The 41,121-nt window shown below is 61.6% G+C and carries 40 protein-coding genes and 2 riboswitches; of the genes, 20 read left to right on the top strand and 20 right to left on the bottom strand.

Annotation, left to right across the window (positions count from 1 at the left end; translation table 11 throughout):
- Positions 1-735: 735 nt before the first annotated feature.
- From cobM to JFT44_RS27245, 4 genes are all read right to left on the bottom strand, one after another.
- On the bottom strand, positions 736-1,482 hold the full coding sequence (gene cobM, locus JFT44_RS27260; protein WP_128593043.1) for a precorrin-4 C(11)-methyltransferase: 747 nt from the start codon (positions 1,480-1,482) through the stop codon (positions 736-738).
- Between the two features lie 80 nt (positions 1,483-1,562).
- On the bottom strand, positions 1,563-1,976 hold the full coding sequence (locus JFT44_RS27255; RefSeq protein WP_057959412.1) for a cobalamin biosynthesis protein: 414 nt from the start codon (positions 1,974-1,976) through the stop codon (positions 1,563-1,565).
- Positions 1,973-2,674: a CbtA family protein gene (locus tag JFT44_RS27250; RefSeq protein ID WP_169989672.1), complete on the bottom strand. Its 702-nt coding sequence runs from the start codon at positions 2,672-2,674 to the stop codon at positions 1,973-1,975. Before JFT44_RS27250 ends, JFT44_RS27255 begins: the two co-directional genes overlap by 4 nt.
- Positions 2,675-2,685: 11 nt before the next feature.
- Positions 2,686-2,874, bottom strand: coding sequence for a CbtB domain-containing protein (locus JFT44_RS27245; RefSeq protein WP_057436758.1), 189 nt, complete (start codon positions 2,872-2,874; stop codon positions 2,686-2,688).
- A gap of 95 nt (positions 2,875-2,969) precedes the next feature.
- Positions 2,970-3,177, bottom strand: a riboswitch (cobalamin riboswitch).
- Positions 3,178-3,265: 88 nt separating this feature from the next.
- Positions 3,266-3,466, top strand: a riboswitch (cobalamin riboswitch).
- 92 nt (positions 3,467-3,558) lie between these two features.
- Between JFT44_RS27245 and cobW the strand changes: the two genes are divergently transcribed.
- The 4 genes from cobW to JFT44_RS27225 are packed head-to-tail and all read left to right on the top strand — an operon-like array spanning position 3,559 to position 10,038.
- Positions 3,559-4,620, top strand: coding sequence for a cobalamin biosynthesis protein CobW (cobW, locus tag JFT44_RS27240; RefSeq protein WP_057436756.1), 1,062 nt, complete (start codon positions 3,559-3,561; stop codon positions 4,618-4,620).
- Between the two features lie 2 nt (positions 4,621-4,622).
- Positions 4,623-8,384, top strand: coding sequence for a cobaltochelatase subunit CobN (gene cobN, locus JFT44_RS27235; protein WP_057959414.1), 3,762 nt, complete (start codon positions 4,623-4,625; stop codon positions 8,382-8,384).
- On the top strand, positions 8,384-9,382 hold the full coding sequence (locus JFT44_RS27230; RefSeq protein WP_057959415.1) for an ATP-binding protein: 999 nt from the start codon (positions 8,384-8,386) through the stop codon (positions 9,380-9,382). Before cobN ends, JFT44_RS27230 begins: the two co-directional genes overlap by 1 nt.
- A gap of 53 nt (positions 9,383-9,435) precedes the next feature.
- Positions 9,436-10,038 (top strand): VWA domain-containing protein, encoded by a 603-nt coding sequence (locus JFT44_RS27225; protein WP_057959416.1) that lies wholly within the window; start codon positions 9,436-9,438, stop codon positions 10,036-10,038.
- A 125-nt stretch (positions 10,039-10,163) separates the two neighbouring features.
- Here JFT44_RS27225 and JFT44_RS27220 read toward each other — a convergent pair whose 3' ends face one another.
- Positions 10,164-11,111, bottom strand: a complete 948-nt coding sequence (locus JFT44_RS27220; protein ID WP_128593045.1) for a DUF1853 family protein — start codon at positions 11,109-11,111, stop codon at positions 10,164-10,166.
- A 154-nt stretch (positions 11,112-11,265) separates the two neighbouring features.
- Between JFT44_RS27220 and JFT44_RS27215 the strand changes: the two genes are divergently transcribed.
- From JFT44_RS27215 to JFT44_RS27180, 8 genes are all read left to right on the top strand, one after another.
- Positions 11,266-12,156, top strand: coding sequence for an NAD(+) kinase (locus JFT44_RS27215; protein WP_010210870.1), 891 nt, complete (start codon positions 11,266-11,268; stop codon positions 12,154-12,156).
- A complete protein-coding gene (locus JFT44_RS27210) occupies positions 12,153-13,130 on the top strand; it encodes a metallophosphoesterase (protein WP_198831431.1) in 978 nt (325 codons plus the stop codon). The genes JFT44_RS27215 and JFT44_RS27210 overlap by 4 nt, the downstream gene beginning before the upstream one ends.
- On the top strand, positions 13,123-13,992 hold the full coding sequence (locus tag JFT44_RS27205) for a rhomboid family intramembrane serine protease (protein ID WP_115128297.1): 870 nt from the start codon (positions 13,123-13,125) through the stop codon (positions 13,990-13,992). The genes JFT44_RS27210 and JFT44_RS27205 overlap by 8 nt, the downstream gene beginning before the upstream one ends.
- A gap of 30 nt (positions 13,993-14,022) precedes the next feature.
- A complete protein-coding gene (locus JFT44_RS27200; RefSeq protein ID WP_057436741.1) occupies positions 14,023-14,283 on the top strand; it encodes a YeaC family protein in 261 nt (86 codons plus the stop codon).
- Entirely contained in the window at positions 14,280-15,110 is an 831-nt protein-coding gene (locus JFT44_RS27195; RefSeq protein ID WP_057436738.1) for a DUF2797 domain-containing protein, read from the top strand. Before JFT44_RS27200 ends, JFT44_RS27195 begins: the two co-directional genes overlap by 4 nt.
- A 13-nt stretch (positions 15,111-15,123) precedes the next feature.
- Positions 15,124-17,781: an aminopeptidase N gene (gene pepN / locus JFT44_RS27190; protein WP_198831430.1), complete on the top strand. Its 2,658-nt coding sequence runs from the start codon at positions 15,124-15,126 to the stop codon at positions 17,779-17,781.
- Positions 17,778-18,884, top strand: coding sequence for a cell division protein ZapE (zapE, locus tag JFT44_RS27185; RefSeq protein WP_120733214.1), 1,107 nt, complete (start codon positions 17,778-17,780; stop codon positions 18,882-18,884). The genes pepN and zapE overlap by 4 nt, the downstream gene beginning before the upstream one ends.
- Positions 18,885-19,034: 150 nt before the next feature.
- Positions 19,035-19,526 carry a GNAT family N-acetyltransferase gene (locus JFT44_RS27180; RefSeq protein WP_057436733.1) on the top strand — a complete coding sequence of 164 codons (492 nt, stop codon included), beginning with the start codon at positions 19,035-19,037 and terminating at the stop codon, positions 19,524-19,526.
- 123 nt (positions 19,527-19,649) lie between these two features.
- Here JFT44_RS27180 and JFT44_RS27175 read toward each other — a convergent pair whose 3' ends face one another.
- The 3 genes from JFT44_RS27175 to JFT44_RS27165 form a co-directional block, all read right to left on the bottom strand.
- Positions 19,650-19,871, bottom strand: a complete 222-nt coding sequence (locus JFT44_RS27175; protein WP_057436731.1) for a hypothetical protein — start codon at positions 19,869-19,871, stop codon at positions 19,650-19,652.
- Between the two features lie 150 nt (positions 19,872-20,021).
- Positions 20,022-21,755: a phosphoethanolamine transferase CptA gene (locus tag JFT44_RS27170; RefSeq protein ID WP_169989675.1), complete on the bottom strand. Its 1,734-nt coding sequence runs from the start codon at positions 21,753-21,755 to the stop codon at positions 20,022-20,024.
- A 105-nt stretch (positions 21,756-21,860) separates the two neighbouring features.
- Entirely contained in the window at positions 21,861-22,010 is a 150-nt protein-coding gene (locus JFT44_RS27165; RefSeq protein WP_220172963.1) for a DUF6026 family protein, read from the bottom strand.
- A gap of 278 nt (positions 22,011-22,288) precedes the next feature.
- On the opposite strand from JFT44_RS27165, the gene gnd reads away from it, so the two are divergent.
- From gnd to JFT44_RS27150, 3 genes are read left to right on the top strand one after another with little or no spacing between them, the layout of a single operon-like run.
- The gene (gene gnd, locus JFT44_RS27160) at positions 22,289-23,269 is read left to right on the top strand and encodes a phosphogluconate dehydrogenase (NAD(+)-dependent, decarboxylating) (RefSeq protein WP_057959424.1); all 981 of its coding nucleotides are present in this window, start codon (positions 22,289-22,291) and stop codon (positions 23,267-23,269) included.
- Positions 23,266-24,789, top strand: a complete 1,524-nt coding sequence (gene zwf, locus JFT44_RS27155) for a glucose-6-phosphate dehydrogenase (RefSeq protein ID WP_115128294.1) — start codon at positions 23,266-23,268, stop codon at positions 24,787-24,789. Before gnd ends, zwf begins: the two co-directional genes overlap by 4 nt.
- Positions 24,786-25,610: a Cof-type HAD-IIB family hydrolase gene (locus JFT44_RS27150; RefSeq protein WP_057959426.1), complete on the top strand. Its 825-nt coding sequence runs from the start codon at positions 24,786-24,788 to the stop codon at positions 25,608-25,610. The genes zwf and JFT44_RS27150 overlap by 4 nt, the downstream gene beginning before the upstream one ends.
- Positions 25,611-25,792: 182 nt before the next feature.
- Here JFT44_RS27150 and JFT44_RS27145 read toward each other — a convergent pair whose 3' ends face one another.
- Positions 25,793-26,059 carry a hypothetical protein gene (locus tag JFT44_RS27145; protein ID WP_032861167.1) on the bottom strand — a complete coding sequence of 89 codons (267 nt, stop codon included), beginning with the start codon at positions 26,057-26,059 and terminating at the stop codon, positions 25,793-25,795.
- A gap of 340 nt (positions 26,060-26,399) precedes the next feature.
- Here JFT44_RS27145 and JFT44_RS27140 point away from each other — a divergent pair, with 340 nt between their 5' ends.
- Positions 26,400-27,725, top strand: coding sequence for a sigma-54 dependent transcriptional regulator (locus tag JFT44_RS27140; protein ID WP_057959427.1), 1,326 nt, complete (start codon positions 26,400-26,402; stop codon positions 27,723-27,725).
- Between the two features lie 83 nt (positions 27,726-27,808).
- Here JFT44_RS27140 and JFT44_RS27135 read toward each other — a convergent pair whose 3' ends face one another.
- From JFT44_RS27135 to JFT44_RS27105, 7 genes are all read right to left on the bottom strand, one after another.
- The gene (locus JFT44_RS27135) at positions 27,809-29,095 is read right to left on the bottom strand and encodes a hypothetical protein (protein ID WP_120733208.1); all 1,287 of its coding nucleotides are present in this window, start codon (positions 29,093-29,095) and stop codon (positions 27,809-27,811) included.
- A 49-nt stretch (positions 29,096-29,144) separates the two neighbouring features.
- Positions 29,145-29,891, bottom strand: coding sequence for a hypothetical protein (locus JFT44_RS27130; RefSeq protein ID WP_198831429.1), 747 nt, complete (start codon positions 29,889-29,891; stop codon positions 29,145-29,147).
- 37 nt (positions 29,892-29,928) lie between these two features.
- Positions 29,929-30,609, bottom strand: a complete 681-nt coding sequence (locus tag JFT44_RS27125; RefSeq protein WP_057436715.1) for a C39 family peptidase — start codon at positions 30,607-30,609, stop codon at positions 29,929-29,931.
- Between the two features lie 65 nt (positions 30,610-30,674).
- Positions 30,675-31,430 (bottom strand): hypothetical protein, encoded by a 756-nt coding sequence (locus tag JFT44_RS27120; protein ID WP_057436713.1) that lies wholly within the window; start codon positions 31,428-31,430, stop codon positions 30,675-30,677.
- Positions 31,431-31,498: 68 nt separating this feature from the next.
- A complete protein-coding gene (locus JFT44_RS27115) occupies positions 31,499-32,053 on the bottom strand; it encodes a hypothetical protein (RefSeq protein ID WP_057436711.1) in 555 nt (184 codons plus the stop codon).
- Entirely contained in the window at positions 32,050-32,511 is a 462-nt protein-coding gene (locus JFT44_RS27110) for a hypothetical protein (RefSeq protein ID WP_057959431.1), read from the bottom strand. Before JFT44_RS27110 ends, JFT44_RS27115 begins: the two co-directional genes overlap by 4 nt.
- Positions 32,512-32,855: 344 nt before the next feature.
- Complete coding sequence (locus JFT44_RS27105) at positions 32,856-33,854, bottom strand: FecR family protein (protein ID WP_057959432.1); 999 nt, start codon at positions 33,852-33,854, stop codon at positions 32,856-32,858.
- Between the two features lie 151 nt (positions 33,855-34,005).
- On the opposite strand from JFT44_RS27105, the gene JFT44_RS27100 reads away from it, so the two are divergent.
- Both JFT44_RS27100 and JFT44_RS27095 read left to right on the top strand, forming a co-directional pair.
- Positions 34,006-34,275, top strand: a complete 270-nt coding sequence (locus JFT44_RS27100; RefSeq protein WP_057436705.1) for a PepSY domain-containing protein — start codon at positions 34,006-34,008, stop codon at positions 34,273-34,275.
- A 340-nt stretch (positions 34,276-34,615) separates the two neighbouring features.
- Complete coding sequence (locus tag JFT44_RS27095; protein ID WP_198831428.1) at positions 34,616-35,647, top strand: Ldh family oxidoreductase; 1,032 nt, start codon at positions 34,616-34,618, stop codon at positions 35,645-35,647.
- A gap of 39 nt (positions 35,648-35,686) precedes the next feature.
- Here JFT44_RS27095 and JFT44_RS27090 read toward each other — a convergent pair whose 3' ends face one another.
- Positions 35,687-36,007, bottom strand: coding sequence for a YqjD family protein (locus JFT44_RS27090; RefSeq protein ID WP_057436701.1), 321 nt, complete (start codon positions 36,005-36,007; stop codon positions 35,687-35,689).
- 164 nt (positions 36,008-36,171) lie between these two features.
- On the opposite strand from JFT44_RS27090, the gene JFT44_RS27085 reads away from it, so the two are divergent.
- Complete coding sequence (locus JFT44_RS27085; RefSeq protein WP_038441493.1) at positions 36,172-36,423, top strand: hypothetical protein; 252 nt, start codon at positions 36,172-36,174, stop codon at positions 36,421-36,423.
- Positions 36,424-36,441: 18 nt separating this feature from the next.
- Here the strand turns inward: JFT44_RS27085 and JFT44_RS27080 are convergent, their stop codons facing one another.
- The 3 genes from JFT44_RS27080 to JFT44_RS27070 are packed head-to-tail and all read right to left on the bottom strand — an operon-like array spanning position 36,442 to position 38,899.
- Positions 36,442-36,990: a GNAT family N-acetyltransferase gene (locus tag JFT44_RS27080; protein ID WP_198831427.1), complete on the bottom strand. Its 549-nt coding sequence runs from the start codon at positions 36,988-36,990 to the stop codon at positions 36,442-36,444.
- Between the two features lie 5 nt (positions 36,991-36,995).
- The gene (locus tag JFT44_RS27075) at positions 36,996-37,463 is read right to left on the bottom strand and encodes an LEA type 2 family protein (protein ID WP_115128288.1); all 468 of its coding nucleotides are present in this window, start codon (positions 37,461-37,463) and stop codon (positions 36,996-36,998) included.
- An 8-nt stretch (positions 37,464-37,471) separates the two neighbouring features.
- Positions 37,472-38,899 carry a nucleobase:cation symporter-2 family protein gene (locus JFT44_RS27070; protein WP_057444103.1) on the bottom strand — a complete coding sequence of 476 codons (1,428 nt, stop codon included), beginning with the start codon at positions 38,897-38,899 and terminating at the stop codon, positions 37,472-37,474.
- 234 nt (positions 38,900-39,133) lie between these two features.
- On the opposite strand from JFT44_RS27070, the gene JFT44_RS27065 reads away from it, so the two are divergent.
- Positions 39,134-40,759 (top strand): methyl-accepting chemotaxis protein, encoded by a 1,626-nt coding sequence (locus JFT44_RS27065; protein ID WP_198831426.1) that lies wholly within the window; start codon positions 39,134-39,136, stop codon positions 40,757-40,759.
- The last annotated feature ends 362 nt before the right edge of the window (positions 40,760-41,121 follow it).

Here is a 41,121-nt window from a genome sequence, read left to right as displayed (position 1 = left end):
TCCGACATTGATTTGGGGGGCCGCCGCGATGGGCCATCCATGGCCCAGCGCGGCTAACCCGGCGTCCTGCCGGGTTACCCCCCAAATCAATATCGGATGACGGCCAGCGTGGTTTAACGGGGCGCCTCAGATCAAAAGCAAAGCGAGGCGGCCTTAGAGCCGACCTGATCGTCGAGGCGTGCGCGTACCTCTGTGGGAGCTGGCTTGCCTGCGATGGCGGTGTCTCAGCCAATACATTTATCGACTGATACACCGCCATCGCAGGCAAGCCAGCTCCCACAGGGGAATGCAGCTTCGCGCCCCGGCTTTGGCATTGCTGTCGATGTTGCTCTGCTTTTGATCTGGTTTTTGATCTTAGGCGCCCCGTTAAACCACGCTGGCCGCAGGCAGGTATTGCGCAGTGGGCACCCCGGCATGGATGCCGGGTTAGCCGCGACACGGCCATGGATGGCCGATCGCGGCGGGCCCACGGAGCAATGCCTGACTGCGGGCATGCCGAGCCTAGGCGAGGCACCGAGTGGTGGGGCAAGAGCCCTTTTGGTTACTTTTGGGGCTCTTTTCCAAAAGTGACCCGCTGTAAGAGCGGAACCAATAGCCGCCGTAACCGCAGCAACGGATATGTACACACCCCCCAGAAGAGAACTATGTAGAGACTCATGCCGCGATAGCGGAGGGTCAGGCGACTTCTCTACAGCCGGTTAAACCGCAATCGCAGGCAAGCCAGCCCCCACAGTGTCAGGGTCGGTAGAGGTGGGCGTGCCCTGCGCGATACAGCGAGGATTCGCTGAAGCTGTCACTGGCCAGCACTCGACCCACCACAATCAGCGCGGTGCGCCTGAACCCCTTGGCTGCCACTTTGCTGACAATATCCGCCAAGGTGCCAATCGCCCAATCCTGATCCGGCCAGGTCGCCCGGTGTACCACGGCAATCGGGCAATCTGCACCGTAATGCGGCAGCAGCTCGGCGACGATTTTCTCCAGGTGATTGACCCCCAGATGCACGGCCATGGTAGTGCCGTGGCTGGCCAGGCTGTCGAAGGACTCCCCCGCAGGCATCGTGGTTTTATCGGCATAGCGGGTCAGGATCACGCTTTGGGCGATATCCGGTAAGGTCAGCTCCGCCTCCAGCAACGCGGCACAGGCGGCCACGGCGGTGACGCCGGGAATGATCTGGAAGGGAATTCCCAGTGCGCGCAAATGGCGGATTTGCTCGCCAATCGCGCCATACAGGCTCGGATCGCCAGAATGCACCCGCGCCACGTCCTGGCCCTGTTCATGGGCATGCTTGATCAACTCAATGATCTGCTCCAGGTGCAGTTCGGCGCTGTTGACCAGGGTTTCGGCCTGATGGCCTTCAAGCACGGCGGCCGGCACCAGAGAGCCGGCGTAGATAATTACCGGGCAACTGCGGATCAGCCGCTGGCCTTTGACGGTGATCAGTTCCGGGTCGCCGGGGCCTGCGCCGATGAAGTAGACGGTCATGGAGGATTCCTGTGAAAAAGCCGGCGAGGCGGGCTGCAGATGAAGACCGCTCATGATCAAGGAGGCGGATTATCGGGAATTCAGCCCGCGCACGCCAATGCAAAGGTGGCTTGCGGGCTTTTCTGGCGGTTGATCAACAGGCGGGCAGGGCGCTGGGCCAAGTGCTCGGCCAGGGCCAGGGCGGCGCTTTCGGCGATGCCGTGGCAGCCGGTATGGGCAAACGCGACAGCAGAGCGGTGGCTCAATTGCGCTTCGTGGATCGCCAACTGTTCGGCACTGAAAAACTGCAGTGGCAACCTCAAGTGTTCGGCCAGGGCCAGTAACCCTGGCTCATCCTGTTTACGGTCGATACTCGCCAGTGCGCTGATGTGCCGAGGGTCGATTCCCGCGCCAGCCAAGGCTTCATTGAACAGCGCCAATAGCGCCGCGACGCTGCAGCCACGCTGACAACCCAGGCCGACCACCAGGGTCGGCGCGGTGGTGGCTGCTGTCATGCCGAGTGCTGGTCGTCGCGATTGCGTCGGAACAACCAGGCGCTGATCAGGCCCAGGGCCAGCCAGAACGCAACATTGGTCAGCTGCGACGCGATCTTGAACTGCGCTTCCAGGGCCTGCGGGGCGAGCATCGAGTGCACTTCGGGCTGTGGCGCGCCAATCACATGGGGCACCGCCAGGATCGCCACGCCGAGGATCTTCAGCAGCCAGTTGCGACCAAACACAATCAGCGCGATACCGGCGGCGGTGGAGGCTGCCGCGCCGATCCACCAGATCTGCCGTTGCGCCAGGTCCGCCGCAGCGGTGCCGGGCAGTTCCGGTGGCAGGCCGAGGGTCGGTGCCAGCACAAAGGTGGCGTAACCGGCCAGGCCCCAGAGCAGGCCCTGGGCGGTGCGGGTCGGGGCGCGCAGGGTGTACAGGCCGGCGAGCATCAGCGCAAAACCTACGGCGACCACCAGGTTACCGCCAGTGGTGGACAGCACGCGCTGCCAGCCGTCTTCCGGTTCCCAGGCCTCGGCGTCGTGGCTGTGGGCCGCAGCACCAGGCGCATGCTCATGCACTTCGGTCGTGGCCGGGGCGTTTTCGTAGGTTTCCGCCTGCTGAATCAGCGGAGCCACCCAGAAACTTTGCAGCAGGGTCAGCAGCAGGGCGGCCAACAGGCCGGTGAAACCTGCGGTTTGCGCAATTCGCTTGATCATGGTTGCAGGTCTCAATGGCACGGGAAGGCGGCGCTGTGGCGCGTATCGTGGGCGGCGTTGTGCACGGCCTCGATATGGGAGAACCCGGCGAAATACACCAGGCACGCACCGAGGATCGACGCGCCGATAGCGGCGGTCAGGCGTTGGCTCAAGGTGGCGGAGCGGCTGGCGGTGTGTGAGGTGCTGCTGATGATCGACATGGCACGTCCCTTTCGAGTGGCAGGGTGACACGAGCGCATGAAAACCCCGCGAGCCGGGCACGCAGGGTTCTGAACAGCGCCCGCCCACCGCGGGTTTGTTATTTGATTTTTCGGGCCGGTCTCCGGGCTTGCGAGGGGGCTCTCCTGATTCCTGAAAGCATCGCCTTCCCATGCCAGAAGCACAGTGGCTGTGACGCTTCGCTCGCTTACCGTTGCGGGGGCAGCACCGGATTGGTCATGCATGCATGATTGACCGGTTTCCCGTTTCACCCTGTAAAGGGCACCCGAAACAAGATGTGTAGGAGAGCATGGGCGCGGGATGGCCGTCAATCTGTAGCTGGGCACCGCGGCTCTTCGCATGGTTTTGAATTGACCGTCCCTCAAGCACTGCGTAGCCTTGCACCTTCGAGGTTCTTCGGCTGCGGTCGAAGCTAAGAAGGGAACGCGGTCCAAGCCGCGGCTGCCCCCGCAACTGTAAAGGGTTTATCTGACTGCCACGCCACTGCCAATACGGCGGGAAGGCGCAGCCAGCGCCAGCCGCAAGGCCGGCAAGCCCCAAGCCAGGAGACCTGCCTCGCAACCGATTTTCCATTTCAACCGGGCGGGGTGATCCGGTGACGAATCCAGCACCTGCACGCCGCTGCAGGGCCAGTCGTCCCGTATGCCCGCCCCAAAGGGCATCCGATGAAAACACTGGCCAAACTTCCCGTCACTATCGTCACCGGCTTTCTCGGCTCGGGCAAAACCACCTTGCTGCGGCACATGCTGGACAACGCCCAGGGTCGGCGCATTGCTGTGATCGTCAACGAATTCGGCGAACTGGGTATCGACGGCGAGATCCTCAAGCAGTGCTCCATCGGTTGCACCGAAGAAGAAGCCAGCGGGCGCGTGTATGAACTGGCCAACGGCTGCCTGTGCTGCACCGTGCAAGAAGAGTTCTTCCCGGTGATGCGCGAGCTGGTGGCCCGTCGTGGCGACCTCGACCATATCCTCATCGAAACCTCTGGCCTGGCGCTGCCCAAGCCCCTGGTGCAGGCCTTCCAGTGGCCGGAAATCCGCAGCGCCTGCACGGTTGACGCGGTGATCACCGTGGTCGACAGCCCGGCCGTGGCCGCTGGCACCTTTGCCGCGTTCCCGGACCAGGTCGACGCCCAGCGCAAACTGGACCCGAACCTGGACCACGAATCGCCACTGCACGAGTTGTTCGCCGACCAACTGGCCAGCGCCGACCTGGTGATCCTCAACAAAACCGACCTGATCAGCCCTGAAGACCTGGCCCGTGTACGCCTGGAAGTCGCCGAAGAACTGCCGCCAGCAGTGAAAATCGTCGAAGCCAGCAGCGGCCGCCTGCCTCTGGATGTGCTAATTGGCCTGGGTGCCGGCTCCGAGGAGCATATCGACGGGCGCCATAGCCATCACGATCATCACCACGAAGGTGAAGACGACCACGATCACGATGCGTTTGACTCCATCTCCATCGACCTGCCACAGGCTGATGAAGCGCTGCTGCTCGATGCCCTGACGCAATTGGTGGTGCAGCACGGCATCCTGCGGGTCAAAGGCTTCGCCGCGATCCCCAACAAGCCGATGCGCCTGTTGATCCAAGGCGTGGGCACGCGCTTCGACAAGCACTTCGACCGGGCCTGGGGCGCTGACGAAGCGCGCATCACACGGTTGGTGCTGATCGGTCAGGACCTGGATGCGGCGGGCCTTGAAGCGCAATTGCGCGCCGCGCTCAGCGTTTAACCATGCACCTGCTCAGGACCCAGCCCGGTGGCTTCGTCTCCGATGACAACATCGCCGACCTGGGACAAACCCCCGCCGAGCTGGTGATCCTGTGCAGCGGCGATTCCAGCCTGGCGTTGCTGGCCGAAGCCGCCCAGCAACTGCCCGACGACTACCCGAGCCTGCGCCTGGCCAACCCGATGCAGGTGCAGAACCACGCCTCGGTGGACCTGTATGTGGATGAGGTGCTGCGCCACGCCAAGGTCATCCTGATATCCCTGCACGGCGGCATCGGCTATTGGCGCTACGGCATCCAACGCCTGGTGGAGCTGGCCGAGCAGGGCGTGCAGTTGATCCTGGTGCCGGGGGATGATCGCCCCGATCCCGAACTCAGCGGCCTGAGCACCGTGGGTGTGGTGGAGCGTGACCGCCTGTGGCACTTTCTGCGCCAGGGCGGGCTGGGGAATGCGCTGGATTTCTATCGTTGCCTGGCCAGTAGCTTCCTGGGCCGCGATTACCCGTGGGCCGAGCCGCAAACTCTGCCGCGCACCGCGATCTATCACCCGCGCGCCGCCAATGCCCGCCTCAATGACTGGCAGGCGGACTGGAACACCGATTGGCCGGTGGCAGCGGTGCTGTTCTACCGCTCGCACTTGCAGGCGGCCAATACCGGTTTTATTGATGTGTTCTGCCAACGCTTGCAGGCAGCGGGCCTTAACCCGCTGCCGATGGCGGTGGCCAGCCTGAAAGAGCCCGGCTGCCTGACAGTGGTCGAGGATTTGCTGGATGAGGTCGGGGCGGCGGTGATTCTGAACACCACCGGCTTTGCCCAATCCAGCCCCGAAGCGCCCCATCTGCGGCCGTTTCGCCGCAATATCCCGGTGATCCAGGCGATCTGCGCCCAGGACAACCAGCCCGGCTGGGAAGCCAGCGAGCAGGGCCTCGGCCCGCGTGATCTGGCGATGCACATTGCTTTGCCGGAGCTGGACGGGCGCATCATCAGCCGCCCGATCAGCTTCAAGGACCTGGCCTGGCGCAGCGAGCGCAGCCAATCGGACGTGGTGTGCTACCGCGCGGCCCCCGAACGCATGGACTTTGTCGCCGAACTGGCGCGGCGCTGGGTCGAGCTGGCACGGGTGCCGCATGCCGACAAGCGCATTGCGCTGATCCTCGCCAACTACCCGACCCGTGATGGGCGCATCGGTAATGGCGTGGGCCTGGACACCCCGGCCGCGGCCTTGAATATCCTGCGGGCCCTGCAGGCCGAGGGTTATCCGCTGCCGGATGCATTGCCGGCCAGCGGCACTGCGCTGATCCATGACCTGCTCGGCGGTGTCACCAACGACCTGGACAGCCTCGACCTGCGCCCCTGCCATCAAAGCCTGGGCCTGGACGAATACCAGGCGATGTTCAATCGCTTGCCCGAGGCCAACCGCCAGGCCGTGCTGGAACGCTGGGGCACGCCTCATAACGATCCGATGTGCCGCGACGGGCGCATGATGATCGCCGGCCTGCGCCTGGGCCTGACCTTTGTCGGCATCCAGCCGGCGCGGGGCTACCAGGTGGATGCCAGCGCGGTGTACCACGACCCGGACCTGGTGCCGCCCCACGCTTACCTGGCGTTCTATTTCTGGCTGCGCCACACCTACGGCGCCCATGGCGTGATCCACGTCGGCAAGCACGGCAACCTGGAATGGCTGCCGGGTAAAGGCGTCGGGCTGTCCGAGAACTGCTGGCCAGATGCATTGCTGGGACCGCTGCCGAACATCTATCCGTTTATCGTCAATGATCCGGGCGAGGGTGCCCAGGCCAAGCGCCGGACCCAGGCGGTGATCATCGACCATTTGATGCCGCCGCTGACCCGCGCCGAAACCTATGGCCCATTGCGCAGTCTGGAATTGTTGGCGGATGAGTATTACGAGGCGCAGTTGCTCGATCCGCGACGCGCTCTGGAGCTGCAAAAGGACATCCTCAAGCTGGTGCGCGAAACCCGCATCGATCAAGAGCTGGAACTGGATAACGAGGCTGACGCTGCCGTCTGGCTGCCGCGCCTGGACACCTACCTGTGCGATCTGAAGGAGTCGCAGATCCGCGACGGCCTGCATATCTTTGGCGAGTCGCCCGAAGGTCGCCTGCGTATCGACACCTTGCTGGCCCTGCTGCGCATTCCGCGTGGCGATGGGCGGGGTCCGCAATCAAGCCTGCTGCGGGTATTGGCCAAGGCCTTTGAGCTGGGCTTTGACCCGCTGGACTGCGCGCTGGCCGAACCCTGGACCGGGCGCCGCCCCGAGGTGCTGCAGAAGATCGACGGGCAGTTGTGGCGTACCGCTGGCGATACTCGCGAGCGCCTGGAGTTGTATGCGGCGCGGTTGATCGAACAGGCGCTGGAAGGCCCGCTCGAACAGCTTGAGGAGCCGGGCTGGGAGGAGGTGAAATCGGTGATCGAAAGCCTGCGCATCGTCGTCGCACCGCGCCTGGATGCCTGTGGCCCGGCCGAAATGCATGGCTTGCTGGAGGCGTTGAGCGGTCGTTTCGTGCCGGCGGGCCCCAGTGGTGCGCCGAGTCGTGGGCGCCTGGATGTGCTGCCGACCGGGCGCAATTTCTTCACCGTCGACGTGCGTAACCTGCCTACCACGACTGCCTGGCGTATCGGTTTCCAATCCGCAAACCTGATGCTTGAGCGGCACCTGCAGGACCATGGTGACCATCTGCGTCAGTTGGGGCTTTCCGTGTGGGGCACCGCGACCATGCGCACCGGCGGTGACGATATCGCCCAGGCCATGGCACTGATGGGCGTGCGACCGGTGTGGGCCACGGGCAGCCAGCGTGTCGATGATTTTGAGATATTGCCCATCAGCTTGCTCGACCGCCCGCGAGTTGACGTCACGCTGCGGGTGTCGGGGTTCTTCCGCGATGCGTTCGCCAACCTGATCCGCCTGTTCGATGCTGCGGTGCAGGCGGTCGCGGCGCTGGATGAGCCGGACGACCTGAACCCCCTGGCGGCCAAGGTGCGCAGCGAGCGCGAGGCGCTGCGCAAGTCGGGCCTGGATGAAGAGGCTGCGGCCAAGCAGGCCGGCTGGCGCATTTTCGGCGCCAAGCCTGGGGCCTATGGCGCGGGTGTGCAGGGCGCGATTGACGGTCGCCTGTGGCAAAGCCGCGAAGACCTGGCCGAGGTCTACCTGAATTGGGGGGGCTACGCCTATGGCGGTGCGGATGAAGGCACCGCCGCCCGTGAACAGTTCGCCCAGCGCCTGAGCCAGGTGCAGGCCGTGCTGCAGAACCAGGATAACCACGAGCACGACTTGCTCGACTCCAATGACTATTACCAATTCCAGGGCGGTATGCTCGCCGCCGTGGAAACCCTCAGTGGCGCCAAGGCCGCCAGCTACCATGGCGATCATAGCCAGCCGGACTTGCCGAAAATCCGCACGCTGAAGGAAGAGCTGAACCGGGTGATCCGTTCCCGCGCCGCCAACCCCAAGTGGATCGAAGGGGTCAAGCGCCACGGCTATAAAGGCGCGTTCGAGATGGCGGCGACGGTGGACAATCTGTTCGCCTTCGACGCGACCACGGCGCTGATCGATGACCACCAATATGCATTGCTGGCCGATGCTTACCTGCTCGACCCCGACACCCGGGCGTTTGTGCAACAGCACAACCCCGCGGCCTTGCGCGACATGACCGAGCGCATGCTGGAAGCCCAGCAGCGCGGTATGTGGCAGGCACCGGGGGCGTACCGCGAGGCATTGGAAAACCTGTTGCTGGACATAGAAGAAGACAGTTGATGACTGACATCCCCCATTTCCCACTGTCGGCAGTGGTCGGTGCCGACGACCTGAAGCTTGCCCTGTGCCTGACCGCCATCGACCCGAAGATCGGTGGCGTGCTGATCGAAGGCCCGCGCGGCATGGCCAAGTCCACCCTGGCTCGCGGCCTGGCGGACCTGTTGGCCAGCGGGCAATTCGTCACCTTGCCGTTGGGCGCCACCGAAGAGCGTTTGGTCGGCACTCTGGACCTGGATGCGGCGCTGAGCGAAGGCCGTGCGCAGTTTTCCCCTGGGGTGCTGGCCAAGGCCGATGGCGGGGTACTGTATGTGGATGAGGTCAATCTACTGCCTGATCATCTGGTGGACCTGCTATTGGATGTAGCCGCCAGTGGCACCAACCTGATCGAACGCGACGGTATATCCCACCGGCACTCGGCGCGTTTTGTGCTGATCGGCACGATGAACCCGGAAGAGGGTGAATTGCGTCCGCAGTTGCTGGATCGGTTCGGTTTCAACGTGGCATTGAGCGGGCAGACTTTGCCGACCGAGCGCGGGCAGATCATCCGTCGGCGCCTGGATTTCGATAGCGACCCTGGGGCGTTCTGCGCGCAGTGGGCTGACCAGCAAGCGGCGCTGCGTGCGCGTTGCACCCAGGCCCGTGCACGCCTGGAAAGCATCGCCCTGGATGACCAGGCCCTGGCGCAGATTACCGAGCGCTGCTTTGCCGCTGGTGTGGATGGCCTGCGCGCCGATCTGGTGTGGTTGCGCGGGGCGCGGGCCCATGCGGCGTGGCGTGGGGCTGCGGCCATCGCTGAAGAAGATATAGAGGCCGTTGCCGAATTTGCCCTGCGCCATCGTCGCCAGGAGCATTCATCTGCCGCCCGCCCACCGGAAAATGCGCCGGCGCCCAAACCCACTGACCCCAGCAGCGGCCAGGGACAGTGGGGTGAAATGCCTCCGTCTACACAAGTAACGGGTGCCCGCCGTGAAATACCCACCTGGCCAAAAAAGCCCTAGGCATTCGCCCCCGACCTGACGCGGGGGCGGATGCCCGGCCCAAGGCGGGTCGACTGGATCAAGGCAGGCAAGGGCGGGCGCGCAACGGCGCCGAGGGGATGGTCAATTGGCCGGGCACCTTGTTGGGCGGGCGACCACAATCGCGTAAAGACCTGGTGTACTGCAACCGCAGCCGTGCCTCCCATGAGCTGTGGCTGGTGATTGTCGATGCCTCGGCGTCCACTCGGCGGCATCAGGCGCTTAGCGATGCCAAGGGCTTGCTCGCGCAGGTGTTCGACGACGCCTATCGGCAGCGGGCGCGACTGGCGTTGTTGACCGCCAGCGGGCAAGTGCCGAGCTGGCAGGTACAAGGCTTGAAAGCGGCCAAGGGCCTGGGGCGTTGGCTGGATGGCCTGGGCGCCGGCGGAGGGACGCCGCTCCTGGCGGCGTTGACCGAGGCCGGGCATTGGCTGGCGGCGCGGCGCAAGCGCTATCCGGCTGAACAGCAGCGGTTGCTGGTGATTACCGATGGCCGGCTCAAGGATATTGGTCAATTGCCGGCGTTGGATTGCCTGGGGCTGTTGGTGGATATCGAACGTGGGCCGATCCGGCTGGGGCGGGCGCGGGAGCTGGCCGCCGGGTTGCAGGTGGATTATCGGCATATTGATAGCCTGTAGCGCTGCTGCTATCGCTATCGCGAGCAAGTCCGCTCCCACATTCGGCCGCGTACATCCTTTGGAATGCGCTTGAATGTGGGAGCTGGCTTGCCTGCGATAAGGCCCTCAAACCCACCGCAAAACGATCAGCTAGCCCCCGGCACATTCGGCCAAAGATCCGCCACCAGAAACAGCCGCTCCGCTTCCTCCCAATCCCCGCCGTTCTGCATCATGCGCACCAACAACTGCGCCGGCGCCATCGGGTCCAGGTCGACCAGCCAGCGCTGCATCTGCTCTTCACTCCAGATTTCTTCCGCCGGGTAATGCGCCGGCGCCAGCCAGGCATGGCGCGGCAGGGGCTGCCAGCGGCCCGGCGGGCTGGCCTGGATAAAGTCCTGCCAATCGCGCTGATGCAACCAGCGCCCGCGCAAATGCTGGGGGTGGGCGCCGAAAGGCGGGGCGGCCTCGCCGGGCCAGGGGTACAACAGGTAGCCGCCGAGCCACAGATGGGCGGTGAACTCCTGGATATCCAGCGTCGCCAGCACCTCCCGGCTTTGCGCCCTGGCCGAGATGGGCAGTTGGTGGTCTGCCAGATGCGCCAGCTTGCGATCCAGGCGGTCGTGACAACCCGGGCCCAGCCATTGCGCGGTGTCCTGGCCGTTGCCGTCCTGGGGGCCGAGGTAAAGCTTGATCGCCAACTCCAGATGATGCACGCCGTCACGGTCGCGCAGCAGCATGTCCAGCTCACCCAGGGTGTGCCCGGCCTGGCGGATCGGCAGGTTGGCCGCCAGCAACTCCACGCCAGGGGCGTGCTGCACGGCAAATTGCCACAGGCGTTCGTAATACAGGCCCAGGCGCCGGGTGCGTGCCAGGCTCAGCCAATGCAGCAGGGCGCTGCTGTCCTGGTCCAGGCGCCTGAGCCATTGCTCCAGGGCCGCAGGCTGCTGCACCCAGTCACTGCCGGCCAGGGGGTGACGTTGTGGCCAGGGCGTCTGCGCGAGCATCGGCGGGGCGAGGATCACCCACGCCAGATCCCGCACTGCGGGATGACGCAATTGACGGGGCAGAGGCTGCAGGTCGGGAAACGGATTCATGGTCCGAGCATAGCTGTTTCCTACTCGCCGCGTGCCCCCTGGAAGTGTTGAGAACCGTTGTCGTCTGGGGCCTGGGGCGACAAAGGATTTTGTCTAATGCGGCCTTTCGCCCATAATCGTTCTTTTTGCCAGACCCAAACCCTGCAGGAGCCCCATGGAGCAATTTCGCAATATCGGCATCATCGGTCGCCTGGGCAGTACCCAGGTTCTGGACACGGTCCGCCGGCTGAAAAAGTTTCTGCTTGAGCGCCACCTGCATGTGATCCTCGAAGACACCATCGCCGAGATTCTGCCGGGCCACGGCCTGCAGACCTCGTCGCGCAAAATGCTCGGTGAAGTCTGCGACATGGTGATTGTGGTCGGCGGCGACGGCAGCCTGCTGGGCGCCGCCCGGGCCCTGGCGCGGCATAACGTGCCGGTACTGGGGATCAACCGGGGCAGCCTGGGGTTCCTCACCGATATCCGCCCCGACGACCTGGAAGTTGAAGTGGCCAAGGTGCTGGACGGCCACTACCTGGTGGAAAACCGCTTCCTGCTGCAAGCCGAAGTGCGCCGCCATGGCGAAGCCATCGGCCAGGGCGATGCCCTCAACGATGTGGTGCTGCACCCCGGCAAGTCGACGCGGATGATCGAGTTCGAGCTGTATATCGACGGCCAGTTCGTCTGCAGCCAGAAGGCCGACGGCCTGATTGTCGCCACGCCCACCGGGTCCACGGCCTATGCGCTGTCGGCCGGCGGGCCGATCATGCATCCCAAGCTGGATGCCATTGTGATCGTGCCGATGTACCCCCATATGTTGTCTAGCCGACCGATTGTGGTCGATGGCAACAGTGAGTTGAAAATCGTGGTCTCCAAAGACATGCAGATCTACCCGCAAGTTTCCTGTGACGGGCAGAACCACTTCACCTGCGCCCCCGGTGACACCATCACCGTGAGCAAAAAGGCGCAGAAGCTGCGGTTGATCCACCCACTGGATCACAACTACTACGAAGTGTGCCGCACCAAGCTGGGCTGGGGCAGCCGCTTGGGGGGTGGAGGCGACTGATGCTCGATCCCGCGCGTAGCTACGACCTGATTGGTGACGTGCACGGTTGCGCTCATACCCTTGAGCACCTGCTCGACCAGATGGGTTACCACAAGCAGGGCGGCGTCTGGCGCCACCCATCACGCATGGCGGTGTTCCTCGGCGATATCATCGACCGTGGCCCGCGCATCCGTGAGGCGCTGCATATCGTCCACGACATGGTCGAAGCCGGCCAGGCGCTGTGCATCATGGGCAACCACGAGTTCAACGCCCTGGGCTGGAGCACCCTGGCGCCGCCCGGCAGTGGCAAGCAGTACGTGCGCGAACATTCGCCACGCCACGCACGGCTGATCCACGAGACCCTGACCCAGTTCGAACACCACCCCGGCGACTGGCATGACTTCCTCGGCTGGTTCTACAACATGCCGTTGTTTGTCGATGCCGGGCGTTTCCGCGTGGTGCACGCCTGCTGGGATTCGGGGTTGATCGAACCGCTGCGCCGGCAATTCCCCGACGGCTGCATCGACGAGCATTTCCTGCAGGCGGCGGCGGTGCCGGGCAGTTTTGCCTGCAACGCCTTCGATCGCCTGCTGCGCGGCACCGATATGCGCCTGCCGGACGGCCTGACGCTGACCGGCGGCGATGGCCTGACCCGTTCGTTCTTTCGCACCAAGTTCTGGGAAGACGACCCGAAGACCTACGGCGATATCGTGTTCCAACCCGATGCCTTGCCCGATCCGGTGGCCCGTACGCCGTTGTCTTCGACCGAGAAAAACTCCCTGTTGCGCTATGGCGTCGATGAACCCTTGCTGTTTGTCGGCCATTACTGGCGCAGCGGCAAACCGGCGCCGATCCGCTCGAACCTGGCCTGCCTGGACTACAGCGCAGTGCTCTACGGCAAGCTGGTGGCGTATCGCCTGGATCAGGAAACCTGCCTGGACCCCAACAAGTTCGTGTGGGTCGATGTCGAGCGCCCTGAGGTGATTCATGAGTAACGTGGCCGTTTTACGCTTGCCGCTGACGGTCGATCTGGCTGGCTTCGTCAAACTGTTGCAGCGCATGCAGGTGCCCCATCGCGTCAGTGAAGAGGCTGGCGAGCAGGTGCTGTGGGTGCCGGACGCGATCAGCGAAGACGTGCGCAGCCTGTATCAGCGCTTCCCGGCCGGCGATCCGGATCAGCAGCTGGATATTCCCCAGGAACCGGTAGCCAAGCGTCCCGGCTTCCTCCAGCAACTGCGCCACAGCCCGCTGACCGCGGGTGTGTTGCTGCTGAGCCTGGTCGTCGCTGCGGTCACGATGCTCGGCGACAACTTGCAAGCCATGAGCTGGCTGACGTTCCTGAATTTCCACGTGGCCGGTGAGTACCTGTATTTCACGCCCCTGGCCGACAGCCTGGCGGCAGGGCAGTGGTGGCGGTTGATCACGCCGATGCTGATCCACTTCGGCATCCTCCACCTGGCCATGAACGGCATGTGGTACTGGGAACTGGGGCGGCGCATCGAGGCCCGTCAGGGCAGTATCAACCTGCTGGGCCTGACGATGCTGTTCAGCCTGGCCTCCAACTATGCGCAATACACCTTTGGCGGGCCGGGCCTGTTCGGTGGCCTGTCCGGCGTGTTGTACGGCTTGCTAGGCCATTGCTGGATCTACCAGTTGCTTGCGCCCAACCCGGCGTATCGCCTGCCGCGCGGCGTGCTGGTGATGATGCTGGTGTGGCTGGTGCTGTGCCTGTCGGGCCTGGTCTCGATGATCGGCTTTGGCGAAATCGCCAATGCGGCCCATGTCGGCGGCCTGGTGGCGGGTTGCATCACCGGTTTGCTCGGCGGGTTGTACAGCCGCCATAAACGTAACGCTTGAATCTCTGCCCATTATTGAAGGAAGAGTCTTATGTCCTCTTTTGCTGAAATGATCGAAAACATCACCCCGGATATCTACCAGAGCCTCAAGCTCGCCGTGGAAATCGGTAAATGGGCCGACGGCCGCAAGCTCACTGCCGAACAGCGCGAGCTGTCGTTGCAGGCCATGATCGCCTGGGAGCTGCAAAACCTGCCGGAAGACCAGCGCACCGGCTATATGGGCCCGCAGGAATGCCAATCGAAGTCGACCCCGGTGGAAAACATCCTGTTCAAGTCGGATGCCATCCATTGATTGAGATTGGCCGTGGTGCAGTCAGCAAGATGTCGGCGCAACTGGGTTCGCCGACCGTTCAATACGCTTTTCGCCTGGGCGACACCGAGGTGCCGGTCAACCCGTTGATTGGCACTCATATACGCCTGGAATACCTCGGTGCGATCCACTGCACCCATTGCGGACGCAAGACCAAGACCAGCTTCAGCCAGGGCTATTGCTACCCGTGCATGACCAAGCTGGCCCAGTGCGACCTGTGCATCATGAGCCCTGAGCGCTGCCATTTCGATGCCGGCACTTGCCGCGATCCGGCCTGGGGCGAGAAATTCTGCATGACCGACCATGTGGTGTACCTGGCGAACTCGTCGGGGATCAAGGTCGGCATCACCCGCGCCACCCAGTTGCCCACGCGCTGGCTGGACCAGGGCGCGAGCCAGGCATTGCCGATCATGCGCGTGGCCACGCGCCAGCAATCGGGCTTTGTCGAAGATGTGCTGCGCAGCCAGGTCGCCGACAAGACCAACTGGCGCGCCTTGCTCAAGGGCGACGCGGCAGCGGTAGACCTTGCGCAGGTACGCGACGAGCTGTTCGTTTCCTGCGCCGACGGCCTGCTGCAATTGCAGGAACGCTTTGGCCTGCAGGCCATCCAACCGGTAACCGATATCGAGCCCCTCGAAATCCGCTACCCGGTGGAGCAATATCCAGCCAAGATCGTCAGTTTCAACCTGGACAAGAACCCGATTGCCGAAGGCACGCTGCTGGGGATCAAGGGCCAATACCTGATCTTCGACACCGGCGTTATCAATATTCGTAAATACACGGCTTACCAGCTCGCCGTGCATCAGTAGAAGGATTTCACGTATGCGCACCGAACAACCGAAGATGATTTACCTGAAGGACTATCAGGCGCCCGAGTACCTGATCGACGAGACTCACCTGACCTTCGAGTTGTTCGAGGACCATAGCCTGGTCCACGCGCAGCTGGTGATGCGCCGCAATCCCGAGCGCGGCACCGGCCTGCCGCCGCTGGTGCTCGATGGCCAGCAGTTGGAACTGCTGAGTGTGGCCCTGGGTGACCAGGAACTGAGCGCCACCGACTACCAATTGAGCGACAGCCACCTGACGTTGCAGCCGACCAGTGACAGCTTCACGGTCGACACCAGCGTGCGCATCCACCCGCAAACCAACACCGCCCTGGAAGGCTTGTACAAGTCCGGTGGCATGTTCTGTACCCAATGCGAGGCCGAGGGCTTCCGCAAGATCACCTACTACCTTGACCGCCCGGACGTGATGAGCACGTTCACCACCACGGTGATCGCCGAGCAGCACAGCTATCCGGTGCTGCTGTCCAACGGCAACCCGATTGCCAGCGGCCCCGGCGAAGACGGTCGGCACTGGGCGACCTGGGAAGACCCGTTCAAGAAGCCGGCCTACCTGTTCGCCCTGGTGGCTGGCGACCTGTGGTGCGTCGAAGACACCTTCACCACCATGAGCCAGCGCACCGTCGCGCTGCGCATTTATGTCGAGCCGGAAAACATCGACAAGTGCCAGCACGCCATGAACAGCCTGAAGAAGTCCATGCGTTGGGATGAAGAGGTCTATGGTCGCGAATACGACCTGGATATTTTCATGATCGTCGCCGTCAACGACTTCAACATGGGCGCCATGGAAAACAAGGGCCTGAACATTTTCAACTCCAGCGCCGTGCTGGCCCGTGCCGAAACCGCGACCGATGCCGCGCATCAGCGCGTCGAGGCCATCGTCGCCCACGAATACTTCCACAACTGGTCGGGCAACCGCGTGACCTGCCGCGACTGGTTCCAGCTGTCGCTCAAGGAAGGCTTTACGGTGTTCCGCGATTCGCACTTCTCTGCGGATATGAACTCGGCCACCGTCAAGCGTATACAGGATGTGGCCTACCTGCGCACCCACCAGTTCGCCGAAGATGCAGGGCCGATGGCCCACGCTGTGCGCCCGGACAGCTTTATCGAAATCTCCAACTTCTACACCCTGACCGTGTACGAAAAGGGTTCGGAAGTGGTCGGGATGATCCACACCTTGCTCGGCGCCGAGGGCTTTCGCAAAGGCAGTGACCTGTACTTTGAACGCCACGACGGCCAGGCCGTGACCTGTGATGACTTTATCAAGGCCATGGAAGACGCCAACGGTGCCGACCTGACCCAGTTCAAACGCTGGTACAGCCAGGCCGGCACGCCACGCCTGCTAGTGAGCGAGTCCTACGACGCTACCGCCAAGACCTACAGCCTGACCTTGCGCCAGAGTTGCCCGCAAACCCCGGACAACGTAGAAAAACTGCCATTCGTGATTCCGGTGGCCCTGGGCCTGCTGGACGCCAATGGGGCCGACTTGCCGTTGCGTCTGGCCGGTGAAGCGGCGGCGCAGGGCACCTCGCGAGTGTTGTCGGTGACTGAGGCCGAGCAGACGTTCACCTTCGTCGATATCCCTGAACAACCCTTGCCGTCGCTGCTGCGTGGCTTCTCGGCGCCGGTGAAGCTGAGCTTCCCCTACAGCCGTGACCAGTTGATGTTCCTGATGCAGCACGACAGTGACGGCTTCAACCGTTGGGAGGCGGGCCAGCAACTGGCGGTGCAGGTGTTGCAGGACCTGATCAGCCAACACCAGCAGGGCCAGGCCTTGGTGCTGGATCAACGGCTGGTCAATGCGCTGCGCAGCGTGTTGAGCGACGAAAGCCTGGACCAGGCCATGGTCGCCGAAATGTTGTCGTTGCCGGGTGAAGCCTACCTGACCGAAATCAGCGAAGTGGCTGACGTCGATGCGATCCACGCTGCCCGCGAGTTTGCGCGCAAGCAGTTGGCCGATAACCTGTTCGAAGGCCTTTGGCTGCGCTACCAGGCCAACCGCGACCTGTCGCGCAACACGCCCTACGTGGCGTCGGCCGAGCACTTCGCGCGCCGCGCCCTGCAGAACATCGCGCTGTCGTACCTGATGCTCAGCGGCAAGCCCGAAGTACTGGCGGCGACCCTGGAGCAGTTCGACGCGTGTGACAACATGACCGAACGCCTGACGGCATTGGCGGTGCTGGTCAACTCGCCGTTCGATGCCGAGAAGGCCAACGCCCTGCAAGTGTTTGCCGAGAACTTCAAGGACAACCCCCTGGTCATGGACCAATGGTTCAGCGTCCAGGCCGGGAGCGTGTTGCCGGGCGGGCTTGCACGGGTCAAGGCCCTGATGCAGCACCCGGCGTTCAATATCAAGAACCCGAACAAGGTGCGCGCGCTGGTCGGCGCCTTTGCCGGGCAGAACCTGATCAACTTCCATGCAGCCGATGGCTCGGGCTATCGCTTCCTGGCGGACCTGGTGATCGAGCTGAATGCCTTCAACCCGCAGATCGCCTCGCGGCAGTTGGCGCCACTGACCCGCTGGCGCAAATACGACAGCGCCCGTCAGGCGCTGATGAAGGCTGAGCTGGAGCGCATCCGTGGTTCGGGCGAGCTGTCCAGCGATGTGTTCGAGGTGGTCAGCAAAAGCCTCGCATGACGGCCGACTCACCACTGGCTGCCTACCAGCGGGCCCTGGCCGATGGTTTTGTGGCAGACGACGCGCAACGCCGGGCGGTCGAGGCGTTGCAGGCCTGCCATGGGGCGTTGCACCAGGGCGCCGACGCACCGGTCACCGGCGTTTATCTGTGGGGGCCGGTGGGGCGGGGCAAGACCTGGCTGATGGATCAGTTCCATCAGAGCCTGCGGGTGCCCGCGCGGCGCCAGCACTTCCATCACTTCATGGGCTGGGTCCATCAACGTCTGTTCCAGTTGACCGGCACCCCGGACCCTTTGCAGGCCCTGGCCCGCGAGTTGGCCGGGGACGTGCGGGTGCTGTGTTTCGACGAACTGTTCGTCAATGACATTGGTGACGCGATCATCCTCGGGCGCCTGTTCCAGGTGATGTTCGACGAAGGGGTGGTAATGGTCTGCACCTCCAACCAGCCGCCCGGGCAGTTGTACGCCGACGGTTTCAACCGCGAACGCTTCATGCCGGCTATCGAGGCGATTGAGGCCCATATGCAGGTGGTGGCGGTAGACGGCAGTGAGGATCACCGCTTGCATCCGGGCACCGCCGAGCAGCGCTACTGGGTCGATCAACCACAAGCATTGGCTACGGTTTTCCAGCGTTTGAGCGCTGGACAAGCCTGCAGCGAGGCGCCGGTTATGGTCGGTTCGCGGCGCATTGTTACGGTGCAGTCCAGCGAAACGGTGCTGTGGTGCCGCTACGCTGATCTGTGCGAACAACCGCTGGCGGCCATGGATTTCATGCAGCTGTGTGATCGCTATAGCGCCATATTGCTCGGCGAAGTGCCCGGGCTGAGTGCTTCGACCCGTCCTGGGCGGATTGCCCGTGGTACCGAGGATGGTGCCCAGCGCGTGGAGGCGGGCGACCGCGAGCTACCGGCGTTGTCGGTGCACGATGACAGTGTGCGCCGGTTTATCGCCCTGGTGGATGAGTGCTACGACCGCAAGGTCCCGCTGTACATCGAAGCGAGGGTGCCCTTGGCCGAGTTGTACACCGAGGGTTACCTGGAGTTTGCGTTCCGCCGCACCCTCAGCCGTTTGCAAGAAATGCAGTTGCAACGCTTTGGTCAGTAGTGGCCATTGGCCCACTGACACAATCATTTGCCTGATGGCTTTTTCCCGCGCCAAGTTGTAGTTAATCTCCTTCATCTAACCCCTACACCCCGCTTACAATCGAGCTTTTGCGGGGAGCTCATCCCTGCCGGGCAGTTATCGAGGAAGGAAATGGAAGCCGCAGAAATATTGGTGCTGCAAGCCAGCTACAGCAACTCCGTGCACGCCGAGGCCATTGGCCTGTTGCTCAACCACTATGCACAAGACCCCATGGGCGGTGGCCATGCCCTGTCCGCCGACCTGCTGCAACAATTGCCGGCGGAATTGGCCAAGCGTCCCCATGCCTTCAGCGTGCTGGCCTTTGTTGGCGGCGAGCCGGCCGGGCTTGTTAACTGTTTTGAAGGGTTTTCGACCTTTGCCTGCCGGCCGCTGGTCAACGTGCATGATGTGGTGGTCAAGGAACCGTTCCGAGGCCTGGGCCTGAGCCAGAAAATGCTGCAAAAGGTCGAGGAAATCGCCCGCCAGCGCGGTTGCTGCAAGATCACCCTGGAAGTGCTGGAAGGTAATCCAGTGGCGCAGGCGTCGTACCGCAAGTTCGGCTTCGATGACTCGATCTTCGACCCAGCCCATGGCCGCATGCTGTTCTGGAGCAAGGCCCTCTAAATCCTCAGGTCGTTCCCGCGCTCCCCTTGGGAAGGTTCGACCAGGCAAAAAAAAGCGCCCTGTACAGGGCGCCAAATTGACCTTCACCACCAGAGCATAATGGTGCCGGGTATTACTCGTGCATCAGCCTTTGGGTTGCTCAGCATCCCGCGTGTGTTGGGTGGATCCGGATTCAGCACCCTTGGCGTCGGCAGCCGCCGTCTGTTCGGTGTCGCTGTGGATTTGTTTCTGGGTGAAGCTGAAATTATCGAAGTGCTCCTTCACGCGCTCAGCGCCGCCTTCGGCGAAGGCGGCAGCGGAGGTCAGGCCCAGCAGGCCAGCGAGCATCAAGGTTGAAAGTTTCATCGCAGGTATTCCCATTAAAAGTGATCGTGTCTGCACCGTCCCTGGTCAGATTTATGGGAATAGTCTGTAGGAAGCTAATTAAGTGGGGGTTAACGTCAAGCACATCCAAAGTTAACCGCAGGGGTTAACTCTGGACGGGGCGCGGGTCGTTTACTTCTGGACCACACTCCGGGGTGTGGTACTGGCTTTGGGCTTGATCAGGCTGAAGTCGATCAAGGCCTTCTGCGAACGCTGGTAGGGATCGCCGATCAGCAATGGCCGTGGCTTGAAGCTGTCGCTGACCAGGCTGCGGCTGCGGTCCAGTTCGTCGAAACTCAAGCCGGCCAGGTCGGCCCAGGTATGAATCAACTGCGAGCTGCTGTAGGGCCGTTGTATATCGCCCTGCATGTTCCAGTCGTGGGTGGCGCGCCACTTCGGCGAGGCCCAGGTCATGAAGGGGATGGTGTACATCGGGGCTGTCGGCTTGCCCTCGTTGCGGCCCAGGGTGTCATGGCCCGCTGAGTCGAACACATCCTCGCCGTGGTCGGAGAGGTACAGCAGGAACCCATTGGGGTCGGTCTTGGCGTAGTCCTTGATCAGGCTCGACACCACGAAGTCGTTGTAGCGCACTGCGTTGTCATAGCTGTTGTAGGTCGGCAGTTGGTCGTCACTGACCGCGTCCGGGACACCCTGGCGGTCGGTAAAGGTGTCGAAGCTTGGCGGGTAGCGGTACTGATAGCTCATATGGGTACCCAGCAGGTGCACCACGATCAGCTTGCGCTCGGCCTTGTCGGCCAGGGCCTTGGAGAACGGCTCCAGCACGTCGCCATCGTACTGGCGGGCGTTCTGGTTACGGTTGTTGTTGAGGTACACCTGCTCGTCGGCCTGTTCGGAGAACGTGGTGAGCATGGTGTTGCGCTTGGTCATGGTCTGCTGGTTGGTGATCCAGAAGGTCTTGTAGCCGGCCTGTTCCATCATGCTGACGATGGAAGGGGTCTTCAGATACAGATCCGGATTGTCTTCATCGGCAAAGGTCAGTACCTGTTGCAGCGCCTCGATGGTGTAGGGGCGCGGGGTGATGACGTTGTCGAACACATCCAATTGGTCACGCAGCTTGTCCAGCTCCGGCGTGGTCTTGCGCGGGTAGCCGTAGAGGCTCATGCGCTGCCGGTTGGTGGACTCGCCGATCACCAGCACCAGGGTCGACGGTTGGCCGGCCATGCTGTCCTTGAAGTTGCTCAGGGGCGGGATCTTGCTGACGTTGTCGAGCATGCCCTGCATGTTGTTCAACTGCTGGGTGTAGCGGCGATAGGCAACAATCATCTGCCACGGCACGGCAGGTTCGACCCGGGTTTCGAAGCCATCGATGGCCCGTTCCAGGGTGTCGTTGGTGGCAATCTGCTTGACCAGCGGATAGCCGACAATCGCCAGCACAATGGCCGTCGCCGCGACCATTGCCCGGACCCGGGGCAGGTAGACCGGGCGCACACGGGTCCAGAGGAAGACGGCCAGGGCAGTGTGGGCAATAAAGGCCAGCACGATCCACCAGGCAAAGTATTGCGTTGCATACTCGCCGGCTTCAGAGATGTTCGACTCGAACATGATGAAGATGACGCTCTGGGAAAATTCCTGCTGGTAAATAAAGAAGTAGCCCAGGCTGGCCATGGAACAGGCCCACAGCACCACACCGATCAGCGCGGCGAGTAGCCGGGCGCGACGCGGGAACAGCAGCATGGGTGCCAACCACAGCGCACTCATGAAGAACGCCTGGCGGAAACCACTGAAGCCGGAAGTGCCGGTCAGTTGGATCAGCAGTTGGGTAATACCGGAGAAATACCAGAAAAACAGGAACATCCAGCCCAGGCCGGCCCAATCAAACCCTTTTGCAGACTTCGTGCTCGCCATGCAGCGCTCCAACCCGATAATTGCCGCCGCCCATGCGCGAGGCGGCGTTCTGGCGCAGGATTATCGGGAAGGGCGGGTGAAAAGTTTGTGAGTTGGACCCGGGGTTCAGCAGGTAATGGCTTGGTTTGCCAACTGAGCCTGCAACTGCGCCCGCAGACGGATCACTTCCTGCTGCAACTGCTCGCGTTCGTCTTTCAGCTGGCGCAGTTCGTCGCGACGGACGGTGACATAGAGGGTCTGTGGCGGGCGTGTCATCTGTGCTGTGCGCATTGCTTACCTCGCAAATAGCCGGTGTATCGCGGTGCCAGAGCGCTTGAGTCGAGGCCCTCGGCAGGAGTCAGGGGCGATTCTGATTTCTTTTTGGGCTCAAGGGAACTTTTTTATTTTTCAGGGTCGCTGTGACTTTTCAGCCGGTGATGGTGAAACGATGGCCTCTTTTTGTGATGAAACTAGTGCGATTGGCGCCGGACTAATTCTTCATTGCGCTATAAACTGTGTCACACATTTTTATTTGTAGTTGGGAGCATCAATACATGCAACTGGGGATTATCGGACTAGGCCGCATGGGCGGGAATATTGCGCGCCGCTTGATGCTCAATGGGCATACCACCGTGGTCTACGACCGCAATGAAGCATTCGTCAAAGGCTTGAGTGAAGAGGGCGCGACCGGCGTTGCCGATCTGCCTGCCCTGGTCGCTGGCCTGCAAAAGCCGCGGGCTGTCTGGGTCATGTTACCGGCGGGCGAGCCCACCGAAACCACGATCAACGACCTGAGCGAACTGATGGAACCCGGCGATGTGATCATCGACGGCGGCAACACCTTCTATAAAGATGACGTACGTCGCGGCAAGGCCCTGGCGGAAAAAGGCCTGCACTACATCGACGTCGGCACTTCCGGTGGCGTGTGGGGCCTGGAGCGCGGTTACTGCATGATGATTGGCGGCGACGCCGAGACCGTCAAGCACCTGGACCCGATCTTCGCCACCCTCGCGCCGGGCCTGGGCGATATCCCGCGCACCAAGGACCGTACCGCTACCGACGACCGCGCCGAACGTGGCTATATCCACGCCGGCCCTGCCGGTTCCGGGCACTTCGTGAAGATGATCCACAACGGCATCGAGTACGGCATGATGCAGGCGTTTGCCGAAGGCTTTGACATCCTCAAGACCAAGAACTCGGAAAACCTGCCGCCAGAACAGCGTTTTGACCTGAACGTGGCCGATATCGCTGAAGTCTGGCGTCGCGGCAGCGTTGTGTCCTCCTGGCTGCTCGACCTCACAGCCGATGCCCTGGCGACCGACCCCAAGCTCGACGGTTACTCCGGTTCCGTGGCCGACAGCGGCGAAGGGCGCTGGACCATCGAAGCGGCCATGGAGCAATCGGTACCGGTACCGGTGCTGTCCAACTCGTTGTTTGCCCGGTTCCGCTCGCGCCAGCAAAGCACTTACGGTGACAAGCTGCTGTCGGCCATGCGCTTCGGCTTTGGCGGCCATGTGGAGACTTCCAAAAAATGACGGCCACCGGCAAGAAACCCAAGGCCGAACCCGCTCCACCCACTACCTTGTTCCTGTTCGGCGCCCATGGCGACCTGGTCAAGCGCCTGCTGATGCCGGCGCTGTACAACCTCAGTCGCGATGGCTTGCTGGGTGAGGGGCTGCGAATTGTCGGGGTGGATCACAACGCTATCAGCGATGCAGACTTCGCCAAGAAACTCGAAGACTTCATCCGCACCGAAGCGGCGAGCAAGGTCAAGGGGAATGCCGAACATGCACTGGACCCACAGTTGTGGGCCCAGTTGGCCAAGGGCATCAGCTACGTGCAGGGCGATTTTCTCGATGACGGCACCTATGCCGACATTGCCAGCAAAATCGCCGATAGCGGCACGGGCAACGCGGTGTTCTACCTGGCCACCGCGCCGCGCTTCTTCAGTGAAGTGGTGCAGCGCCTGGGCCGGGCCAACCTGCTGGAGGAAAGCCCCGGGGCTTTCCGCCGCGTGGTCATCGAAAAGCCGTTCGGCTCCGACCTGGCCACCGCCGAGGCGCTCAACGCCTGCCTGCTCAAGGTCATGACTGAGAAGCAGATCTATCGCATCGACCATTACCTGGGCAAGGAAACGGTGCAGAACATTCTGATCAGCCGTTTCTCCAACGTGCTGTTCGAGGCGTTCTGGAACAACCACTACATTGACCACGTGCAGATCACCGCTGCCGAAACGGTCGGTGTGGAAACCCGGGGCAGTTTCTTCGAAAACACCGGCACCCTGCGCGATATGGTGCCCAACCACCTGTTCCAGTTGCTGGCGATGATTGCCATGGAACCGCCGGCAGCCTTTGGCGCCGATGCGGTGCGTGGCGAGAAGGCCAAGGTGATCGGGGCCGTGCGCCCCTGGTCGCTGGAGGATGCACGGGCCAACTCGGTGCGCGGCCAGTACACCGCCGGCGAGATCGGCGGCAAGGCGCTGCCGGGCTATCGGCAGGAGGCCAATGTGGCCCCGGACAGCAGCACCGAAACCTTCGTTGCGCTCAAGGTGATGATTGATAACTGGCGTTGGGTCGGCGTGCCGTTCTACCTGCGCACCGGCAAGCGCATGAGCGTGCGCGACACCGAAATCGTTATCTGCTTCAAACCAGCGCCCTATGCCCAGTTTCGCGATACCGAAGTCGACGAGGTCAAGCCGACGTACCTGAAAATCCAGATCCAGCCCAATGAAGGCATGTGGTTCGACCTGCTGGCGAAAAAGCCCGGGCCGACCCTGGACATGGCCAACATCCAGCTGGGCTTTGCCTACAAGGACTTCTTCGAGATGCAGCCTTCCACCGGCTACGAGACGCTGATTTATGATTGCCTGACCGGCGATCAGACCCTGTTCCAGCGTGCCGATAACATCGAAAACGGCTGGCGTGCGGTGCAACCATTTCTCGATGCCTGGCAGAAGGACGATGGCATCCAGGCTTACAAGGCCGGGGAAGATGGCCCAGCGGCAGCGGATGCGTTGCTGGCCCGTGATGGCCGCGCCTGGCATAGCCTCGGATGAGTGAGGAGACGATTCACCCCATCCGTTTTTTGTTGAGTGATATGGACGGCACCTTGTTGCTGCCCGATCACAGCCTCAGCCAGCGCACCATCGCTGCCGTGCGGGCGCTGCGCGAAGCCGGGGTGTTTTTCAGCCTGGCCACCGGGCGGCCGCCGAGGGCGATGTTGCAGCAGATCGAAGCCCTGGGCGTCGATGTACCCACGGCGGGATTCAACGGCGGCACCCTGGTGAACCCGGATGGCAGCATTCTGGTGGCCCACCACTTGCCGGCAGAGGCGGCGCTGATCACCCTGGCACTGTTGTGCGACCAGCCGGAGGTGGAAATCTGGGTGTTTGCCGATGGTGAGTGGCTGCTGCGTGACCCCTCGGGCCCGATGGTGCCTCGGGAGCAGCATGGCCTCGGGTATGCGCCGGTCGTGGTGGAGAGTTTCGAGCCGTTTCTGGGGCGGATCGACAAGATCGTCGCCGCCAGCGCCAATGCACAGTTGCTGGTCGAGCTGGAAGCGCGCTTGCAGCCCAAGGTTGCAGGCTTGGCTCAGGTTTCGCGTTCGCAGCCGGTCTATCTCGATATCACCGCAATGAAGGCCAACAAGGGCGATGCCCTGAAAACCCTGGCTGCGCACCTTGGGGTAGCGCTGGAGCAGACGGCAGCCATCGGCGATGGTGGCAATGATCCTGCGATGTTTGAAGTGGCCGGGTTGTCGATTGCCATGGGGCAGGCAGAAGAGGTGGTCAAACGTCAGGCCAACCTGGTCACCGGCAGCAATGTCGAGGACGGTGCTGCCGAAGCCATTGAACGGTTGATCCTTCACCGCCAGTAACTGAAGGCTCACTGGAAGATCAAGTGATCATGCCATGGCTGCTATATAAAGAAGGGCGCTACGAAAGTTGCAGGCACGCAAAACCCGTGGCGAGGGTCGAACTCACTCGCCACGGGTTTAATAGTTTTAACAAGTTGCAGCCAATATAAGAAGCGACGGTATGTCGCAGTAGCTGCGTTAACTTACTTGGGCATTGCCCAGGACTGTAGCTGATAGCCTTCGCCATTGAGTTCGGCGCGGGCTTGCAGCAGCAGGGTTTCCAATTGTTTTGGATCGGAATAAGTGCTGCAAGGAATCTGTTTGCGCCCGATGCGGTTTTCGGTGCGGTCGATCACGGTCAGGCTCAGCTCGCCAGTGCCGTCTTGTGGGGCCCAGGCCACGCAGTGAAAGGGTTGGAAAGCACGGTCTGCGATCAGAAGAGCTTCGTTGATACGGAGCGGGGCGTTCATGGGGTCTTCTCTCTAAGTGCCCAATCAAAAGATGTGCCGTCGGTTGGGCTTACCGTTCGGCTAGTACCTGTACTGATGCTCGATGACGGGGTACGGGTCACATGCTAAAACAAGAAAATTCAACTTTTCGTGATTAACGTCATGTAAGCGGCGCTTTTGAAAGGCCGGGAAAGATTCAAATCGCCGCACTAAAGCGGGTTGATCGCCAAATGCCGTATCCCGAGATCTTTTATCGCGAAACGATACAAGCGTAGTGTCAAGATCTTGCTAGGGTTATGAGCAGCTCGCCCAAACTGTTGTTTCTAAATAACTTTAATGTTTTTGACGCCAAGGAACAGTCATGGTTGTTACACCAGCCCTGCGTCGCTTGCTTGTGGTCGATCCCTGTGACGACTGCCACCAGTTATTGCCTGGTTTGCGGGCGGCTGGATGGGCAGTGGACAGCTGTGCCCTGGATGCCTTGGGCGATCGCACCTGTGACGTAGGATTATTGCGACTCCAGCCCAAACACCTGGAGCGACCCGAGGCGGTCAAGGAGCTGATCAGTCGCAGCGGTACCGAATGGATAGCCGTGCTCAGCCCCGAGATGCTGCGCCTGCAGAATGTCGGCGACTTTGTCTGTGAATGGTTTTTTGACTTCCATACCTTGCCGTTCGATGTGGCGCGCGTCCAGGTCACCCTGGGCCGGGCCTTTGGCATGGCGCGCTTGCGGGGTAAAGGCTGCGCCTATGTGGCCGAGCCCGAACATGAACTGTTGGGTGACAGCCGGCCAATCCGCGAACTGCGCAAACTGCTGGCGAAACTGGCCCCTACCGAGTCGCCGATTCTGATCCGTGGCGACAGCGGCACCGGCAAGGAACTGGTGGCCAAGACCTTGCACCGGCAATCCCAGCGGCACGCCAAGCCATTCGTGGCGATCAATTGCGGGGCTATTCCGGAACACCTGATCCAGTCCGAACTGTTTGGCCATGAAAAAGGTGCATTTACCGGCGCCCACCAACGCAAGATCGGGCGCATCGAAGCGGCCAATGGCGGCACCCTGTTCCTCGACGAGATCGGTGACCTGCCGATGGAGTTGCAAGCCAACCTGTTGCGCTTTCTCCAGGAAAAACATATCGAGCGTGTCGGTGGCAGCCAGCCGATCCCGGTGGATGTCAGGGTGTTGGCCGCGACACACGTCGATCTGGAAGCGGCCATCGAAAAGGGCACCTTCCGCGAAGACTTGTACTACCGGCTCAATGTCCTGCAAGTGCTCACCGCACCGCTGCGTGAGCGCCATGGCGATGTGGGGATGCTGGCCAATCATTTTTCCCGGTTCTACAGCCAGGAAACCGGGCGCCGTCCGCGCAGTTTCAGCGAGGACGCGCTGCTCGCCATGGGCAAGCATGGTTGGCCGGGCAATGTGCGCGAACTGGCCAACCGGGTGCGGCGCGGTCTGGTCCTGGCCGAAGGGCGGCAAATCGAAGCGGCCGACCTGGGTTTGCAAAGCCAAAAGGCAATCGCGCTGCCCATGGCTACACTAGAAGACTATAAGCACCGCGCCGAACGCCAGGCGCTGTGCGATGTGCTGAACCGCCACAGCGACAACCTGAGTGTTGCCGCCCGGGTCCTGGGGGTTTCCCGGCCCACCTTCTACCGGTTACTGCACAAACACCAGATCCGCTAGGGCGGGTAAAAAAAGCCCCGTCGCGACCCTTATCGCGGCGGGGCTTTTCCTTATCTCAAACTCGCCATTCCCTGTAGGCGCGTTTAGAAGTAGTACGGAAATTTCAGGCTGAAGGTGAAGTCCGGCGCGTCATCTGTCATGCCGATGGCCAGGTTGGGCACGATGGTCAGGTTTTCGCTGGCGGCAATGGTCATGCCGACGTTGAAGTAGCCCGCGTTGGCGTCACTGGACACAATCGACTGCCAGTCGCCACCGTCGGGTTTGAGCTTACTCTTGCGCTGGATCAGGTCAGACACCGAGAACGACATACTCATACGCTCGTTCAAGGCAAATGCCACGCCGACACCGAACTGGAAGCTGTCGCCCAGGCGTACCTTGCCGCCGACTTTTTCGTTGACCGTGGAGCTGATGTCGTCAAACGAATCTTCGAAGTTGTGGGTGTAGGAGAGCGAGCCGAACAGCACGGCCGGATCGAAGGTCTTGACCAGGGAAATCCCCGGGGTCACCGACCATACGCCATTGCCGGTTGGCAGGTTCTCCGGCACATAGAGGTTGGTGTTGGACGGCGAGCGTACCAGCTTGATACCGAACGGCTCCTTGCCGGTCGGCGCCTTGACCCGTACCGAGAGTACGGCGTCCGGCAGGGTGGGGGATTCATCGAGGAACTTGTAGGCAACCCCGAAGTTGACGTCGCCGATGGTCGGGTCGCGACTGACCGACTCCTCTGAAGTCGCTGTTCCCGCGCCACCATTGGCGCCCCCGGACTGATAGGTCGATTCGCGGTACACCACGGGGACGTTGACGTCGAACTGCCAACGGTTATCGACGTTGTAGCGGCCCGTCATGTCCAGGGTCCAGTTATCCGCCTTGATGCGATCCAGGTTGATATTGCCGAGGAAGATCGAGTCCAGTGCCAGGAAGCCATTGAGGGTCAATTGCCGGGCATCGTAGCGAGCGTAGGTAATGCCCGTCTCAAAGCTGAACTTGCCATTGCCAAAGAACCCGCTGGCCTCGTTATAGAGGTTGCTGACACTCTGTGCCGGCGCCGAATCATCCTTGAGTGCCTGCCCATAGGAACTGCCGGTTGCACCGCCGGTGCCACTGGCGGCCACCGTACTGCCGCTTTGCTTGAAATCTGCAGGTGACTTGGCCAGGCGCTTGGGCGCGGGTACTGCGGGCTGGTCTTCGACCTGGCGCACCCGTTGCTCCAGGACCGCCAGGGCTTTTTGCTGTACTTCGTAGCGTTGCTTGAGTTCCAGCAGTTCCTGTTTGAGGGTTTCTATATCGGCGTCTGGCGCTGCGTACAACAAGCTCGCGGGCAAGAGCGTACTTAAACAAACAACGGCGCGTAGCGATAACGTTCGATGCATGAAATAAGCCGTCCTTTTCTAATGCGTAAGTGTCGAGGGTCAGCGTAGTTCAATAACCGAGAGTGCGTAGACCCTTGAGTTGGTCCAGGTTGCAGTTCAGTGCCACGTTGTTTAGTCCGTTGCTACCGAGCACGACATTCAGTTGGGTCATGTTATTAACGAAGTTGCTATTGCCTTGCAGAATCGTGCCTTGCAGCACATTGCCGCCGCCGATCTGCTGCACGGCGCTGCCCTGATTATGGTTGGCCTGGATCGCCATCTGCAGGCCGCCGTTATTGGCAGAAACACTCACCCTGCCAGCGGCGCTATTACCAGAGATCGAACCGCCAGCGACCAGGACCTGGCCCGACTGCACCAGATTGGCGGGCGCCAGGCCGTTCTCACTGACATTGATCCCGACGTTGTTATAGGCCGTATTGCCATCGCCCGCGGCGCGTACGGTTTGTGTCACGCCGGCGCCGGTACCCAGCCCGGAGCCGCCGATGACCGTACCGGTCCCCGTGGGGCGGTCGCTGCCTTTGCCGGTCTCGCCGGTAGTCTGCACATAGAACTGCGGCGTGATGGTGGAGGAGTCGATCTGCATGTTGGCCTTGACGGTGCTGGTATCGCCTGCGGCGTTGGTCCAGGTGGTGCTCATCACAATACCGAAGCTGACAATCCGCCCCGGCATGACGAAGCGGCCGCGCAGTTGGGCCAGTTCAGCATCATTTATTTCAATCGGCTTGAACGCCGAGGCTGCATAAGCGGGCATTGAGGCTGCCAGGCACAGGACCGTCAGCCAACGGTAAGTGTTCATCATCTGCTCCTGGAGCTTCCTGCTCCTTATGGCGCTTCTAGAAGAAGTCGCTCTGGATGAAACCGAAGTCCATCAGCTCGGCGTCGCCCACGGGCCGGAACTCGTTCATTTTGCCCTTGGCGGTCAACGGTATCGGCGGATCGAGCAGGGCGTTGGCCTTGTCGTAGCCTTCACCCAGCACCGCAAACACGATGCCGTTCCATCCGGCGAGGAAGTCGTCCCGCGAGTAGCGTTTGTTGCCCAGTACCGGGTCGCCGATATAGATCCAGTCTTTCTCTGCCCGCTGCATCACCACAAAGTGCTTGTAGCCACGGATATCCAGGAGCACCACCACCGGGATCTTCACCGTTGTCAGGGTGTCAGCCCCGATCTTGTAGCCCCTGGCCCGCATGCCAATGCTTTCGAGGTAGCGCTTCATGTCCAGCATGGAAAAGCCCTGGGTGCGCACCAGGTCCTGGTCGGCGTTGACCAGCATGCCCTTGATGACGTGTTCTTCATCAACATCCAGCCAGTAACCCTGGCGCAGGATGGTGGCGAGTGCTGCGGCACCGCAGCTGAAATCGGTTTTCTGTTCCACCAGGTTGGCGAACCGTCGCTCGCGGATGCTCTCGACCTTCTTGAAAATCACCGCACCGCCGGGCATGGCGGAAATCGCCATTTGCCCAGCCCAGGAAGGGCCGGTGAGGGTTAACAGCAGGCACAGGGTCGCGAGGCGCATGATCGAATGACCGGGTGGGCACGGGAATAAAAAAGGGCCTTGTTGCCAAGGCCCTCTGCGTCAGGTCAGAAGCGTACGCCGCTGCCAGCTGCGCACTGGGTGCAACCGCTGCCCAGGGACAGGGAGTTGGATTGCTGGTTGCCAGAACCCGCGGACACGTTGATTCCGATGTTGCCGGAAGCATTGTTGCCCGAGTGGTTGATGGAGGCATCGTTGTTGACGTAGGTCTTGCCCCAGTTGCCGTAGCCTTTGCCAGCCGAAGCAGTGTTGAGGAAGGTGTTGTTCAACGATTCCTGGCTGGTGACGGCCGCAGCGCCAATGTTTTTGCCGTCGGAGGTTACGATTGCCAGGTTGTTTTTCTGCTGGTTGCCTTGGCCTGCGGTGACGTTGACACCCACGTTACCCGAGCTGTTGTTCGCCGAGTTGTTCAGCGAAGCATCGTTTTGCGTGCCTTTGTTGGTGAACTTGTTGTCTTTGGATGTTTGCTCGACGTCTACGATCGCGAAAACCGCCAGGGCGTCCTTGGCTGCACTGCTGGTGATGGCAGCGCTGTTGTCTTGTTGGTTACCACTGCCTGCGGCAACGTTGGCGCCCAGGTTACCGTCGCTGCTGTTCAGCGAGCGGTTGGCCGAGGCGTCGTTGTTGGTTTTGGTGTCGTCGAACTTGTTGTCTTTGCTCAGTTGAGTGTCGGTTACGACGGCTGCCACGGTGCCGCTAGGGGCAGGGGTTGGCTTCCACTTATCTTCACTAGCTTGTGCAGCAACAGCCATGAGCGCAGCCAGAGCAAAAACCAGTGGTTTGAGAGCCATTGTAGGTTTCATGGTGTATCTCCTTGCTTCTAATTAGTTGGTTAAGTGTTGGTACGGCCTAACAAACACCTATCAAGCAGTTACTTGATAGTGATACCGAGGGTGTTAGCCATGCGGTTCCCCACCCCTGCACTCTGATTCACCTGTACCACTCCACGGCTGCCGGTGAAGGCCTGGTCGCTGGTAACGACCTGGCGGCTGCCAGTGGTAGAGGAGGATCGGGAGTCTGGTAGCAGCGTCATGTTCTGTTGCGACAGGACGCTGTCATCAATGCTTTGCGGGCCTGGGTTGATGCTGATCCGCACCGCATTGATTGTCTGGTTGTTGGCCCCGGCCGACTGGTTGACGCCCAGTACACCGTTGCCATTGCTGAAAGATGAACCCTGGATCGCCGCGCTGGCATTCAGGGACGGGTCGACCTGGCCATCGAGCCGCTGCACCAGTACGTCAGTGGATTGGCCACCGACCGTAATCGCACGGCTATTGATCTGCTGTTGCTGGTTGCCAGCGGCCTGGTTGATGGAAGCGACGCCGCTGTACTGCTGGCCTGAGCTGTCGATAAGTGCGTTGTTATTGCTGTCTGCCATCGCGGCGCAGCTACCCAGCACGGCGAGCATCAGCCACGAGCGCTTCATTGCTGGCCTCCCATCAGGCTGCCGATGTTGTTCAGCGGGGCCATGCCACGCTCAATCGTCCCGCTGATCTGTCCGCCCAGGCTGCTGCCACCGCTATGGCCCGCAGCCGCGCCGGCACCCAGCCCGGAGGCGCTGCTGCCATGGGTGGTGCTCAAGCCAGGGAGGGTGCCATTGGGCAGGATGGATCGAGTGATGCTGGAACCACTGCTGACCCCTGCGAAGTCGTTGTCGCTGAGTTCGCCGTTAGTCGTCGAGCGTAGAATCTGCGCGCCAGGATTGGCATTGGCCGTAGTGGGATAAGGATCCGGTCCGAAGGAAGAACGCCCGGCCATATGGCCTTGGACGTTGCGCCCGGTAACGATGACGCCGTTTTCGGCGAGGGCGGGTACGCTCACACTGGCGCTGAGTACACAGCTGATCAGCAGGAGGCTCAGTGAGCCTTGATTGAGAGTTGCCACGGCATCATTCCTTGTTCTGTGACGCTGACCCTAAACAGCGCTGTTAGGAATAGAGCAGGAGCTGTGCCGCTTTTTATATTGACTTGTTTTTCAATGACTTGGGGCTTCTGGAGGGGCGGGCGTAGGGCGAGGTGTATCAGGCCTGAGACGGGACACCGGGGAATGACCGGTACCTGGCATAAGCAGACTGGTGGGAAGAGGGTGTTTCAGCAATGCAACACTATTGATGACGAACCGATGAATCCACAGCCAGAGGGGCGTTGCGCGGTGATGGGTGTTTCAAAAGTGGACAGTGCGGCGCGCACAGTTGCCCGGCAATGCACGCCGTGCTGCCTTGGCGAAGGTCAGGTCTTGGGGACTTTGCGCGGTATCGAGTTGAGAACGGTGTTGCCATCCTGGTTCTGGGTCAGGTAGACCGGCAGTACCTTGGGCAGGGACGACACCAGATGGGTGACTTCATGGATATCGTAGATCCCGCCAATACGGATATTGCCGGTACCGGTATCGGCCAGCATCACCGGTTTGCTCAGGTAACGGTTGATCAGGGGCAGGGCATCCACCAGTGCCAGGTTGTCGAGGATCAACTTGCCGGTGCGCCAGGCCAGCGCCGGATCATGGGGGTTGAATGCCTGTAGCTGTGGTTGCGCATCGCCCCCGTGGTAACTGGCCTGCATTCCGGGAGTGAGGCTCACGCCGCTGTGGCTGGCATCGCTGCTGATCTTCACCGAACCCTCCAGCAACATGACCCGCACCTGGTCGTCGTATTTCCAGACGTTGAACTGGGTACCTGTCACTCGGATCTGCCCGGTACCGGCGCGCACCACAAACGGGTGTTCGCGGTCATGGCTGACCTTAAAGAACGCTTCACCTTTTTTCAGGGTGGCCCGGCGCTCATCTTTATAGTTGCTGTAGACCAGCTCGGTACCCAGGTTCAGTTCCACTTCGCTGCCATCGGCCAGGGTCACCTGGCGCAAGCCGCCTTCGGCGAGGTAATGCTCATAGGAACTGGGCAGCCAACCCGCTTCCCAGCCCGTGAAAGCGGCCAGGGGCAGGGCCATCAACGAGATGGCGGCAGCCACTGCATAGGTGCGCCAGCGGCTGGGTGGCGGGACCTGCACCGGGGGCGGGGAGGGCACGTTGCTGCGTGGCAAATGGTCGGCCACATCCCAGATTTCCAGCATGGCCGCATATTCGAAAGCATGCAGGGGATGCGCGTCGTGCCACTCTTCGAACGCCTGGCGTTCGGCCGCCGTGCAATCAAAAGCATGCAGGCGCATACACCAATGCGCGGCAGCATCGGTGACGGCGTCATATTCGGCTTCTGAAAGGGGCTGCTGGGTCATTGGTGCTTCCTGATTTCCTACATTCTAACCTTCCGGGCAGGGTGCCGAGAACAGCCATCATGGCGAATGAGCATCAATGTGGAACTAATTCGTCCTGCAAACACCCTAAAAATCTGGATCTGTAAGTCATTCTCTATAACGGAGTAAGAAAATGCTGAAGAAAACCCTCACTGCCATGCTTGCCACTGCCACTTTGCTCGGTGCAGGCGCCGCTCTGGCCGACAAGCCGGGAGCCGGCTGGATTACCATCGAGAAAGCCATTGAAACCGCCAAGACCAAGGCCGGTTACATTGAGGTCTACCAGGCCGAAGCGGACGACAACGGTTACTGGGAAGTAAAAGGTCGCAAGGCGGACGGTGTTGTCTATGAGGTCCGCATCGACGGTGCTTCGGGCAATGTGTTGCGTGACCAGAAAGACTGACCCCCCACCGGATCAGTTCATCGAATCCCTTCGATTGAAGGCGTCGGGTCCCACTGACGTCCCGGGCGACTGATCATGAGCGCCGCCGAGTCAACATTCGCTTGCCAGGCGGCGAACTCAGCACATAGACGGAACCGTCGAGCACCCGCTTGACGGTTTCCCATCGTGCCTTTACGGCCTTTTTCCCATTGTGTGCTAACGCTCTCCGGCACTGCCCGGCGTTTGTTAAATAGCGCTGAAGCCGCGTCGGTGGTTGACAGCCCACTTGTCGCGCGTTGTTAATCAACGAGCGAAATCCAGCAGGCTGTTGCCCCCTCCAATAACAATTCCGGAGCTTCAGATGTCAGCCACACCCACCACTGCCGTGACTACTTCAATTGGCTTCACTGAGCTTGTGACGCTGCTCAAGGATATTTTCAGCCGGCATGGCGCCTCGCCTGAGGTTGCCCGCGTATTGGCCGACAACTGCGCCCGCGCCGAGCGGGATGGGGCGCACAGCCACGGGGTGTTTCGCATACCGGGCTATGTCTCGACCCTGGACAGCGGCTGGGTCAACGGCCAGGCGGTGCCAGTGGTCGAGGATGTGGCCTCGGGTTTCGTGCGTGTGGACGCCGCCAATGGTTTTGCCCAGCCGGCCCTGGCCGCCGCGCGCCCGTTATTGGTGGCCAAGGCCCGCAGCGCCGGTATCGCGGTACTGGCGATCCGTAACTCCCATCACTTTGCCGCGTTATGGCCGGATGTCGAACCGTTTGCCGAAGAAGGTCTGGTGGCCCTCAGCGTGGTCAATAGCATGACTTGCGTGGTGCCACATGGCGCCGATCGCCCGCTGTTCGGCACCAACCCCATCGCGTTCGCCGCACCACGTGCCGATGGGCCGCCGATTGTGTTTGACCTGGCCACCAGCGCCATCGCCCATGGCGATGTGCAGATTGCCGCCCGTCAGGGTGAGCGTGTGCCGCCGGGCACCGGGGTCGACAGCCTGGGGCAGCCGACCCAGGACCCCAAGGCGATCCTTGAAGGCGGCGCGCTGTTGCCGTTTGGCGGGCACAAGGGGTCGGCGTTGTCGATGATGGTGGAGTTGCTGGCGGCGGCCCTGACCGGGGGGAATTTCTCGTTTGAATTCGACTGGTCGAACCACCCGGGCGCCAAGACTCCCTGGACCGGCCAGCTACTGATTGTGATCGACCCCAGTAAAAATGCGGGGCAGGACTTTGCCCAGCGCAGCCAGGAACTGGTGCGACAGATGCATGCGGCAGGGTTGCGGCGCTTGCCCGGCGACCGGCGTCATCGCACACGGGCCAAGGCAGAACGGGAGGGGATTATGCTCGGTGGGGGCGAACTGGCCCGGTTGCGCGAATTAGCGCGGGGCTGAAGGGCGGTGCGGGCTGACCCGCACCGACCCAGGCATCCATCAGTTGCGACGGCCCAGCAGCAAGCCAACCACCAGGCCGAAGCCGGCGGAAATGGCTACGGTCTGCCAAGGGTGGCCACCGATATAGGTTTCGGTGGCATCCACCACCGGCTTGCTGCGCTCACGCACGTTGGACACCGAATCCAGGGCTTGCTTGAGTTTGATCGCGACCTGCTCGCGCAGGGTTTCACCTTCTTCTCCCACCAGCGACGCGCTGCTCTTGAGCAGTTTGTCGGACTCTTCGATCAGGGCCTGGAGTTCGCTGAACGCCTGGTCCTTGATTTGCTCTTCGACAGCTTGGGCGGCGGTTTTACGGGCCATTGAGTAGCTCCTTGCGGGTAAGTGGGCAGTGAACAATGGAGTCTTGCAGCAGGCTAAAAGTTGCAGTTTTTTTTCGCCCGGCATCGGGCCGATGAAAAATCCGAATTCGGACCTTTCGACCTACAGTGTAAGATGTCACCTATTTGTGCAGCAGGTAAATCCACATGAGCTTCAATCTGGCCAACAAGCCCCTCGCCGAGCGCGCCGCGCTTGAAGATGAAAAGTCCCGTCTGTATGACCTGTGGCAAAGCAACCTGGGCAAGGCCAAGGGCGAGGGCGCACGGTTGTTTGGCGAGCGCGCCAAGCGCAAGGGTAAATGGGCCGAATGGGTGCGTTCCGAGCTGGACGGCATGTCACCGCCGGAATTTGCCAACATGGTGCGCAGTGAAGTCAATCGCCTGATGGCCGCCAAGTAAGCACGGGCTGATCGGTGCCTACAGGGGTTGTTTCAACCATTCTTCGCGGGTGATTTCCCAGATGTCCTTGGGGAACGCCCCCTCCACGAACTGCCCTTCTTCCGTGCGGATCAAGCGCATCCCGGTTTTTTCGGAAAGCCTGCGTGAGCCCAGGTTCGGCGCTGCCTTGGGCACCCGCAGCACGGGGCGCCCAAGCACCGTGAACCAATACGCGGTCACTGCCGCGCTGGCTTCGCTCATCAATCCCTGGCCCTGCCATTGCGGCCCGAGCCAGAAGCCCCGGTTGTTGTCCAGCTCATCCATCAGGCTCACATTGCCGATCAACTGCCCGGGGGCCTCGCGCAGGCGGATCGACCAATGCCACTCGCGGCCCTGGGCCATGGCAGGCAAGACCACCTGTTCCAGGTAACTGCGCGCACCATCGGCCGGGTAGGGCCAGGGCACCAGGGCATTGAGGTAGCGCACCACTTCCCAGTGGGGGAACTGCTGCTGTATGCCCTCGGCGTCGTCCAGGGTCAGCGGTTGCAGGATCAGGCGTTCGGTGTACAGGGTGGGCAAGGTGTCCATGCTATTTACCAGGTCACGGTGTTGGGCAGGTCCAGGGTGCCACGATCGACAAAGCGCATCGTGCCAAACAACCCGCCCGCCAGCTTGCCGCGCAATACATAGGGCAGGTTGTTCAAACCCTGGGTCTGGCTCAGGCCCAGGGTCTGACGCAACACCGAAAACGCTGAAACGCTGACCGGGACGGTCAGAACGGTCTCGGAAAAGCGCGGGATGGATCCCTGTTGATCACTCACCCCAGCCGCCAGCGGCCGGCCATTGACCTCCAGGTCCAGCGCCACGCCGTTGTAGTCGATCGCGGTTTCGTTGGGGTTCTGCACCCGCAACTTGACCGCGAAGCGCACTTCCAGATCCTGGCTTTGCAGCGGCTCGATTCCCACCACATTGATATGCAGCGGGTCGCGGTTGGGGAACAAAGCGCAGGCGCTCAGGCTGAGCAATATCAGAGACAGGGTCAGGCCGATCAATCTGCGCATAAGGGTTCCTATTTCGTGGGTTCCGGATCCTGCATGACCTTGAGGGTAGAGGCTTCCGGGTCAAATTCATCTTCTTCCAGCTCTATGAACTCTTCAGGCAGGAAAATGTTCAGCAGGATCGCACAGAAGGCACCGACGGTAATCGGCGACTCGAAGATGTTGTGCAAGGCCTTGGGCAGCTCGCGCAGCACTTCCGGTACTGCCGCCACGCCCAGGCCCATCCCCAGGGAAATCGCCACGATCAGCACATTGCGCCGATGCAGGCCGGCTTCGGCAAGGATCTTGATCCCGGCCACCGCCACCGTGCCGAACATGATCAGGGTCGCGCCACCCAGCACCGGCTTGGGCATCAATTGCAGCACAGCGCCAATCATCGGAAACAGACCCAGCAATACCAGCAGCCCGGCAATGAAATACGCCACATAGCGGCTGGCCACGCCGGTCAACTGGATCACCCCGTTGTTTTGGGCGAAGGTCACCATCGGCAGGCTATTGAAAGTGGCGGCCATTACCGAGTTCAGGCCATCGGCCAGCAGGCCGGACTTGATGCGCTTGATATACAGGGGGCCCTTGACCGGTTGCTGGGAAATCATCGAGTTGGCGGTCAGGTCGCCGGCTGCTTCCAGGGGGGAAATCAGGAAGATCACCGCCACCGGAATAAACGCCACCCAGTCGAACGAGAACCCGTACTTGAATGGCACTGGTACGCTGACCAGCGGCACCTGGGGCAACGCCGCCAGATCGACACGCCCCAGCCACCAGGCCACCACAAAACCCAGGGTCAGGCCGATGACAATCGAGCCCAAACGCAGGAACGGGTTATTGAAGCGGTTAAGCACCACGATGGTCAGCAACACCAGGGCCGCCAGCCCCATATTGCCGGCCGCGCCCAGGTCTGCCGCGCCATAGCCGCCGGCCATGTCGGTCACGGCGACCTTGATCAGCGACAGCCCCATCAAGGTGATGATGGTGCCGGTGACCACTGGCGTGATCAGCTTGCGCAACTTGCCGATGAACTGGCTGAGCACCACTTCGATAAATGCGGCAAAAAAGCAGATGCCAAAGATCGTCGAGAGAATTTCATCGGTACCGCCGCCCCGGGCCTTGACCATGAAGCCGGCACTGAGGATCACGCTGATAAACGAGAAGCTCGTGCCTTGCAGGCACAGCAAGCCCGAACCCACGGGGCCGAAGCGCCGCGCCTGGACAAACGTGCCCAGGCCGGAGACGAACAGCGCCATGCTGACCAGGTAGGGCACTTCGCTTTCCAGGCCCAGCACACCACCGACGATCAGGGTCGGGGTAATGATCCCGACGAAGCTGGCGAGCACGTGCTGCAGGGCGGCAAATACCGCAGCGGTGAAGTGCGGGCGGTCTTCCAGACCGTAGATCAGGTCCGATTTATAACGGGGGCGGGGGGCTTGAGCGTCAGACAAGATACGTGCTCGGGTCAGAAAATGGACGCGCAGGATGCCAGAAAGCGTCCACTGTCAAAAGTGTGAAAAAATATTTCTCCAAGCCCCGCAAAAAACCTCAAGTCTGCCGATACCTCCTATAGGCCCACACAACCTTTATAACAGTGGCGCCGAACCGTTATCTCCGCGCGTTGACGCTGAGTGACCGTGTCGCGGCAAGGACGCTCGCAGCCATCCCTTCTTGAGAGCTTTCCTATGTCCCTCCGTAATTTGAATATCGCACCTCGGGCGTTTCTCGGTTTTGCGTTTATTGCGTTGCTTGTGATTGTTCTGGGGGTGTTTGCCGTCAACCGTATGACGCTGATTCGCCAGGCCGCGCTGGATATGGGGGCTAACCAACTGCCGAGTGTCGGTTACCTGGCCAATATGACCGAGAACGTGTTGCGCCTGCGCATTCTGTCGTTTCGGGTCCTGGTCAATCGCGAACCGGCCGCCCTGCAGGAGGCCCAGGTGCGCATCGGGGTGCTGGTCGACAAGGCGCGCCAGGCCCAGGCGGGTTATGCCGCGCTGCCGGCCGGCGCTGAAGAAGCTGCGCTGTACAAGACTTTTGCCGCCACGCTGGACAACTACCTCAAGGCCCAGGCTGAAATGCTGACGCTGTCCCAGCAGAACAAAGTCGAGGAGATGCGGGCCCTGATCAATAGCCGGATCAAAGACGGTACGGATCAGATGGGCGAGCAACTCAATAAGCTGATTGCGATCAACGCCGCCAATGCCAAACAGGCCGGGGAAGACGCCGGGCGCAGCTACAGCGATGCCATCAGCGGAATTGTCGCGGTGTCGGTGGTGGCGGCGCTGATGACCGTATTGCTTGCCTGGTTGTTGACCCGCAGCATCGTCACACCGCTGCGCAAGGCGGTGGCCGCCGCCGAAACCATCTCCAGCGGCGACCTGAGCAAGGTCATTGCGGACGACGGCCAGGATGAGCCGGCGCGCCTGATCGGTGCCCTGGCTACCATGCAGAACAACCTGCGCCAGACCATCCAGCATATTGCCGGTTCAGCCACTCAACTGGCGTCGGCGGCCGAAGAGCTGAGCGCGGTGACTGAGGAAGCCTCCAAGGGCTTGCAGCAGCAAAACAATGAAATCGACCAGGCCGCCACTGCCGTCAATGAAATGACCGCGGCCGTGGAAGAAGTCGCGCGCAATGCGGTGTCCACCTCAGAAGCCTCGACCCAGTCGAACCAGGCCGCGCGGGAAGGGCGCGATCGTGTGGTGGAAACCGTGGGCGCGATCCAGACCATGACCCAGGACGTGCAGGATACTTCGGTGCTGATCGAAGGCCTGGCGACCCAGGGCCGGGATATCGGCAAGGTGCTGGACGTGATCCGCGCGATTGCCGAGCAGACCAACTTACTGGCCCTCAATGCCGCCATCGAAGCCGCACGTGCCGGTGAGGCCGGGCGCGGTTTTGCCGTGGTGGCCGACGAAGTGCGTGCCCTGGCCCATCGTACCCAGCAGTCGACCCAGGAGATCGAGAAAATGGTGGCCGGGATCCAGAACGGCACGGGGGAAGCGGTGCAGTCCATGCAGCAGAGCAACCAGCGCACCCAAAGCACCCTGGAAATGGCCCGCGCCGCCGGCGTGGCACTGGAGCAGATCACCCAGTCCATCAGCCTGATCAACGAGCGCAACCTGGTGATTGCCAGCGCGTCCGAAGAGCAGGCCCAAGTGTCCCGTGAAGTGGACCGCAACCTGGTGAATATCCGCGACCTGGCGACGCAGTCGGCGGCCGGGGCCAACCAGACCAGCGCCGCCAGTCATGAACTGTCGCGCCTGGCGGTGGATTTGAATGCGATGGTGGCGCGGTTTGTGATCTAAGCAGGGAGGATTTGGGTGGCTGGCATACCGCCATCGCAGGCAAGCCAGCTCCCACATTTGATTGATGGTGTGGCCCAGACTTCTGCCCCGCCGAACATCCCTGTGGGAGCGGGCTTGCCCGCGATAGCGGTGGTCCGGTCACTGTTTTCGGTGGCCGACACACGGACATTGGGTCGGGCTGTCAGGCTCCCACATTTGATTGATGGTGTGGCCCAGACTTCTGCCCCGACGAACCTCCCTGTGGGAGCGGGCTTGCCCGCGATAGCGGTGGTCCGGTCACTGTTTTCGGTGGCCGACACACGGGCGTTGGGTCGGGCTGTCAGGCTCCCACATTTGATTGATGGTGTGGCCCAGACTTCTGC

The organism is Pseudomonas sp. MF5691, assembly GCF_016405645.1.
Lineage (GTDB): Bacteria > Pseudomonadota > Gammaproteobacteria > Pseudomonadales > Pseudomonadaceae > Aquipseudomonas > Aquipseudomonas shahriarae.
This window is presented reverse-complemented; position numbering and strand designations above follow the sequence as displayed.

Excerpts from the sequence above, each read along its gene's own strand:
- JFT44_RS27120 (WP_057436713.1), bottom strand. The coding sequence starts at position 31,430 with ATGAAACCTACAATGGCTCTCAAACCACTGGTTTTTGCTCTGGCTGCG.
- JFT44_RS27115 (WP_057436711.1), bottom strand. The coding sequence starts at position 32,053 with ATGAAGCGCTCGTGGCTGATGCTCGCCGTGCTGGGTAGCTGCGCCGCG.
- JFT44_RS27150 (WP_057959426.1), top strand. The coding sequence starts at position 24,786 with ATGAGTGAGGAGACGATTCACCCCATCCGTTTTTTGTTGAGTGATATG.
- JFT44_RS27100 (WP_057436705.1), top strand. The coding sequence starts at position 34,006 with ATGCTGAAGAAAACCCTCACTGCCATGCTTGCCACTGCCACTTTGCTC.
- JFT44_RS27230 (WP_057959415.1), top strand. The coding sequence starts at position 8,384 with ATGACTGACATCCCCCATTTCCCACTGTCGGCAGTGGTCGGTGCCGAC.
- JFT44_RS27090 (WP_057436701.1), bottom strand. The coding sequence starts at position 36,007 with ATGGCCCGTAAAACCGCCGCCCAAGCTGTCGAAGAGCAAATCAAGGAC.
- JFT44_RS27125 (WP_057436715.1), bottom strand. The coding sequence starts at position 30,609 with ATGCGCCTCGCGACCCTGTGCCTGCTGTTAACCCTCACCGGCCCTTCC.
- gnd (WP_057959424.1), top strand. The coding sequence starts at position 22,289 with ATGCAACTGGGGATTATCGGACTAGGCCGCATGGGCGGGAATATTGCG.
- JFT44_RS27175 (WP_057436731.1), bottom strand. The coding sequence starts at position 19,871 with ATGAAACTTTCAACCTTGATGCTCGCTGGCCTGCTGGGCCTGACCTCC.
- JFT44_RS27255 (WP_057959412.1), bottom strand. The coding sequence starts at position 1,976 with ATGACAGCAGCCACCACCGCGCCGACCCTGGTGGTCGGCCTGGGTTGT.
- JFT44_RS27205 (WP_115128297.1), top strand. The coding sequence starts at position 13,123 with ATGAGTAACGTGGCCGTTTTACGCTTGCCGCTGACGGTCGATCTGGCT.
- JFT44_RS27105 (WP_057959432.1), bottom strand. The coding sequence starts at position 33,854 with ATGACCCAGCAGCCCCTTTCAGAAGCCGAATATGACGCCGTCACCGAT.
- JFT44_RS27215 (WP_010210870.1), top strand. The coding sequence starts at position 11,266 with ATGGAGCAATTTCGCAATATCGGCATCATCGGTCGCCTGGGCAGTACC.
- pepN (WP_198831430.1), top strand. The coding sequence starts at position 15,124 with ATGCGCACCGAACAACCGAAGATGATTTACCTGAAGGACTATCAGGCG.
- JFT44_RS27075 (WP_115128288.1), bottom strand. The coding sequence starts at position 37,463 with ATGCGCAGATTGATCGGCCTGACCCTGTCTCTGATATTGCTCAGCCTG.
- JFT44_RS27250 (WP_169989672.1), bottom strand. The coding sequence starts at position 2,674 with ATGATCAAGCGAATTGCGCAAACCGCAGGTTTCACCGGCCTGTTGGCC.
- cobM (WP_128593043.1), bottom strand. The coding sequence starts at position 1,482 with ATGACCGTCTACTTCATCGGCGCAGGCCCCGGCGACCCGGAACTGATC.
- JFT44_RS27220 (WP_128593045.1), bottom strand. The coding sequence starts at position 11,111 with ATGAATCCGTTTCCCGACCTGCAGCCTCTGCCCCGTCAATTGCGTCAT.
- zwf (WP_115128294.1), top strand. The coding sequence starts at position 23,266 with ATGACGGCCACCGGCAAGAAACCCAAGGCCGAACCCGCTCCACCCACT.
- JFT44_RS27145 (WP_032861167.1), bottom strand. The coding sequence starts at position 26,059 with ATGAACGCCCCGCTCCGTATCAACGAAGCTCTTCTGATCGCAGACCGT.
- zapE (WP_120733214.1), top strand. The coding sequence starts at position 17,778 with ATGACGGCCGACTCACCACTGGCTGCCTACCAGCGGGCCCTGGCCGAT.
- JFT44_RS27085 (WP_038441493.1), top strand. The coding sequence starts at position 36,172 with ATGAGCTTCAATCTGGCCAACAAGCCCCTCGCCGAGCGCGCCGCGCTT.
- JFT44_RS27135 (WP_120733208.1), bottom strand. The coding sequence starts at position 29,095 with ATGCATCGAACGTTATCGCTACGCGCCGTTGTTTGTTTAAGTACGCTC.
- JFT44_RS27080 (WP_198831427.1), bottom strand. The coding sequence starts at position 36,990 with ATGGACACCTTGCCCACCCTGTACACCGAACGCCTGATCCTGCAACCG.
- cobN (WP_057959414.1), top strand. The coding sequence starts at position 4,623 with ATGCACCTGCTCAGGACCCAGCCCGGTGGCTTCGTCTCCGATGACAAC.
- JFT44_RS27200 (WP_057436741.1), top strand. The coding sequence starts at position 14,023 with ATGTCCTCTTTTGCTGAAATGATCGAAAACATCACCCCGGATATCTAC.
- cobW (WP_057436756.1), top strand. The coding sequence starts at position 3,559 with ATGAAAACACTGGCCAAACTTCCCGTCACTATCGTCACCGGCTTTCTC.
- JFT44_RS27095 (WP_198831428.1), top strand. The coding sequence starts at position 34,616 with ATGTCAGCCACACCCACCACTGCCGTGACTACTTCAATTGGCTTCACT.
- JFT44_RS27170 (WP_169989675.1), bottom strand. The coding sequence starts at position 21,755 with ATGGCGAGCACGAAGTCTGCAAAAGGGTTTGATTGGGCCGGCCTGGGC.
- JFT44_RS27180 (WP_057436733.1), top strand. The coding sequence starts at position 19,035 with ATGGAAGCCGCAGAAATATTGGTGCTGCAAGCCAGCTACAGCAACTCC.
- JFT44_RS27065 (WP_198831426.1), top strand. The coding sequence starts at position 39,134 with ATGTCCCTCCGTAATTTGAATATCGCACCTCGGGCGTTTCTCGGTTTT.
- JFT44_RS27140 (WP_057959427.1), top strand. The coding sequence starts at position 26,400 with ATGGTTGTTACACCAGCCCTGCGTCGCTTGCTTGTGGTCGATCCCTGT.
- JFT44_RS27245 (WP_057436758.1), bottom strand. The coding sequence starts at position 2,874 with ATGTCGATCATCAGCAGCACCTCACACACCGCCAGCCGCTCCGCCACC.
- JFT44_RS27130 (WP_198831429.1), bottom strand. The coding sequence starts at position 29,891 with ATGAACACTTACCGTTGGCTGACGGTCCTGTGCCTGGCAGCCTCAATG.
- JFT44_RS27165 (WP_220172963.1), bottom strand. The coding sequence starts at position 22,010 with ATGACACGCCCGCCACAGACCCTCTATGTCACCGTCCGTCGCGACGAA.